The organism is Streptomyces luteosporeus, from assembly GCF_039532865.1.
Classification (GTDB): Bacteria; Actinomycetota; Actinomycetes; order Streptomycetales; family Streptomycetaceae; genus Streptomyces; species Streptomyces luteosporeus.
This window is the reverse complement of record NZ_BAAASL010000010.1, coordinates 121,199-178,869: the sequence shown is the minus strand read 5'-3', so window position 1 is coordinate 178,869 and position 57,671 is coordinate 121,199. Positions and strand designations below refer to the sequence as shown.

The following is a 57,671-nucleotide window of genomic DNA, read 5'->3' as shown; positions in this document are numbered from 1 at the left end:
CGAGGAGCTGGAGTCCAACTGGTTCCGCGGCGCCGCCGGCGAGGGCCAGGTGCCGCAGCAGCCCGCCGACTCCGAGCGTCCGGCACCGGCCGCCGCCGCGGAGCGTCAGGCGCCGCAGGACGAGGCCCGCGACCGTGCCGAGTGGCGGGAGTCCCCCAACGACGAGCGCTGGCGCCGGGCCGAGCAGGTCCGCGAGCCGGCGGCGGGCGGCATCACCTCGTCCGGGTTGCCGCGGCGCGTGCCGCGGGCCAACCTCGTCGAGGGCACCGCCCAGACCACCCAGACGCAGTCCCTTCCGACCGGTCCGCAGGTCTCGCGTGCGCCCGACGACGTACGCGGCCGGCTGACCAATCTCCGCCGGGGCATCCAGCAAGGACGTCAGGCCGGCAACGGTCCGTCCACCGGCAGCCACAATGTTGGCCCCACTTACCAGCAGGAGCGTTAGTTGAGTCCGATGAGCCAGGCGGCGCAGAATCTGAACTGGTTGATCACCAACTTCGTGGACAACACCCCCGGTGTGTCCCACACGGTGGTGGTCTCCGCCGACGGACTCCTTCTGGCGATGTCCGAAGGGTTCCCGCGGGACCGCGCCGACCAGCTGGCGGCGGTGGCCTCCGGCCTGACCTCGCTGACGGCGGGCGCCTCGCGCATCTTCGAGGGGGGCGCGGTCACCCAGACCGTCGTCGAGATGGAGCGCGGCTTCCTGTTCATCATGTCCGTCTCCGACGGTTCGTCCCTCGCGGTGCTGGCGCACCCGGAGTGCGACATCGGCCTCGTGGGCTACGAGATGGCCCTGCTGGTCGACCGCGCGGGCACCGTGCTGACGCCCGACCTGCGCGCCGAACTCCAGGGCAGCTTGCTGAACTGACCCGCTCCCACCGCATATTCCGTCCGACCGTACGGCCGAAAACCCCCCACCGGCCCCCGCTCGACGGCATTATTGCCATCCTGCAGTCCCGTCCGGAGGATTCATGACCCCGCCCGTCTCGCCCGGCCCGTACGGCGCTTCCCCGCATGCGTCGTACGGGGAAGATGAAGGCGACCAGCCGCTGGTCCGCCCCTATGCCATGACGGGGGGCCGCACCCGGCCGCGCTACCAGCTCGCCATCGAGGCCCTGGTCAGCTCCACGGCCGACCCGGCCCACCTCGGCGGGCTGCTCCCCGAGCACCAGCGGATCTGCCAGCTGTGCCAGGAGGTGAAGTCGGTCGCGGAGGTCTCCGCGCTGCTGAACATGCCCCTCGGCGTGGCCCGCATTCTCGTCGCGGACCTGGCGGAGGCCGGCATGGTGGCGATCCACCAGCCGGGCGGCGGCACCGAGGCCGGCGGTACGCCGGATGTGACACTGCTCGAAAGGGTGCTCAGTGGACTTCGGAAGCTCTAACTTCGGAAGCTCCGGTTACGGAAGCTCCAGCGGCGGCCCGAGCCGCTCCACCACGTCCGCGAAGATCGTGGTGGCCGGTGGCTTCGGCGTCGGCAAGACCACGTTCGTGGGCGCGGTCTCGGAGATCAGCCCGCTGCGCACGGAGGCCGTGATGACGTCGGCCTCCGCCGGCATCGACGACCTGAGCCACGTCCAGGACAAGAAGACCACGACCGTGGCGATGGATTTCGGTCGTATCACGCTCGACGACGACCTGATCCTGTACCTGTTCGGCACCCCCGGCCAGGACCGCTTCTGGTTCATGTGGGACGACCTGGTCCGCGGCGCCATCGGCGCCGTCGTCCTGGTCGACACCCGCCGCCTCGCCGACTGCTTCCCCGCGGTCGACTACTTCGAGAACAGCGGCCTGCCCTTCGTCATCGCCCTCAACGGCTTCGACGGACAGCAGCCCTACGCTCCGGAGGAGGTCCGCGAGGCGCTGCAGATCGGCCCCGACGCGCCGATCATCACCACCGACGCGCGGCACCGTCACGAAGCGAAGAGCGCTCTCATCACGCTCGTCGAGCACGCGCTGATGGCGCGGCTGAAATAGGTACCCAACGTGGCGAGTTATGACGGGGCGTAAGTTGTGGGATTGACCACGCAAACGCTTCTGGGTTCATAACGTTTCGACAGAGAATTGGCCGGGCGCGACCACTCGTCGCGTCCGGCCGACTTCGCTCCGCACACACCTCGCCCGGCATTTGGCGCGGCTCGGCCTTAATGCCCGTTTTATGTCGGGCAAATCGCGGCCTTCACGGGCTCTGTCCGTTGTTTGGATTGCACCTGCCTCACGTGCTGGAATTCCCGGACTGAGCAGTGACGGCTCAGCAGATATACGGCACAGGAACAGGTGCCGACGCCGAGAGGTTGTTGGTCGAGTGAGGCGAAGAAAGACGGGCGCCGCGCAGCAGACGCGGGACGCGCGGGGCAACTTCACCCCGCCGTCGCGCACAGCGGTGCCGCCTTCCGAGATGCCCGAAACCCCCGCCACCCCCGCTCCGGCCCGCGGCGGCAGATTCTCGCCGCGCAACTGGCGTGTGCCGGTCCGGCTGAACGCGATTCTGCTGATTCCGGTGCTCGTCGCGCTGGTCTTCGGCGGTCTCGACGTCAAGAAGTCGGTCGACACCTGGAACGAGGCGGCGGACGCGGCGAACACGGCCCGCGCGGTGCGCGCGGCGGCCACGTACGCCCACGCCGTCATCGACGAGCGCGACCTGACGGCCAAGCCGCTGCTGGAGGGCAGCACGGACGACCCGGTCATCAAGAAGGTGCGGGCGGCCACGGACAAGGCGCGCGCGGAGTTCGATGCGGCCGCCAAGGCGATGCCGGACACCCCGAGCCTCAAGCGCCGTCTGAAGGCGGTGCGCGACGCGGAGCCGACGCTGGTCAAGCTGCGCTCGGCCGCGTACACCCCTGCCCTGGACGGGACGAAGACCGAGGACGGCTACGGCGCCATCCAGCGTCCCCTGATGGCCTTCACCAACGAGCTGGGCCTGGGCACCGGCAACGTCACCTCCTACGGACGCGCGGTCTACGCCGTCTCGCTGGCCAAGGCCGCCGAGTCGCTGCAGCGCTCCATCGGCACGCACCTGCTGCTGAAGCCGGGCAGCGCCGCCGAGCGCCAGGTGCTGCTGACGTCGTTCTCCTCGTACAACTTCCTGGAGTACATCGCCCGCAGCGAGTTCGAGGCGGGCGCCGGGGACGAGGACATCAAGCGCATGAAGTCGGCCATGGCCACCGAGGCCCAGACCGACGCGCAGGACAAGATGACCGCCGCCATCATGTCGGGCGCCACCACCGCGCAGCTCAAGGCGCAGGGCGTGACGGCCGACACCTGGCTGCAGACCTCCACGGGCAAGTTCAACGCCTACCGCACGGTCGAGGAGCACCTCGCCGACCACGCGGTGGACGAGGCCGAGTCCATCGCCTCGCAGGCGACGCAGGACGCGATCGTCAACTCCTCGATCATGGTCTTCGCCCTCGTGGTCGCCTTCTTCGTGGCCGGCCGGATGGCCCGTTCGATGAGCCGGAGCATGCGCCGGCTGCGCACCGCGGCCTTCGACGTGGCCGAGCAGCGCCTGCCGGCGCTGGTCGACCAGCTCTCGCGCACCGACCCGGGCAAGGTGGACACCCGTGTCCAGCCGATCCCGATCACCACCGGTGACGAGATCGGCGAGGTCGCCCGCGCCTTCGACCAGGTGCACCGCGAGGCGGTCCGCCTCGCCGCGGAGCAGGCCCTGCTCCGGGGCAACGTCAACGCGATCTTCACCAACCTCTCCCGCCGCAACCAGGCACTGATCGAGGGACAGCTGAACCTCATCACCGACCTGGAGAACAACGAGGCCGACCCGGACCAGCTGGAGAACCTCTTCCGCCTGGACCACCTGGCCACCCGTATGCGGCGCAACGGCGAGAACCTCCTCATCCTCGCGGGCGAGGAGCCCGGTCGCCGCTGGGACCAGCCGATCCCGCTGGTGGACGTGCTGCGCGCGGCCTCCTCCGAGGTGGAGGCGTACGAGCGCATCGAGCTGTCCGGCGTGCCGGACGCCGAGATCCACGGCCTGGCCGTGACCGACCTCGTGCACCTGCTGGCCGAGCTGCTGGAGAACGCCACCACGTTCTCCTCCCCGCACACCAAGGTCCGCGTCACCGCCACCCGGCTGCCCGACGGCCGCGTGATGGTGGAGATCCACGACAAGGGCATCGGCCTGACCGCCGAGGACTTCGCGGACATCAACCACAAGCTGGCCAACCCGCCGACGGTGGACGCCGCGATCTCCCAGCGCATGGGTCTGTTCGTGGTCGGCCGCCTGGCCCTGCGCCACGGCATCCGCGTCCAGCTGCGCCCCTCGGGCGAGCAGGCCGGCACCACCTCGCTGGTGATGCTGCCGGACGCCATCACCCACGGTGGCGGCGGCGACGAGCTGTCCCAGGACGACTTCACCGTCTCCCGCATGGTGCCCGACCAGCAGCAGCCGGCGCCCGTCGCCGGCATGCGCACGGCCGCCGAGCTCGGTTTCGACGACTCGCGCTACGAGGCCGCGGGCGAGGGCGCCTCGCTGGACCCGGTCGGCCGCTCGCTGATGCGCGAGGAGCGCCGCGCCCAGCTGGGCGCGCAGGCCTCCGACCAGCGCCCGCTCTTCCGCGACGAGACCGAGGCCGCGCAGGAGCAGCCGTACCCGCAGCAGCAGGGTTACGAGTACCCGCAGGGCGGTTACCCGGAATCCGGCTACGAGGAGCGGACGGCGAACGCCCCGCAGGCGTACGCCGACTACAACGCCCCTGACAGCCAAGGCGAATGGGCCGGCGCAGGTACGTACCAGCAGGCGTACGGGCAGGGTTACGCAGCGGAACCGGAATCCCGGCCGTCCGCTGACACGGCGCAGCCCGAGCGCGTAGAGTTCGACCGTCCGGGCCCCGCTTCGAGCGGCTCCCCCGCGCTGACCGGGTCCGGTCTGCCGCGCCGCGACAAGCGGTGGCAGCACACCGAGCCGGGCGAGGAGGCCACGAGGGACGGCGGAGAACCCGAGCGGTCCCCGCAGGGGACGCCACAGCAGCCCCGGGAGGGCGACACTGCCGCATGGCAGTCGGTCAACGACGAGCGCTGGCAGCAGGCCAAGCAGCTCCGTGAGCCGAAGGCCGGCGGAGTGACCTCCTCCGGTCTCCCCCGCCGGGTCCCCAAGGCCAATCTGGTCGAGGGCACGGCGGCCGGGCAGAGCGCTCCGGCCGGCCCGCAGATATCCCGCGCACCGGAGGACGTCCGGGGCAGGTTGGCCAACCTGCGCCGCGGCATCCAGCAGGGACGCACCGTGGGGTCGGACTCCGGCGAGTTCCCGGCACCCGCACAGCATGAGCAACACGACCAGGGCTTCGGCCCCGGCGGCACCTACGATCAGGAGCGTTAGTGTGAGCCCGATGAGCCAGGCGGCGCAGAACCTGAACTGGTTGATCACCAGTTTCGTGGACAACACCCCAGGGGTGTCCCACACCGTCGTGGTCTCCGCCGACGGACTCCTTCTGGCGATGTCCGAAGGCTTTCCGCGGGACCGCGCCGACCAGCTGGCGGCGGTGGCCTCCGGCCTGACCTCGCTGACCGCGGGCGCCTCGCGCATCTTCGAGGGCGGCACGGTCAACCAGACCGTCGTCGAGATGGAGCGCGGCTTCCTCTTCATCATGTCCATCTCGGACGGTTCGTCCCTCGCGGTGCTGGCGCACCCCGAGTGCGACATCGGCCTCGTGGGCTACGAGATGGCCCTGCTGGTCGACCGCGCGGGCAATGTGCTGACGCCCGACCTGCGCGCCGAACTGCAGGGGAGCCTTCTCAACTAACCCAGAAACAGTGCGTTTCGCGCCACCGCGCCATAGGGTGCGGTGGCGCGACCAGCAGCAGACAGGCAAGCCGGAGGAGGAGACGTGGCAACGCCCCCAGGCGGTTACCCGTACGGAAACGACCAGCAGGCGGAGCCCCCGCTGAACCGCTACAACTTCCCCTCTGCGCCAAGCCACCAAGCCGTGCCGGAGCAGCAGCGCCCTGCGCATGTGCAGGCGCCGCCGCAGTACCGGCGCGCGGCCTCCCCCTCGGGGGGCAAGCAGAATCCGCTGGTCCGCCCCTATGCGATGACCGGCGGCCGGACGCGGCCGCGCTACCAGCTCGCCATCGAGGCGCTGGTGCACACCACGGCCCAGCCGTCCCAGCTCCACGGGCAGTTGCCGGAACACCAGCGCATCTGCCACCTGTGCCACGAGATCAAGTCGGTCGCCGAGATCTCGGCACTTCTTTCCATTCCGCTCGGCGTCGCCCGGATCCTCGTCGCCGACCTGGCGGAGGCCGGACTAGTCGCCATTCACCAGCCCGGCGGGGACGCATCCGCCGGCGGTCAGCCTGACGTGACACTGCTCGAAAGGGTGCTCAGTGGACTTCGGAACCTCTAGCGGCGAGGCAGCCCGCTCGACCACCTCCGCGAAGATCGTGGTGGCCGGTGGCTTCGGCGTGGGCAAGACCACGTTCGTCGGCGCGGTCTCGGAGATCAACCCGCTGCGCACCGAAGCCGTCATGACCTCCGCCTCGGCGGGCATCGACGACCTCACCCACGCGCCGGACAAGACCACGACGACCGTGGCCATGGACTTCGGCCGTATCACCCTGGACCAGGACCTGATCCTGTACCTGTTCGGCACGCCCGGCCAGGACCGCTTCTGGTTCATGTGGGACGACCTGGTCCGCGGCGCCATCGGCGCCGTCGTCCTGGTCGACACCCGCCGCCTCGCCGACTGCTTCCCGGCCGTCGACTACTTCGAGAACAGCGGCCTGCCCTTCGTCATCGCCCTCAACGGCTTCGACGGGCACCAGCCGTACACGCCGGAGGAGGTCCGCGAGGCGCTGCAGATCGGCCCCGACGCGCCGATCATCCAGACGGACGCCCGCCACCGCCACGAGGCGAAGAGCGCCCTCATCACGCTCGTCGAGCACGCGCTGATGGCGCGGCTGCGCTAGCTCGGATGCGAAGAGGTCCCCGCACTCCTCGTCGAGTGCGGGGACCTCTTCGCATGTGCCGGGAGTACGGCGAAGGCCCCTCACCCGTGGGTGAGGGGCCTTCGCCGCGTTCGGTGTCCGGTGTCAGACCTGCCAGCTGTGCGGCGCTCTGAAGCCGGAGGTGCGCTCCAGGCGGCGCCAGGGGGCCGTGGTGCGGCGCGGGCGGGTGTCCTCGGCGGCGCCGGTGCGGCCGGCCGCGGCGCGGGCGAGGAGGACGGCGGTGACGGCGGCCAGTTCCTCGGCGTCCGCCGTGCCCTTCTCGACGCGTACGAGCGTGTCGTTCATCGCTGTGTCTCCACTGATCACTGGGGCGGGTTGCCGTGCTTGCGGGCCGGCAGGTCCGCGTGCTTGTTCGCGAGCATCGCCAGCGAGCGGATGAGCACCGCCCGGGTCTCGACGGGGTCGATCACGTCGTCGACCAGGCCGCGCTCCGCCGCGTAGTACGGGTGCATCAGCTCGGCCTTGTACTCCTTGACCATGCGCGCCCGCATGGCCTCGGGGTCGTCCGCCTCCGCGATCTGCTTGCGGAAGATGACGTTGGCCGCGCCCTCGGCGCCCATGACCGCGATCTCGTTGGTGGGCCAGGCGAAGGTCAGGTCGGCGCCGATGGACTGCGAGTCCATGACGATGTACGCGCCGCCGTAGGCCTTGCGCAGGATCACCGAGATCCGCGGCACGGTGGCGTTGCAGTACGCGTACAGCAGCTTCGCGCCGTGCCGGATGATTCCACCGTGCTCCTGGTCGACGCCGGGGAGGAAGCCGGGTACGTCCAGAAGGGTGATGATCGGGATGTTGAAGGCGTCGCACATCTGGATGAACCGCGCCGCCTTCTCCGACGCCTCGATGTCGAGGACGCCCGCGAGGGACTGCGGCTGGTTGGCGACGATGCCCACGACCTGGCCGTCCATGCGGGACAGGGCGCAGATGATGTTGGTGGCCCAGCGCTCGTGGATCTCCAGGTACTCGCCGTCGTCGACGATCTCCTCGATGACCTTGCGCATGTCGTACGGCCGGTTGCCGTCGGCCGGCACCAGGTCGAGCAGGGCCTCGCCGAGGCGGTCGGCGGGGTCCTCGGAGGCGACGCGCGGCGGGTTCTCGCGGTTGTTCTGCGGCAGCAGCGAGAGCAGGTAGCGCACCTCCTCCAGGCACGTCTCCTCGTCGTCGTAGGCGAAGTGCGCCACGCCGGAGGTCTCGGCGTGCACGTCCGCGCCGCCGAGGCCGTTCTGGGTGATCTCCTCGCCGGTCACCGCGCGGACCACGTCGGGGCCGGTGATGAACATCTGGGAGGTCTCCCGGACCATGAAGACGAAGTCCGTCAGGGCCGGGGAGTAGGCCGCGCCACCGGCGCACGGGCCGAGCATCACGCTTATCTGCGGGATGACGCCGGAGGCCTTGGTGTTGCGCTGGAAGATGCCGCCGTAGCCGGCGAGGGCGGAGACGCCCTCCTGGATGCGGGCACCGGCGCCGTCGTTCAGGGAGACCAGCGGGGCACCGGCCGCGATGGCCATGTCCATGATCTTGTGGATCTTGGTGGCGTGGGCCTCGCCCAGCGCACCGCCGAAGATCCGGAAGTCGTGGGCGTAGACGAACACCGTCCGCCCGTGCACGGTTCCCCACCCGGTGATCACGCCGTCGGTGTAGGGGCGCTTGGCCTCCAGCCCGAAACCGGTGGCGCGGTGCCGCCGCAGCGGCTCCACCTCGGTGAAAGAGCCCTCGTCAAGCAGCAGATCGATGCGTTCGCGAGCGGTCAGCTTGCCCTTGGCCTTCTGCGCCTGGGTCGCCCGCTCGCTCGGACCACGCCGAACCTGCTCACGGATCGCGTGCAGCTCGGCGACGCGCCCTCGGACGTCACTCGCCTCTACGGGCGCACCTTCGACATTGCTCATGGAAAGACGGTACGTGGCAGGCGTCCCGGAACATCATGTCGGTTCCTTACAACGTAGCGTCGCTTTTGGTGGGCAGGCAGCACAGAAGTGGGCAGCCCCCTTATCACCCCTTGAGCAGCCACCGGCGGTCCCACGCTGTGACTACTCAACAAATCCGGCCGGTCCCGGCGGTCAATCACGCACCTTGACCGGCCACGGGGACCGCCGGACGGGCCGGCCGGACGCGGCACACGTGCGGTGCGCAGGCCGTTCCCGGCAGCACCCGCAGCCGCAGGACCGGGGTCGTCGTCAGGACCTCCACCGCGGGGTCCCGGGCGAGCACCCGGGCCACCGGGTGGGACCAGGTGACCTCGAAGGGCTCACCGGTGCGCGGGGGCTCGGCGAGGTGCAGGGTCGCACTGTCGCGGCCGTGACGCACCAGGACGCAGGAGGGTGCCGTGACCGTGAGGGGGCCCACCGTACCCGGGGCCCAGAAATTGACGGCGGTCAGGCCCAGGGGGGCGACGGTCACGCCCTGGTGATCGACGGTGTTGGCCAGCACGGTGAGCCGGCCCCGGTCGGCGGCCCTCTCGGCGACCGCCTGCTCGCCGGCCCCCGGCATCAGCACGTACAGGTAGCCCTCGTCGTCGGGATCGGTGCCGTGCGGGTGCACCAGCGCGAGGTGGCGCCGGGTGAGCGGGGTGGCCGAACCGCCGGCGTTGATGTCGTGCCATGCGCCGGTACGGGCCTCGTACAGCGCCTCCAGCGGGGCGCCGCCGGGCAGGACGTAACCGCCGTGACCGGGGAGGTGGACCCAGTGGGCGCAGTCGAAGGACTCCGGCCGGCCGTCGCGCAGCACCCGGCGCTCGCCGTCGACGGTCAGGACCGCGTCCGCGCGGCCGAGGTGACGGTTGTCGACGACCGTCTCGACCCCGGCGCCGTCGGTCGCGGTGATCCCCGCGCCCAGGCAGATGATCGCGTCGTCCGTGAAGAACCACGACTTGCGCGCCTGAAGGCTGGAGCCCAGCCCCTTGAGGTGCTGCCCGATCGCCGCGTACGTGCCGTCGCTGACGCCGCCCACCCAGCGCACATCCGGCTTCGGCTGCCCCCAGCCGCCGCCGGCGTTGTCGGCGAGCGGCACGGCGCTCACGGTGGTGCCGGGCAGCCGGTAGGGGTCGACGGTGGGCCAGAAGGCGTCGCCGTAGGGATCGGCGGGGCACTCCTCGTGCCACCAGCACAGCATGCCGGCGCCGGTGTGCCAGCCGCGCGGGTTCTCGCCGTTGCCGTTCTCGTAGTACGTGATGCGGTCCGAGGCCATCGCGAGGGAGGCGGCCCAGCCGGGGCGGCGGTGCACGGCCCGGTCCATGGAGGCGAACAGGCGGTGCCCCACCGGCTCGGGCAGGACCGGCCCCGGTCGGGCGGCGACGGCGGCGAGGCGCGCCAGGTCGGCCGGGCCGAACTGGGGGTCGCTCAGCAGCGGCCGCACCCGGTCCCGGGCGGCCCAGCCCCTGATCATGCCGTGCCAGCGGTCCCGCTGCGCCGCCGGCGCGGCCTCGGCCAGCAGGGCGACGGCGGCAATGAGGGCGTGACCGCGCTGCCGGTCGCCCTGGGCGGGCGCCTGCGGATCCGCGGCGGACACGCCCCTGCTGACCGCCCGGCCGGAGACGCAGTCCATCACCAGGCCGTCGTGCACGAACGGCGCGAAGGCGTGCTCGACGCCGTCCACGATCGTGCGGCGGGCGGAATCGGTGACCTCCCAGGGCGAGTCGCGCAGGAGGACGAGAAGCCGGGCGAGGCCGTCGAGCAGGACACAGCCGTAGGTGCCGGTGTAGGCGACCCACGTGTGCTGGACGAACGACCCGTCGGCGTACAGGCCGTCGCCCTTGACGACATGAGGGAACACCGGCGACAGCGCGTCCCGGGCGAGCGCGACCTTGCCGGGCGCCCGGCCGAGAACGCCGCGCAGGGCGACGACGCGGCACAGGTCGACGCGATTGGCGCCGGTGCTGGTGCCGGAATAGGCGCCGAGCGCCGAGTCCGGCACGAAGTGGTCGACGGCGGCGAGGTTCCCCTGCAGCCGGGCCTCGCCGGCGGCGTCGTACAGCAGGGTGAGCGTGTCGAGGAGGAGGCGGGGAGAACCGATCTGCCACTCCCACCAGTTGCCGTAGCGGGCGGTGCCCGCGTGATAGACGCGCTCCCGGACGTGATCCAGCCCGGCCAGCACGTCGGCGAGGACAGCGGGGTCCCCCGTGAGCCCGGTGGCGGGCTGGACGTACGCCTGGGCCATCGTGAACAGCCGGGCATAGCTGGTGGTGATGCCGGCGGGCGGATCGAAAGGCGCATCCGGCCACAACGAGCCCGGGGCGGGGCGCATGCCCGCCCGGTGAGCGGCGGCGAACGCTCCGATGCGGCGCAGGGCGCCGGCGTAGGGGGCGGCGGCGGGGTCGAAACCGGTGCCGAGGGTGAGGGCGGCCCAGCGTCTTCGAAGGACCCCGAAGGGGTCGGGCTCCGCCCGGGGGAAGGCGCCGAGGGCGCCAAGGGCGCCGAAGGCGCCGAGGAAGGTGCGGCGGGTCCAAGGGGTGACGGCCACAGGGGTGTTCATCCCCCACCCCGCCCCTTCCCACGCATCGATTTGCGGCTCCGCCGCGTGGCGGGGCTCCGCCCCGGACCCCGGGGTGGTGCGGCCCGGTGGGCCGGTTTGTGCCCACCCGTTCCTCCCCCAGCTACCGCTGGGGGACCCCCAGCGGAACGCCTGCCCACAAACCGGCAAGGTTAGGCCGCCCGCAGGGCCTCCAGATAGCCGGCCACCGCCGCCGGCGAATCGGCGCTCAGCGCCACGTGGTTGTCCGGCCGCACCAGCACCACCCCCGCCCGGCCCTCCATGCCCTACGCCCTGCGGGCGTGCTCCTCCCCCGGCCCGAGCCGGACCGTGCGCACCCCCTCGGGGAAGGTGCCTCCCGCCCCGAAGTCGAGCACCGTGAAGTGCGGCCCCGCGAGCGTTTCGAAGAGCCGGCCGCCGCCCGTCAGGGGCGCGTCGGGCGCGCGGTGGCCCGCCAGGGGGCCGTCGCCGGCGAGCGTGCTCCAGTCGTAGTGCACGCCGAGGGTCGTCACGTCGTCGGTGACGACCGCCTCGGTGCCGACGCCGGGCCGCCGCACTCCTTCCCTTACGGCCCGCAGGCGCTCGTCCGTCAGCTTCAGCGTCCAGGCGGCGACCGGCAGCCGCTCCTCCTCGTACGTGTCGAGCAGGTCTTCCCCCGCCCGGCCGCCCAGCACGTGTGCCAGCTTCCAGCCCAGGTTGTACGCGTCCTGGATGCCGGTGTTCATGCCCATGCCGCCGGCTATGGAGTGGACGTGGGCAGCGTCGCCTGCGAGGAAGATGCGGCCGATGCGGAAGCGGTCGGCCATGCGGACGTTGATGCGGTAGGTGGACATCCACCGCACGTCCGTGAGGCGCACTCCGGGGACGCGGGCGTGGCGGTCGAAGAGGCGCTGGAAGGAGGCGAGGGAGGCGGGCAAGGGGCGGCCTTCCGCGTCGCGTTCGGGGCCGGCCTGGAGTTGCCAGTGGTCGTCGCCGGGGAAGGGGCAGAGCATGACGGCGCCGTCCTCGTCGAACCACTGGTGCCAGTAGGCCGGGTCCAGGCCGTCGGCGCGGACATCACCGATGACCATGCATTCCTCGGCCTCGGTCCGGCCCTCGAACCCCACCCCGAGGGCCTTGCGCACCGTGCTGCGGCCGCCGTCGCAGGCGGCGAGGTAGGAGGCCGACACGCTGCGCCCGTCGGCGAGGCGCCCCGTCACCCCGTGTTCGTCCTGCTCGAAGTCGACCAGTTCGGAGCCGAGTTCGACGTGGACGCCGTATTCGGCGAGCTTGTCGCGCAGGATCTCCTCGGTGCGCCACTGGGGGATGAGCAGGCCGCTGGCGTACGGCATGTCGGGGGTGGGGACGCGGTCACCGAAGGAAGCGTGGTCGGCCACGGCGACGCCGCCGCGGTACTTGCGCAGGGTGATGTGCTCGCTGCCGGAGGCGGTGGCGGCCTCCCCCACGCCGAGGTCGTCGAAGATCTCCCGGCTGCGCTGGTTGAGCCCCTTGCCCCGCGAACCGCGGTGGAACTCGGGGGACTTGTCGATGATGCGCACGGGGACTCCGGCGCGGGCGAGCGTGATGGCGAGGGTGAGCCCGGTCGGCCCGGCACCCGTGATCAGTACGGCGGTCATGGGTCCATGAAAGACCCGCCCGGCAGAAAATACAACCGGGTAACAAAAGTTTCCGAGTAACGACGAATCCTGCTAGGGTGGCCTCGTGAGCGAGGAGACACCCGGGACGGGCCTGCGGGAGCTGAAGAAGCAGCGCACGCGCCAGGCGCTGTCCGACACGGCGATCGAGCTGTTCCTCAGGCGCGGGTTCGACGAGGTCTCGGTCGCGGACGTGGCGGCGGCGGTGGAGGTGTCCAAGCCGACGCTCTTCCGCTACTTCCCTACCAAGGAGGATCTGGCCCTCCACCGCATCTCCGACCACCAGGGCGAGGCGGCCCGCGTCGTGCGCGAGCGCTGCGCCGGCCAGGCGCCGCTGGCCGCGCTGCGGATGCACTTCCACGAGCGCCTGGACGCCCGCGACCCGGTCACGGGCCTGTGCGACGTGCCGGAGGTGCTGGCCTACCGCGACATGCTCTACTCCACCCCGAGCCTGCAGGCCCGGCTCATGCTCTACAGCGCCGAGGACGAGCGGGCGCTGGCGGAGGCGCTCGTGCAGACGGGGCCGGCGGACGAGGTGACGGCGAAGCTGGCCGCGGCGCAGATCGTCGCCGTCCACCACGTCCTGGCCCGCACCAACTGGCACCGGTTGGCGGCGGACCGCCTCACCGGCGCCGTGGTGCGCACGGCCCACGCCGACGCCGACCGGGCCTTCGACCTGCTCGACTCGGGCCTGTCGGCCATCAGCCGCTGAAGGGCGCCCGCCCGGGGGTGCTCACTCGTTGGGTTCGACGCCCGCGCGCCGCAGGCCGTAGGCGTAGGCGTCGTCCAGGGCCTGCCAGGAGGCGGCGATGACGTTCTCGCCGACGCCGACCGTGGACCACTCGCCGCTCTCGTCGCTGGTGGAGACCAGCACCCGGGTGGTCGACCCCGTGCCCAGGCTGCCTTCCAGGATGCGCACCTTGTAGTCCGTCAGCTTCAGCGAGGCGAGCTGCGGGTAGATGCGCTCCAGCGCGCTGCGCAGCGCCCGGTCGAGGGCGTTGACGGGGCCGTTGCCCTCGGCGGTGGCGACGATGCGCTCGCCCTTGGCCCACAGTTTCACCGTCGCCTCGTTGGCGTGCGTGCCGTCGGGGCGGTCCTCGACGATGGCGCGCCAGGACTCCACCCGGTAGTAGCGGCGGGTGCGGCCCTCGACCTCCTCGCGCATCAGCAGTTCGAAGGAGGCGTCGGCGGCCTCGTAGCTGTAGCCGGCCAGCTCGCGTTCCTTGACGCGGGCGACGATCCGGCCGATCAGTTCGCGGTCGCCGCCCAGGTCGATGCCGAGTTCCTTGCCCTTGAGCTCGACGGAGGCGCGGCCGGCCATGTCGGAGACGAGCATCCGCATGGTGTTGCCGACCCGCTCGGGGTCGATGTGCTGGTAGAGGTCGGGGTCGACCTTGATGGCCGAGGCGTGCAGCCCGGCCTTGTGGGCGAAGGCGGACAGGCCCACGTAGGGCTGGTGGGTGGCGGGGGTGAGGTTGACGACCTCGGCGATGGCGTGGGAGATGCGGGTCATCTCGACCAGCTTGCCGGGCGGCAGGACGCGCCGGTCGTACTTCAGCTCCAGGGCGGCCACGACGGGGAAGAGGTTGGCGTTGCCGACGCGCTCGCCGTAGCCGTTGGCGGTGCACTGCACGTGTGTGGCGCCCGCGTCGACGGCGGCCAGGGTGTTGGCGACCGCGCAGCCGGTGTCGTCCTGGGCGTGGATGCCCAGGCGGGCCCCGGTGTCGGCGCGCACGGTCCGTACCACCGCCTCGACCTGGGCGGGGAGCATGCCGCCGTTGGTGTCGCACAGGACGACGACGTCGGCGCCGGCCTCGTGGGCGGTGCGCACGACCTCGGTGGCGTAGCCGGGGTTGGCGCGGTAGCCGTCGAAGAAGTGCTCGCAGTCGACGAAGACGCGGCGGTCGTGGGCGCGCAGGTGCCGCACGGTGTCGCGGATCATGGCGAGGTTCTCGTCGAGGGTGGTGCGCAGGGCGAGTTCCACGTGGCGGTCGTGGGACTTGGCGACCAGTGTGACGACGGGGGCCTGGGAGTCGAGGAGGGCGGCGACCTGGGGGTCGTCCTCGGCGCGGGCGCCGGCCCTGCGGGTGGCGCCGAAGGCGACCAGCCGGGCGTGGCGGAAGTCGATCTCCTGGCGGGCGCGGCGGAAGAACTCGGTGTCCCGGGGGTTGGCGCCGGGCCAGCCGCCCTCGATGAAGCCGACCCCGAAGTCGTCGAGGTGCCGGGCGATGGTCAGCTTGTCCGCCACGGTGAGGTTGATGCCCTCGCGCTGGGCCCCGTCGCGCAGGGTCGTGTCGAAGACGTGGAAGCCGTCGTCGGGGCGGTCGGTGGCGTCGTTGGCGTCCGTGGCGCCTGTCGTTGCTGACATGGCTGGTGTGACTCCTGTCGATCTCGGTCTACCGGAATGACCGGTTCCACCGTCCCCCTATCCTCCCGCACACGGCCCGCTCCCGGCGAGGGTGGCCGGGAAACGAAAAGACCTCTCGCGGGTGCGAGAGGTCTGCGCGCGGGTCTGGGACGACGGTGTCCGCGGCGCACGGGTGGTGTGCCGCGGTCACTGCGGACCGGCGCGCTAGCTGCCCATAATCATGGCGAGCGAGAGCATGGACGGCATCCAAGCACGTTCCGGTCCGCCCGTGCCGCACGGTCTCACGATGCGGGCACCCGTGTCGGCTCCCCGGCCTCCTCGCCCCGCCGCCCCACCCGGGTGAGATCGGCGTCCCGGGTCTCGCGCATCGTGAGGTAGACGACCAGCGACACGGCGGCACAGCCCGCCACGTACCAGGAGAAGCCGGACTCCATCCCGCTGTTCTTGAACCACAGGGCCACGTACTCCGCCGTACCGCCGAAGAGCGCGTTGGCGATCGCGTACGGCAGCGCCACACCCAGGGAGCGCACGGCCGTGGGGAAGAGCTCGGCCTTCACGCAGGCGTTGATCGACGTGTAGCCGGTGACCACGACCAGCGCCAGCAGGGACAGGCCGAGCGCCGGCCAGAAGGACCCGGCGTGCTTGAGCATGGCCATGATCGGCACGGTGAGGAAGGTGGCCCCGACCGCGAAGGTGATCAGCAGCGGGCGCCGGCCGATCCGGTCCGACAGCGCCCCGGCCAGCGGCTGCAGGCAGGCGAAGACCAGCAGCGCGCAGAAGCTCACCAGCGTCGCCGTCTGCTTGGGCAGCCCGGCGGAGTTGGACAGGTACTTCGTCAGGTAGGTGGTGTACGTGTAGTAGGCGACCGTGCCGCCCATGGTCAGGGCGATGACCAGCAGCGCCTCGCGCTTGTGCCGCAGCAGGGCGCGGATGGTGCCGCGCTCCTCGTCCGCCTCGGCGCCGCTCGCCTCGTAGGCGTCCGTCTCCAGCATCGAGCGCCGCAGGTAGAAGATGACCGCGGCGCCGAGCGCGCCCACGACGAAGGGGACGCGCCAGCCCCAGTCGTGCAGCTCGGCGCTGGTGAGGGTGTGCTGCAGGACGATCAGCAGCCCCAGGCCCAGCAGCTGGCCGGCCGTCATCGACACGTACTGGAAGCTGGAGGCGAAGCCGCGCCGGCCGGGCGCCGACGCCTCGGTGAGGTAGGTGGCGCTGGCCGCGTACTCGCCGCCGACCGACAGCCCCTGCAGCAGCCGGGCCACCAGCAGCACGAACGCGCCGCCGTACCCGGCGACCGCGTATGTCGGGGCGACGGCGATCAGCACGGCGGACGCCGACATCAAGGTGACGGTCAGCGTGAGCGCCGCCTTGCGGCCGCGCCGGTCGCCCACCCTGCCCAGCAGCCAGCCGCCGACGGGCCGCATGAAGAAGCCGACGGCGAAGATGCCGGCGGTGTTCATGAGCTTGGCGGTGTCGTTGCCCGCGGGGAAGAAGGAACCCGCGAAGTAAGTGGCGAAACTGGCGTAGACGAACCAGTCGAACCACTCGACCATGTTGCCGGCCGAGCCGATCCATATCTTCTTCCAGTGCTGTTCCATGGACGATCACGGTGCTGGAACGGCACTGCGGCGACAAGGGCCCGGCCGGCAACGATCCCGCGTACTTGCGTGCGTTGCGTACGCGGCGGGGGGTATGGGCTCAGCCCAGGCGGTGCATCCAGCCGTGGGTGTCCTCGGCGGCGCCGGTCTGGATGTCCAGCAGGGCCTTGCGCAGCCGCATGGTCACCTCGCCCGGCTTCCCGTCGCCCACCGTCCAGTTGCCGGTGGTGGACTTCACCGAGCCGACCGGCGTGATGACGGCGGCGGTGCCGCAGGCGAAGACCTCGGTGAGGGTGCCGTCGGCGTTGCCGTCCTTCCAGTCGTCGACCGAGATGCGGCCCTCGGAGACCTCGTAGCCGAGGTCGGCGGCGATCTGCAGCAGCGAGGCGCGGGTGATGCCGGGCAGCAGGGTGCCGGTCAGGCTCGGGGTGACGATGCGGTTGCCGTACACGAAGTACAGGTTCATCCCGCCCATCTCCTCGATCCAGTTGCGCTCCACGGCGTCCAGCCAGACCACCTGGTCGCAGCCGTGCTCGGCGGCCTGCGCCTGGGCGACGAGGGAGGCGGCGTAGTTGCCCGCGCACTTGGCGGCGCCCGTGCCACCGGGAGCGGCGCGCACGTACTCCTGGGACAGCCACACCGACACCGGCTTCACGCCACCGGGGAAGTAGGCGCCGGCGGGCGAGGCGATGACGACGAAGAGGTACTCGTTCGAGGGACGCACGCCCAGGCCGACCTCGGTGGCGAACATGAACGGCCGAAGGTACAGCGACTGCTCGCCGGAGGCGGGCACCCACTCCTTGTCCTGGCGCACCAGCACGTCGCAGGCCTCGATGAAGGTCTCGACCGGCAGCTCGGGCATGGCCAGGCGGCGGGCGGAGGCGGCGAAGCGCTTGGCGTTCTCCTCGGGGCGGAAGGTGGCGACGGAGCCGTCGGGCTGCCGGTAGGCCTTCAGGCCCTCGAAGATGGCCTGGGCGTAGTGCAGCGTCATGTTCGCCGGATCGATCGACAGCGGCGCGTACGGCACGAGCTGGGCGTCGTGCCAGCCGCGGCCCTCGGTCCACTTGATAGTCACCATGTGGTCGGTGAAGTGCCGGCCGAAGCCGGGAGCGGCGAGGATGCGCTCGCGCTCCGCCTCGGGCAGCGGGTGCGAGGAGGGCATGAGCTCGATCGTGGGCGTCGTCATGGATGCGTGTCCTTCACCTCGTGTGTGGCGGACCGCGCTCGCTCTGCCCCGCAAGGGGGCCTGGGGACTGAAGAGCTTCTTCGCCATGTCGCGGCCCCTCGTTCGATTATCGCTCGTGAGGGGCCCCACGGAAAACGCGCGCGGCCGGTAGGGATGGTGGCAGCCGGCCGTGCGCTGCGGCAACGGCCGGGCTCAGGCCGGTACGGGCCCGCCGGGGGCGGTGGCCGTGACGCGCGCGACCAGCGCGTCGCCCACCTCGTCGGTGCTGCGTACGCTCCCGTCGCGGGCGGCGACGTCCGCGGCGACCGCGTCCTCGACGCGGGCGGCCTGCGCCTCGTACCCGAGGTGGCGCAGCAGCAGCGCCACGGAGAGCACGGTGGCGGTGGGGTCGGCCTTGCCGCTGCCGGCGATGTCGGGCGCGGAGCCGTGGACGGGCTCGAACATCGAGGGGTACGTGCCCGCCGGGTTGATGTTGCCGGAGGCCGCCAGGCCGATGCCGCCGGTGACGGCCGCGGCCAGGTCGGTGAGGATGTCGCCGAAGAGGTTGTCGGTGACGATGACGTCGAAGCGCTCCGGCTGGGTGACGAAGAAGATCGTCGCCGCGTCGACGTGCAGGTAGTCGGTGGTGACCTCGGGGTACTCGCGGCCGACGGCGTCGAAGACGTTCTTCCACAGGTGCCCGGCGTGCACCAGGACGTTGTTCTTGTGCACGAGGGTCAGCTTCTTGCGCGGGCGGGCCTGGGCGCGCTCGTAGGCGTCGCGGACGACGCGCTCGACGCCGTAGGCGGTGTTGACGCTGACCTCGGTGGCCACCTCGGCCGGGGTGCCGGTGCGCAGGGAGCCGCCGTTGCCGGTGTAGGGGCCCTCGGTGCCCTCGCGGACGACGACGAAGTCGATGCGCGGGTCGCCCGCCAGCGGCGTCGCGGTGCCCGGCAGGAGCCGGGCCGGGCGCAGGTTGACGTAGTGGTCGAAGGCGAAGCGCAGCTTGAGCAGCAGGCCCCGCTCCAGCACGCCGGAGGGCACGGACGGGTCGCCGACGGCGCCCAGCAGGATCGCGTCGTGCCCGGCCAGGCTCGCGAGCTCGGCGTCGGGCAGCGTCTCGCCGGTGGCGTGCCAGCGGCGGGCGCCGAGGTCGTACTCGGTGGTCGTGAGCCGGACGTCCGAAGGGAGCGCTGCGCCAAGGACCTTGAGGCCCTGGGCCACGACTTCGGGGCCGATGCCGTCACCGGGGATCACTGCGAGGCGAATGCTGCGGGACATGGAAGGGACCGTACTCCTTGTCCCGCCTGATGACACGCACCGTCCAGAATGCGGACCGGTGTGCGAGCCGGTCAGGCGTCTTTCCCTTGAATTCGCCGAAAATATGTGTGCCGTCCTCCCGGTCCTGGCACCGTGCGGGACATGGACACGGGCATGGACACACCACGCGTAGGCATCCCGGACCGGCTGGCGCGCCGGATGACGATGGCCGAGCAGCACGAGTACCTTCGCGCCAGGTTCACCAGACGCGGCCTGCTGCGGGCCGGAGCGGCCACGGGGGCGCTCGCCGGCACCGGGCTGCTGACGACGGGCGCGGGGGCCGCCGTCGCACGGCAGGCGGGGCCCACCCCCGCACCGACCGCACCGGCCCCCACCCTGATCACCGCGCCCGCGACCGGCCGGGTGGACGGCTCCCTCGTGGCCCCCTTCGGCCGGCACCTGGCCTTCGGCGCGGACCCGCGCACCCAGATGCGCATCTCCTGGCAGGTGCCCTTCGCGGTGCGGCGGCCGTTCGTCCGGGTGGGCCTGAAGCCCTGGGAGCTCGACCGGCGCATCCCCGCCGAGGTCCGCGCCCTGCACACCCCGCCGCTGAGCAAGAAGCTGCCCGCCGTCGACCAGGTCTTCCTGCACGCCGCCCTCGACGGGCTCGTCCCCGGGCAGACGTACTACTACGGCGTCGGGCACGACGGCTTCGACCCGGCCGACGCCCGCCACCTGGGCACGGTCGGCTCCTTCCGCACCGCCCCGGCGCATCCGGAAAAGTTCGTCTTCACCGCCTTCGGCGACCAGGGCGTCAGCTACCACGCGCTGGCCAACGACCAGCTGATCCTGGGCCAGAACCCGGCCTTCCACCTGCACGCGGGCGACATCTGCTACGCCGACGACAGCGGGGCGGGCAAGCCGGAGGACGTCTACGACGCCCGCGTGTGGGACCAGTTCCTGGCCCAGACCGAGTCGGTGGCCGCCCGGGTGCCGTGGATGGTGACGACCGGCAACCACGACATGGAGGCGTGGTACTCCCCCAACGGCTACGGCGGCCAGAGCGCCCGCTGGACGTTGCCGGACAACGGCTTCGACCCCTGGCACTCCCCCGGCGTCTACTCCTTCGTCCACGGCAACGTCGGCGTCGTCGCCCTCGACGCCAACGACGTCTCGTACGAGATCACCGCCAACACCGGCTACAGCGGCGGGCGGCAGACCCGCTGGCTGGAGCGGCGGCTGCGGGAGCTGCGGGAGCGCGACGACGTCGACTTCATCGTGGTCTTCTTCCACCACTGCGCCTTCTCCACCACCAAGGGCCACGCCTCGGACGGGGGTGTGCGCGACGTGTGGGTGCCGCTGTTCGAGAAGTACACGGTGGATCTGGTCGTCAACGGCCACAACCACGTCTACGAGCGCACGGACGCCATCCGGCACCGGCGCGTCCAGCGCACGGTGCCGCTCGGCGGTACGACCGACCCGGTGCGCGACGGCATCGTGTACGTCACGGCGGGCGGGGCCGGAAAGTCGCTGTACGACTTCCCCGTGCCGGACAGCTACGAGGGCCACGTCCACGACGTGGAGAGCGTGTCCAGCTACTACTGGCGCAAGGGCAAGGAGAAGGTCACCGAGCAGGTGGAGTGGTCGCGGGTGCGCTACACCGGCTACTCGTTCCTCGCGGTGGAGTGCGAACCGGGCCGCCGGCCGCGGATGCGCGTGACGGCGCTGGCCGAGAGCGGGGCCCGGGTCGACCACTTCGACATCGTGCGCTCGGAGGAGCCGGCCCGGTAGGGCCCAAAGGGGCGCGGGGAACTGCGCGATCAGCCACCCACGGCCTGCAGCCGAGGCACGGCCCGCATCTGCGGGCGCGTTGTGGCTTGTCGCGCAGTTCCCCGCGCCCCAATGGGGCGCTAGTGACCGGTGACGCCGCCGTTGTCTCGGCGGTCCAGGGCACGCTGCAGCGCGGCGGCGGCGTTCATCCGGTCGGCCTCGCGCTGGGCGCGCTCGGTCGTGCGGCGACGGGGGCGGCGGGCGGTGGTGGTCTCGGGCATGGGCACGTCTCCTTCGCGAGTCCTGGAGGGGATGCGGGATAAGCGCCGTCAGGGGCGGGGGCCTGCGGTGCCGCAGGGGTCACCTGCGCGGTGGCACGCGGCCGCGACCGCGGATCGCTCGATGGAGCGGGCGTTCGGCTGTTCTCAACGCTAAGGCAGCGGGTGCACGATGTCCCGCCTATTACTCGGACTTCCTACTATCTGAGACGGCCCGTGCGCCACATGGAACCGCCCCCCGCCCCGGCTGGGGGGCCGGGGCGGGGGGCGGTGCTCACGGGGGCGTCAGCCCATGTGGGGGTAGCGGTAGTCCGTCGGGGGGACCAGCGTCTCCTTGATGGACCGGGTCGAGACCCAGCGCAGGAGGTTGGTCGCGGCACCGGCCTTGTCGTTGGTGCCGGACGCGCGGCCGCCGCCGAAGGGCTGCTGGCCGACGACCGCACCGGTCGACTTGTCGTTGATGTAGAAGTTGCCGGCGGCGAAGCGCAGCTTCTCCATGGTGTGCGCGGCCGCGGCGCGGTCCGCGGCGATGACCGAGCCGGTCAGCGCGTAGGCGGACACCGACTCCATCTGCTCCAGCATGGCGTCGTACTGGTCGTCCTCGTAGACGTGGACGGCCAGGATCGGGCCGAAGTACTCGGTCGTGAAGACCTCGTTCTCCGGGTCGGTGCACTCGATGACGGTCGGGCGCACGAAGTAGCCGACCGAGTCGTCGTACGTGCCGCCGGCGACGATCGTGCAGGACGGGTCGGCCTTGGCGCGGTCGATCGCGGCCTTGTTCTTGGCGAAGGAGCGGTCGTCGATGACGGCGCCGATGAAGTTCGACAGGTCGGTGACGTCACCCATGGTGATGCCGTCGACCTCGGCGGCGAACTCCTCCTTGAAGCCGTCCTCCCAGATGGAGCGCGGGATGTAGGCACGGGAGGAGGCCGAGCACTTCTGGCCCTGGAACTCGAAGGAGCCGCGGGTCAGCGCGGTCTTCAGCACGGCGCGGTCGGCGCTCGGGTGGGCGACGACGAAGTCCTTGCCGCCGGTCTCGCCGACCAGGCGCGGGTAGGACTTGTAGTTCTCGATGTTGTTGCCGACCGTCTTCCACAGGTACTGGAAGGTCTTGGTCGAGCCGGTGAAGTGGATGCCGGCCAGCTCGGGGTGGTTCAGGGCCACCTCGGAGACGGCGATGCCGTCGCCGGTCACCAGGTTGATGACGCCCTTGGGCAGGCCCGCCTCCTCCAGCAGCTGCATCAGCAGCACGGCGGAGTGGGTCTGGGTGGGGGACGGCTTCCAGACGACCACGTTGCCCATGAGGGCCGGGGCGGTCGGCAGGTTGCCGGCGATGGCGGTGAAGTTGAACGGCGTGATCGCGTAGACGAAGCCCTCGAGCGGGCGGTGGTCGCTGCGATTCCACACGCCGGCGGAGTTGGCGACCGGCTGCTCGGCCAGGATCTGGCGCGCGAAGTGGACGTTGAAGCGCCAGAAGTCGACGAGCTCGCAGGGCGTGTCGATCTCGGCCTGCTGGGCGGTCTTGGACTGGCCCAGCATGGTGGAGGCGGCCAGCGTCTCGCGCCAGGGGCCGGCCAGCAGCTCGGCGGCGCGCAGGATGATCGCGGCGCGGTCGTCGAAGGACATCGCGCGCCAGGCCGGGGCGGCGGCCAGGGCGGCGTCGATGGCGTCCTGGGCGTCCTGCCGGGTCGCGTGGTGGAAGGTGCCCAGCACGGCGGCGTGGTTGTGCGGCTGGACGACCTTGAACGGCTCGCCGCCGCCCATGCGCTTGACGCCGCCGATGGTCATCGGCAGGGCGATCGGGTTGGCGGCCAGCTCCTTGAGCTTGGCCTCGAGGCGTGCGCGCTCGGCGGAACCGGGGGCGTAGCCGTGCACCGGCTCGTTGACCGGCGCGGGGACCTGGGTCACAGCGTCCATGGGTGCCATGTCTCCTAACGGGTTACGGGGGTCGGGGGGAGGCTCAGCCCTTGGTGAGGATCGAGCGGGCGAAGAACATCAGGTTGGCGGGCTTCTCGGCCAGACGGCGCATGAAGTAGCCGTACCAGTCGGTGCCGTAGGCCGTGTAGACGCGCATCCGGTGGCCTTCGGCGGCCAGGCGCAGGTGCTCGTCGCTGCGGATGCCGTAGAGCATCTGGAACTCGTACTCGTCCATGGCGCGGCCGGCCTGGCGGGCCAGCTCCTTGGTGATGGCGATCAGCCGCGGGTCGTGCGAGCCGATCATCGGGTAGCCCTTGCCCGCCATCAGGATCTTGAGGATGCGGACGAACGCCTTGTCGATCTCGGCCTTGTCCTGGTAGGCGACCGAGGCGGGCTCCTTGTAGGCGCCCTTGACGATGCGCACGCGGCTGCCGGCCTCGGCCAGGCGGCGGGCGTCGTCCTCGGTGCGGAACAGGTACGCCTGGATGACGCAGCCGGTGTCGGGGAAGTCCTTCCGCAGCTCCTCGTGGATGGCGAACATCGAGTCGAGGGTGGTGTGGTCCTCGGCGTCCAGCGTAACCGTCGTGCCGATGGCGGCGGCGGCCTCGACGACGGGGCGGACGTTGGCCAGGGCGAGCTCGTGGCCGCCCTCCAGGGCCTGGCCGAACATCGACAGCTTGACGGACATCTCGGCGCGGGTGCCGAGGCCCAGCTCCTTCAGGCGCCCGATCAGCTCCAGATAGGCGTCGCGCGCGGCGTAGGACTGCTCGACGGTGGTGATGTCCTCGCCCACCACGTCCAGGGTGACCTCGAGGCCCTTGGCCGCGGCGTCCTCGACGACGGGAATGACCTGGTCGACGGTCTCGCCCGCGATGAAGCGGTCGACGACCTGCTTGGTGCCCGGGGCAGCCGAGACGAAGCGGCGCATCTTGTCGCTGCGCGACGCAGCGAGGATCACGGGACCCAGCACGGGCACCTCCACGATGACGGCCGTTCCCACCTGGGGGGACGGCATAAGAAACTCATCGTGAAACGTAGGGTTCACGCCATATTGACGGCCATCGACAGCTGTCACGCATTCGTGGCCGGGATCTCAGACATCTGTATGACAATGATGACCGACGAATGGAGAAAGGAGCGCAGCGCGGCATGCGTGGCGAGTATCAGCAGCTCGTGGACGAGATCTCGGCGGCGCTGGGCGCTCCGGCGACCCTGGAGGACCGCGACTTCGGCCTGATCGCCTTCGGCGCGCACGGCGGGGACGACGACCTCGAGCTGACGATGGACCCGGTGCGCACGCGCTCGATCCTGCAGCGGCGGTCGACCGCGGCGGTACGGGCGTGGTTCGAGGCGTTCGGCATCGCCCGGGCCCAGGCGCCGCTGCGCATCCCGCCGGATCCCGCCGCGGGCGTCTTCAAGGGCCGCATCTGCCTGCCGGTGCGGCACGGCGGCGTGGTGCACGGCTACGTGTGGCTGCTGGACGACGGGCACCTGGCCGAGCTGGACCTCGCCGAGCCCTTCGCCGACCCCCGGCTGGCCCATGCGATGGAGACCGCTGCGCGGATCGGGGCACTGCTGGCGGCCGAGGCCCGCTCCGGTGCGGAGCTGGGCGAGCTGCTGCGGGAGCTGCTGACCGCCCGGCCGGCCGCGCGCGAGGCGGCGGCCGGGGCGCTGCGCGAGGCGCTGGGTGCGGCGGCCGACGGGCCGCTGGCGCTGGTGGCGGTCACGCCCTGGCGGGCGGGCGACGGCGCGGGCGGGGACGAGCCGGCGGGGACGGAGGGCGCGGGGTCCGCGCTGGCCGCGCAGTCGGGTGTGGCGGCGCTGTGCGCGGTGCCGGAGGCGCTGCCGGACGGCTCGGCGGCACTGGCCGCACTGGTGCGGCTGCGGGCCGCCTCCTCCCCCGCCCCGGCCCTGACCGCGGCGGACCGGCTGCTGCGCTCGCCGCGGGCGGGCCTGCCGGCCGGGCCGCAGGCGGTGCCGGCGGCGGGGATCGGCACCCCGCGCCGGGGCCTGGCGGAGCTGCCGCAGGCCTGGGAGGAGGCGCTGTCGGCGGCCCGGGCGGCCGGGGCCGAGCAGCGGCTGGGCCCGGTGGCGCAGTGGGCGGACATCGGGCCGTACCGGGTGCTGACCGGGCTGCCGGCCGGGCGGGCCGCGGATCCGGCGGTGGCGCCGCTGCTGGCGCCGGCGTACACGGAGCTGGCCCGCACGGCGGAGGTGTACCTCGACTGCGCCGGCCAGGCGGGCCGCGCGGCGGCGGCCCTGGGCATCCACCGGCAGACGCTGTACTACCGGCTGGGCCGGGTGGAGCAGCTGACGGGCCTCGATCTGGACGAGGGCGAGGACCGCCTGCTGCTGCACATGACGCTCAAGGCCGCCCGTCTGCGGCGGCCCTGACGGCTCACTCCTGCACGGTGATGGCCTGCACGGGGCAGCCGCGCACGGCCTCGCGGACCATGGGGTCGCCGGCGCCGTCCTCCTTGCCGGGCAGGACGGTGCCGAAGCCGTCGTCGTCCTGGGTGAAGACGCCGGGTGCGTTGAGGGCACACATGCCCGAGCCGATGCACACCTCGGAGTCGATGGTCACGCGCATGGCGGTCCTCCGTTCTCCGGTCACCAGGTGACCGGGAGTGAGTAGAGACCCTGCAGGGTGCCGCCCGGCTTGGCGGGCAGCTCGTCCGGGCCAACGGCCAGGCGCAGGGTGGGGATACGGGCGAAGAGGGTGGACAGGGCGATTTCCATCTCGGCACGGGCGAGGTTCTGCCCGAGGCACTGGTGCGGCCCGAAGCCGAAGGCCAGATGATGGCGGGCCGAGCGGCGTACGTCCAGGGTCTCGGGCCCGGGGTAGACGGCGGTGTCGCGGTTGGCCAGGGAGGGCACGACGACGACGCCGTCGCCGGCCCGGATGGTGTGGCCGCCGAGTTCGACGTCCTCGGTGGCGACGCGCACGAGCGCGTCGGCGATCGTCAGGTAGCGGAGCAACTCCTCGACGGCACCGGGCATCAGGGCGGGGTCGGCGCGCAGGGCGGCGAGCTGGTCGGGGTGACGCAGCAGGGTGTACGTGCCGAGGGCGATCATGTTGGACGTGGTCTCGTGCCCGGCGACCAGCAGGATCAGGGCGATGAGCACGAGCTGGTCCCGGTCGGTGCCGCCGTTCTTGCGGCCCTGTTCGATGAGTTCGCCGAGCAGGCCCGGGCCGGGGCCGCCGGGCTGCCGCTGCTTGTCCTCGACGAGCCGGCGCAGGTAGTCCAGCAGCGCGTTGCGGGCCCTGACGGCGTCGTCCGCGGTGATCGAGGCGAGCAGCTCGCGCGAGCGGGCCTCGAAGTACTCGTGGTCGGCGTAGGGCACGCCGAGCAGATGACAGATGACCATGGACGGCACGGGCAGGGAGTAGGCCGAGACGAGTTCGGCGCCGGGGCCTTCGGCGAGCATGGTGTCGATCAGGCCGTCGACGATCTCCTGGATGCGCGGGCGCAGGGCGGCGATGGTGCGGTGGCCGAAGTGCGGGATGAGCGGGCGGCGTTCCTCGGCGTGCCGGGGGTCGTCGACGCCGAGGAGCGGGGTGCGGATGGTGGCCTGCTGCTCCGCCCGGGGCACCACGACGGGGAAGTGGGGGTCCTGGCGGTCGGAAGAGAAGCGCTGGTCGGCGAGGACGGCGCGGGCCTCGGCGTGGCCGGTGACGGCCCACACCAGGCTGCCGTCGTAGAGGGTGACGCGGGTGACGGGTCCGCCGGCGGCCACGTCGGCGTAGCCGGCGGGCGGGGCGTAGGGGCAGGTGCGGTCCTGCGGGAAGGCAGGGGCGTCGGAGGGGGCGGTGGCGCGGGATCCTGCGGCGGTCATGGGCAACCTCCCGGTCGGCACTGACTAGTGTCCTCAGGCAATCAAGTAGACCCCCGCGCCGCGCCCGCCGTCCAGCCTCCTGCAGCCCGCCCGTTCACTCCCCGGCCGCGCCCAGCACCGTACCCTCCAGGATCCGGCGCATCCCCTCGACGAGGTCGGCTCCGCTGCCGACCGCCGCGGGATCGATGGTCCACTGCACCCACATGCCGATGAACACGGAGTGGTAGAGGGCGCCGGCGGTGCGCGCCACCTCATCGGGAACGTCCCGGTCGTCCACCCCTTCGAAGATGGCCACCATGCCGCGCCGGCCCTCCGGCATCACGCCGGCGAACCGCTCCTTGAGCTCCGGATGCTTGGCCAACTGGCCCACCACCTCCAATTGGGCGGCCCAGAACGCGCCGTCCTGCGCGAAGCTCTCCTTGATGCGCTCGAACACCAGGGCGACGCGCTCCTCGCGGGGGACCGAGGCGTCCGTCGCGATGCCGGTCAGCGACCGCCCGACCCCCTCCCCCCACTCCTCGGTCAGGGCCATGAACGCCTCCATCATCAGGGCGTCCTTGGAGCCGTAGTGATAGCCGATGGAGGCGAGGTTGGCGCCGGAGGCGGCCACGATGTCGCGCGCGGTGGTGCGCACCCAGCCCTTGTCCAGCAGGCAGTGCTTGGCGCCTGCCAGCAGATCTTCGCGGTGTCCCATGCGTCCGCAGCGTAGTCGCGCGCCCATACGAACGTCCAAGACGGACGTCTTATACGACCGTCATAGACAAGCGTTTAAGACAACCGTATAGTCGTGGCCATGACGAACTCCGGCGCACCTCTGGCCGGGCGCAGGGAGTGGACGGCCTTCGTCGTCCTCCTGCTGCCCCTCCTCCTTGTCTCGATGGACGTCTCCGTCCTGTTCTTCGCGATCCCGGCGATCAGCGAGTCGCTGCACGTGACCGGCACACAGCAGCTGTGGGTCTTCGACATCTACGCCTTCGCCCTCTCCGGGCTGCTGATCACCATGGGCTCGCTCGGCGACCGCATCGGCCGCCGCAAACTGCTGCTCCTCGGCGCCGCCGCCTTCGGCACCGCGTCCGTGGCCGCCGCCTACGCGCAGAACGCGGAGATGCTCATCGCCGCCCGGGCCGTACTCGGCATCGGCGGGGCCACCTTGATGCCGAGCACGATGGCGCTGGTGCGCACCCTGTTCCGCAACGACAAGCAGCGCACCCTGGCCATCGGCATCTGGTCGGGCGCCATGGCCGGTGGCATCGCGCTGGGCTCGGTGATGGGCGGCCTGCTGCTGGAGCAGTTCTGGTGGGGCTCGGTCTTCCTGGTCAACGTGCCCGCCATGGTGCTGCTGCTGATCCTCGCGCCCCTGCTGGTACCGGAGTCCAAGGACCCGGCCCCGGGCCGCTTCGACCTGCTCAGCGTGCCGCTGTCGATGGCGGCGGTGCTGCCGGTGACGTACGGCATGAAGGAAATCGCCGCGGACAACGCGGTGAGCGCCGTCCCGCTGCTGTCGATCGCCGCCGGGCTCGTCGTGGGCTGGTTCTTCGTCCGCCGCCAGCGCACCTGCCGCCACGCGATGATCAGCCCCGAGCTCTTCCGGCACCGCGTCTTCGGCGCCGGCATCACCGTCAACACCCTCGCCGCGTTCGGGATGATGGGCTCGACGTACTTCACCACGCAGTACCTGCAGGGCGTGCTCGGCAAGGGCCCGCTGGAGGCGGCGCTGTGGAGCATCGCGCCGTCGCTGGTGATCGGCGCCACCGGACCGCTGTCCACCGCGCTCGCACAGAAGGTGGACCGGGCGTACGTCATCGCCGGCGGGTTCGTCGTCGCCGCGGCCGGCTTCGCCCTGCTCGCGGTGGCCGGCACCCACGCCCTGTGGACCGTCCTGATCGCCGCCGCCGTCATCGGCTGCGGCATCATCACGGTGATGTCCCTGGTCTCCGACATGGCGCTCAGCGCCACCCCGCTGGAGAAGGCCGGCACCGCCTCTTCCCTGATGGAGACGGGCCAGGAGTTCGGCGGCGCCCTGGGCATGGCGGTCTTCGGCTCGATCGGTACGGCCGTCTACCGCGACGAGGTCCCCGGCGCCCTGCCCGCCACGCTGCCGCAGGGCGTGGCCGGCGCGGTGCGCGAGACGCTGGGCGCGGCGGCGGGGGCCGCGCGGCAGCTGCCACGGGCTACGGGCGAGGCGGTGCTGGACGCGGCCCGCGAGGCCTTCACCCACGGCATGCACCTGGCCGCACTCGGCGGCGCCGCGGTCTTCGTCCTGGCGGCCGCCTTCACGGTCCGCGCCCTGCGCGGGCTCGGCGGCGCCGCCGAGCCCCTCGCTTAGCGGCACCAGGGCGCCCCGTAAGGGGCGCGGGGAACTGCGCGACAAGCCACGACGCGCCCGCAGACGAAGTGCCGTGCTTCGGCCGGGCCGCCGGGGTGGCGCGTTGCCTGCGGGCCGTCGGTGGCCGATCGCGCAGTTCCCTGCGCCCCTTCGGGGCACTGCAGGGCACGCCAGGGCGAAGGGCCCGGTCCGCACCCTCACAGGTGCGGACCGGGCCCTTCGCCGTACGCCCTGTCTAGTCGGCCAGGTTGACCGCGCGGGCGTAGTTCGCTCCGACCTCCTGGGCGATCTCCGCCAGCACCGGCGCCGGGATCGACTCGTCGACGGTGAGCGCGACCAGGGCCTCTCCGCCCTCGGTGGCCCGGGAGACCTGCATGCCCGCGATGTTGATGCCGGCCTCGCCGAGGATGCGGCCGAGCGTGCCGACCACGCCGGGCCGGTCGGCGTAGCGCAGGAACGCCATGTGGTCGGCGAGGGCGAGGTCCACGTCGTGCTCGCCGACGGCCACGACCTTCTGGATGTTGCGGGGGCCGGCCAGCGTGCCGGAGACCGAGACCTCGGAGCCGTCGGAGAGCGTGCCGCGCACGATGACGACGTTGCGGTGGTCGGCGGACTCCGAGCCGGTGGTCAGCCGCACCTCGACGCCGCGCTCCTGGGCGAAGAGGGGGGCGTTCACGTAGGAGACCGTCTCGTCGACGATGTCCTCGAAGACGCCCTTGAGCGCGGACAGTTCGAGCACCTTGACGTCGTGCTGGGTGATCTCGCCGTACACCTCGACGTCGAGGCGCACCGCGACCTCGCCCGCCAGGCCCGTGAAGATCCGGCCGAGCCGCTCGGCGAGCGGCAGGGCGGGCTTGACGTCCTCGGCGATGACGCCGCCCTGGACGTTGACGGCGTCCGGGACGAGCTCGCCGGCCAGCGCCAGGCGCACCGACTTGGCGACCGCGATGCCGGCCTTCTCCTGCGCCTCGCCGGTGGAGGCGCCCAGGTGCGGGGTGGCCACCACGGTGTCGAAGTCGAACAGCGGCGAGTCCGTGCACGGCTCGACGGCGTAGACGTCCAGGCCGGCGCCGGCGACCCGGCCCTCCTTGAGGGCACTGGCCAGGGCCGCCTCGTCGACGATGCCGCCGCGGGCGGCGTTGACGATGCGCACGCCCGGCTTGACCTTGTGCAGGGCCTCGTCGCCGATCAGACCGAGGGTCTCGGGCGTCTTGGGCAGGTGGACGGTGATGAAGTCGGCGCTCTCCAGCAGCTCGTCGAGGGAGACGAGCTTGACGCCCATCTGCGCGGCGCGGGCCGGCTGGACGTACGGGTCGTAGGCGACGATCTTCATGCCGAACGCGGCCATCCGCTGGGCCACGAGGACGCCGATGCGGCCGAGGCCCACCACGCCGAGGGTCTTCTCGGCGAGCTCGACGCCGGTGTACTTCGACCGTTTCCACTCCCCGCGCTTGAGCGCGGCGTTGGCCTGGGGGATGTTGCGGGCGGTGGCCAGGAGCAGGCCGCAGGCGAGCTCGGCGGCGGTGACGATGTTGGACGTCGGGGCGTTGACGACCATCACACCGGCCTTGGTGGCGGCGGAGACGTCGACGTTGTCCAGGCCGACGCCGGCCCGGGCGACGACCCGCAGGCGCTTGGCCGCGGCGACGGCCTCGGCGTCGATGCGGGTCGCGGAGCGCACCAGCACGGCGTCGACATCGGCGATGGCGGGCAGCAGCTGGGCGCGGTCGGCGCCGTCGCAGTGCCGGATCTCGAAGTCGGGGCCGAGGGCGTCGACGGTCGCGGGCGAGAGCTCTTCGGCAATCAGAACGACGGGCTTGCGTGACGAGGCAGCAGGGCTCACGGTGACTCAGTCCTCACTGTTCCTTCGCAGACGGCCGTCCCGACGGCCGAAGGCGGTGAAGGGGGGCAGCCGCGTGGAAGACGCACGACGCTGTGAGCCTGACGCGTTGTGCGAAGCAGTGTATCGGCACTTCCGGGTGGCGTTTCCGCCTTCTCGCAAGGATCACAGCCGGGCGGCGGGGCGACAGCGGCGGGCGGGGCCGCGGCGAGCGCCGCGGCCCCGCCCGGAGGAGGTCACTCCTTGTCGTCGACCCAGCTCATCAGCTTGCGCAGCTTCTTGCCGGTGGTCTCCAGCAGGTGGTCCTCGTCGGCCTTCTTGTACTCGTTGTACTTGGGCAGGCCGGCCTGGTACTCCTTCATCCAGTTCTCGGCGAAGGTGCCGTCCTGGATCTCGCCGAGGACCTTCTTCATCTCGGCCTTGGTGGCGTCGTTGACGATGCGCGGACCGGTGACGTAGTCGCCCCACTCGGCGGTCTCGGAGACCGACCAGCGCATCTTCTCCAGGCCGCCCTCGTACATCAGGTCGACGATGAGCTTCAGCTCGTGCAGGCACTCGAAGTAGGCGATCTCCGGCTGGTAGCCGGCCTCGACCAGGGTCTCGAAGCCCGCCTTGACCAGGGCGGAGGCACCGCCGCAGAGCACCGCCTGCTCGCCGAAGAGGTCGGTCTCGGTCTCCTCGGTGAAGGTCGTCTTGATGACGCCGGCGCGGGTGCCGCCGATGGCCTTGGCGTAGGAGAGGGCGAGCGGGAAGGCACTGCCGCTCGCGTCCTGCTCGACGGCCGCGATGCACGGGACGCCGCGGCCCTCCTCGTACTGCCGGCGCACCAGGTGGCCCGGGCCCTTGGGGGCGACCATGCACACGTCGACACCGGCCGGGGGCTTGATGAAGCCGAAGCGGATGTTGAAGCCGTGGCCGAAGAAGAGGGCGTCGCCGTCCTTGAGGTGGTCCTTGACGGACTCCTCGTAGACCTTGGCCTGGACCGGGTCCGGCACCAGGATCATGATGACGTCGGCCTCGGCCGCGGCCTCGGCGGGGGTGACCACGCGCAGGCCCTGCTCCTCGGCCTTCGTCCGGGACTTCGAGCCCTCCGGCAGGCCCACGCGGACGTCGACGCCCGAGTCGCGCAGGGACAGCGCGTGGGCGTGGCCCTGGCTGCCGTAGCCGAGGACCGCGACCTTGCGGCCCTGGATGATGGACAGGTCGGCGTCGTTGTCGTAGAAGAGCTCGGCAGCCACTTGGGGGTATCTCCTTGTTTCCGGTGTGGGTCGAATCCCGGTTCGCGTCCCACCGTATGACGGGCGGTCGCGGGGCGGTCCGGGGGTAGGGGGTTTGCTGTGCCCGCTCAGGCCGAGCGGTCCAGGGCGCGCAGGCTGCGGTCGGTGATGGAGCGGCCGCCTCGCCCTATCGCGATGGTGCCGGACTGCACCAGTTCCTTGATGCCGAACGGCTCCAGCATCTTGAGCATGGCGCCGAGCTTGTCGCTGCCGCCGGTGGCCTCGATGGTGACGGCCTCCGGGGAGACGTCGACGGTCTTGGCGCGGAAGAGCTGGACGATCTCGACGATCTGCGAGCGCGTGTCGTTGTCGGCGCGCACCTTCACCAGGACGAGCTCGCGCTGGATGGCGGCGCTGTCCTCCAGCTCCACGATCTTCAGCACGTTGACGAGCTTGTTGAGCTGCTTGGTGACCTGCTCCAGCGGCAGCTTCTCGACGTTGACGACGATGGTGATGCGGGAGATGTCGGGGTGCTCGGTCACCCCGACGGCGAGGGAGTCGATGTTGAAGCCGCGGCGGGAGAACAGTGCGGCGACCCGGGCGAGGATGCCGGGCGTGTTCTCCACCAGGACGGAGAGCGTGTGCTTGGTCATGGGATCGGTCTTCCGTTTCCTCGGCGTGTGCCGTGCGGTGATGGCCGTCGGTCGTCCGTCAGTCGTCGTCGATGCCGTCGAAGTCCGGGCGCACGCCGCGGGCTGCGAGGATCTCGTCGTTGGAGGTGCCGGCGGCGACCATCGGCCAGACCATGGCGTCCTGGTGGACGATGAAGTCGACGACGACCGGGCGGTCGTTGATGGCGTTGGCCTGCTCGATCACCGCGTCCAGCTGCGCCGGGTCCTCGCAGCGCAGGCCCACGCACCCCATCGCCTCGGAGAGCTTGACGAAGTCCGGGACGCGCGTGCCGGCGCACGGCTCGGTGCCGGCGGCCTCGGGGCCGGCGTGCAGGACGGTGTTGGAGTAGCGCTGGTTGTAGAAGAGCGTCTGCCACTGGCGGACCATGCCCAGCGCCCCGTTGTTGATGATCGCGACCTTGATCGGGATGTTGTTCAGCGCGCAGGTGACCAGCTCCTGGTTGGTCATCTGGAAGCAGCCGTCGCCGTCGATCGCCCACACCGTGCGCGCGGGCATGCCGGCCTTGGCGCCCATCGCGGCGGGGACCGCGTAGCCCATCGTCCCGGCGCCGCCGGAGTTGAGCCAGGTCTGGGGCTGGTCGTAGTCGATGTAGTGCGCGGCCCACATCTGGTGCTGGCCCACGCCGGCGGTGAAGATCGTGCCCTCGGGAGCGAGCTGCCCGATGCGCTGGACCACCTGCTGGGGGGCCAGGCTGCCGTCCTCCGGCTTGTCGTAGCCCAGCGGGTACGTCTGCCGCCAGCGCTCGAGGTCCTCCCACCACTGGCCGTACTCGCAGGCGTGGCCCTCGGCCTGCTCGGCGCGCACGGCCGCGATCAGGTCGGTCAGCACCTCGCGGGCGTCGCCGACGATGGGCACGTCGGCGGTGCGGTTCTTGCCGATCTCCGCCGGGTCGATGTCGGCGTGCACGATCTTCGCGTACGGCGCGAAGGAGTCCAGCCTGCCGGTGACGCGGTCGTCGAAGCGGGCGCCGAGCGCCACGATCAGGTCGGCCTTCTGCAGCGCGGTCACCGCGGCGACCGAGCCGTGCATGCCCGGCATGCCCAGGTGCTGCGGATGGGTGTCGGGGAAGGCGCCGAGCGCCATCAGCGTCGTGGTCACGGGGGCGCCGGTCAGCTCGGCGAAGGCCCGCAGCTCCGCCGTGGCCCCGGCCTTGAGCACGCCGCCGCCGACGTAGAGCACCGGGCGCCGGGCCTGGGTGATGAGCTTGGCGGCCTCGCGGATCTGCTTGGCGTGCGGCTTGGTGACGGGCCGGTAGCCGGGCAGGTCGGTGTGCGGGGGCCAGGAGAAGACCGTCTGCGCCTGCAGCGCGTCCTTGGCGATGTCGACCAGCACCGGGCCGGGGCGGCCGGTGGAGGCGACGTGGAAGGCCTCGGCGATCGTGCGCGGGATCTCGGCCGGGTCGGTGACCAGCCAGTTGTGCTTGGTGATCGGCATCGTGATGCCGCAGATGTCCGCCTCCTGGAAGGCGTCCGTGCCGATGGACTTCGAGGCGACCTGACCGGTGATGGCCACCAGCGGCACGGAGTCCATGTGGGCGTCCGCGATGGGGGTGACCAGGTTGGTCGCGCCCGGGCCGGAGGTCGCCATGCACACCCCGACCTTGCCGGTGGCCTGCGCGTAGCCGGTGGCCGCGTGACCGGCGCCCTGCTCGTGGCGCACCAGCACGTGGCGGACCTTCGTGGAATCCATCATCGGGTCGTAGGCGGGCAGGATCGCGCCGCCGGGGATGCCGAAGACGACCTCGGCGCCGACCTCTTCCAGGGAGCGGATGAGGGACTGCGCACCCGTGACGTGCTCGGTGATGGGCTGCTGGGAGGCCGCACCACCGCGGGGCCGCGGGTGCGGATGATGGTGAGCGCCGGGGGCCTGCTCTGTCATCGACTCTTCTCTTCTCGGAGACAGGAACGAACGAAAACAGGAAACAAAAAACCCCTCGTGCCGTAAGGCAAGCGAGGGGAGCGCGTCGGGGTGGTCGGCAGGTCCGGAGGGGACGGCCTGCTTCAGCCGACGCGCTGTCCAAGTACGAGAATTCGGGTGCGCATGGGACCGACCCTCCCCCCGCCGCACCTGAAGTGTCAAGTGGGTGGGACGGGCGTCTCATTATTTGAGCGCAATGGAGCATGGGCGAGGGCTCCGGCCCCGCCCACGACGCCGGATCGTACGGGCAGCGCGCCGCCCACGAGCACCTGTTGCCCCCCGTCCGTGTGATCACCCGGCAGGGTGTTCGGCAGGACGTAGGGGCCGCTGTCGAGGGTGTGGCGCAGCCGGTGTTCGTCGAGGGCGCCGGCGAAGACCATTCCCTGGCCGTGGGTGCAGCCCATGGCCATCAGGGCGTGGGCCTGCTCGGGGGTGTCCACGCCGTCGGCCACCGACTCCATGCCCAGGTCGCCGGCGATGCGCAGCAGGCCTGCGGTGATCTTGTGCAACCGCGCGGATTCGGTCACCCCGTCGACGAGGGTGCGGTCGAGCTTGAGGACGTCGACGGGCAGCCGGCGCAGGGCGCTCATGGCCGCGTAGCCGCTGCCGAGGCCGTCCAGCGCGATGCGCACGCCGAAGCGCCGCAGGGCCGCCAGGCGCCGCTCCAGCTCCTCCAGGCACAGGCGCGGATCGCTGCCGGAGAGCTCGAGGACCAGCGTGCCCGCGGCCAGGCTGTGGCGCAGGACGAGCTCCTCGATGTTCTTCGGCGCCTGCGAGCGGTCCAGCAGCCGGGCCGCGGGGATGCGGACGTGGACGGGCACCAGGTGCCCGGCGCGGCGCCGCTCACCGGCCTGCTCGGCGGCCTTCTCCAGCGTCCAGCGGCCGAGTTCGGCGGTGCGGGCGCTCTCGTCGCAGCGCTCCATTTCGGCCACCCGAAGGAACTCGTCGGGGGTGAAGAGGATGCCCTGCGCGGAGCGCCAGCGGGCCTGGGCGCTGACGGCGGTCACCCGGCCGGTGGCGAGCTCGACGACCGGCTGGTGCAGCAGCGCGAACTGCCCGTCGTGCAGCGCGCTGCGCAGCCGGCTGACGGCCTCGGTGCGGCGTACGACGTCGTGCTGCATCTGCGGCGCGTACAGCTCGACGCGGCCCTTGCCGGCCTGCTTGGCCCGGTACATGGCGAGGTCGGCGTTGCGCATGAGCTCGCCGGGGGTGATGTCGGCCTCGGCGAAGGCGACGCCGATGCTGGCGTTCACCCGCACCTCGGTGCCGCCCTCGACCAGGTACGGCTGGGAGAGGGTGACCCGCAGGCGCTCGGCGATCTCCAGGATGCGGTACTCGCGGGCGGCGGCGTCGCGGCTGCCGTCGCCGATGATGAGGGCGGCGAACTCGTCGCCCCCGAAGCGGGCGGTGGAGTCCCCGGCGCGCACCGAGTCCTGCAGCCGGCGGGCGGCCTGGACCAGCAGCTCGTCACCGGCCTGGTGGCCGACGGTGTCGTTGACGGCCTTGAAGCCGTCGAGGTCGATGAAGAGCACGGCGGTGCCCGCGTCGGTCACTCTGCGCCCTGCCAGGGCCTGCTGGACGCGCTTGGTGAACAGGGCGCGGTTGGGCAGGTCGGTGAGCGGGTCGTGCTCGGCGGTGTGCTGCAACTGCGCCTGCAGCCGGACGCGTTCGGTGACGTCGCGGCTGTTGAAGATCAGCCCGCCGTGGTGACGGTTGACGGTGGACTCCACGTTGAGCCACTCGCCGCTGCCGGAGCGGAAGCGGCACTCGATGCGGGTGGTGGGCTCCTCGGCGGGCGGTGCGGCGAGGAAGCGGCGCACCTCGTGCACCACGCGGCCGAGGTCCTCGGGATGGATGAGCGAGGCCAGTTCGGAGCCGACCAGCTCCTCGGCGTCGCGCCCGTAGACGCCGGCGGCGGCGGGGCTGACGTAGCGCAGTATCCCGGTGGGTGCGGCGATCATGATGACGTCGCTGGAGCCCTGCACCAGGGAGCGGAAGTGGTTCTCCTTCTGCGCCAGCTCCTGGGTGAGGGAGATGTTGTCCAGGAGCATGATGCCCTGGCGGACGACGAGCGCCAGGACGACCGTGCAGCCGGTGAAGAGCACGACGCGGTCGACGTGGTGGCCGTCGAGGACGTTGTAGAGGATGCCCAGCGTGCACACGGCCGCCGCCAGGTACGGCGTGAGGGCCGCGAGGGAGCCGGCGATGGGCCGGCTGGAGTGCGCCGCCGTCCTGCCCCGGCGCGGCGCGTCCTCGCCGCCCTCCTCGCGGGCGACCCAGGGCGCGTAGGCCATGAGCATGTAGCCCGCGAACCAGCCGGCGTCCAGGATCTGCCCGGAGCGGTAGTTGGCCCGCAGCAGGGGCGAGGTGAACAGCGCGTCGCACAGGACGGTCAGGGCGAGGGCGGCGATGGCCGTGTTGATCGCCGAGCGGTTGGCCGAGGACCGCTTGAAGTGCAGGGCCAGCACCATGGACACGAGCACGATGTCCAGCAGCGGGTAGGCCAGTGACAGCGCGGCGTGGGCGACGGATTCGCCGGCGAAGTGCGCGGTGTGCGCGAGGGCCAGGCTCCAGGAGAGGGTCAGCAGCGAGCCGCCGATGAGCCAGGAGTCCAGGGCGAGGCAGACCCAGCCGGCCCGGGTGACCGGACGGCGGGCGAGCACCAGCAGGCCGATGATGGCGGGCGGCGCGAACAGCAGGAAGCAGAAGTCCGCCGGGGAGGGGCTCGGCACGCGCTCGGCGAGCACGACCTCGTACCAGCCCCAGAAGAAGTTGCCGAAGCCGGCCATCGCCGAGGAGGCCGCGAACAGCAGCCAGGCGGGCCGGAAGCGCGTGCTGCGCGTGCGCCCGTACCAGAAGCAGGAGACCGCGGCCAGGCCGGCCGCGCCGCCGAGGCCGAAGTCGCCCATGGTGTTGGCCAGCTCGGGCGAACCCCACCCGAGGGCGGCACCCGTGGCGTAGCCGCCGCAGACCAGGGCGAGCAGGAACTGGGAGAGCATGCCCGAACCCCCGGCCGGCGCGGGCCGGCGGGGGAGTGCCGCTCCGGAGGCGCTCACCGCGTCGCCGTCCGGGGTCGTGGTGGGTGGTTGAGCCGCGTCGGGTAGATCGTCCATTGGCCGTGCATCGCCCGTCGCCCCCCTCGAGTTCCGGTCCTTCGCTGCGCCCGTACGGTGCCCGGAGCAGCCCCCGTCGGGACGATACACCAGGTTCGTCACTCAGGGACATAGCTCATATACATAGCGTAACTAGCGACGGGATTACGGATACGCAGTGCATCCAAATGCTGTCTCTGCGTGGCTTCAGTCCACAACGGCTACGACATTCCGCAGAGGCTCGTCCAGTACGAATCTGGCCAGCTGATCGCGCAGCAGTGCCTTGGCCCGGGGCAGAAAGGCCGAAGAGGGGCCACCCACATGGGGGGTGATGAGCACGCCGGGTGCCGTCCACAGGGGATGACCGGGCGGCAGCGGCTCGGGGTCGGTGACGTCGAGGGCCGCGCACAGCCGTCCCCGCTCCAGCTCGGCCAGCAGCGCCGCGGTGTCCACCACGGGGCCGCGGGAGACGTTGACCAGAAGGGCGCCGTCCTTCATCCGGGCGAGGAAGCCCGCGTCGACGAGCCCCCGGGTCTCCTCGGTCAGCGGCGTCACCAGGATCACCACGTCGGCGTCCGGCAGCAGGGCGGGCAGGTCGGCGGCCGCGTGCACCGGGCCGCGTGCCACCGTGCGCGCCGAGCGCGCGACGCGCACGACCCGCGCGCACTCAAAGGGCGCGAGCCGGTCCTCGACGGCGGCGCCGATCGCCCCGTAGCCGACGATGAGCACCGACCTGTCCGCGAGCGCCGGCCGGAACTCCTGCCGCCACCGGCCTGCATCCTGGTTGCGCACGAAGCCGGGGACGTCCCGCAGGGCGGCCAGCACGAGGGTGAGCGCCAGTTCGGCGGTGCTCGCGTCGTGCAGCCCGCGCGCACTGCACAGCCGGGCGCCGGCCGGCAGCACGGACAGGGCGGGCAGCAGGTCGTCCACGCCCGCGGTCAGCGCCTGCATGACGCGAAGGCGCGGCATCCGCGGCAGCGGCCGCAGGCTCACCGCCGTGCCCTTGAGGTAGGGCACGGCGTAGAAGACGCACCGCGCCGGGTCGGTGGGGAAGTCCGGGCCGCCGTCCCAGTGGGCGTACTCCAGGCCCCCGGGCAGGCCGTCGATCTTCTCGGGCCGTATCGGCAACCAGGCGACGGCAGGACCGGTGGAACCGCTGTGATCTGCGCTCATGTCTGGAGGCTATGCGATGGGGCCACAGGTGCAGACGTTAGTTTGGGTCCGCCGCACAGGAGGGGAACGGGAGGGGAAACGGCCGGTGGAGCGCAGGACAATCGGTGCGACGGCGCTCGAAGTGGGCGCGATCGGCCTGGGGTGCATGCCGATGCACTGGGCGTACTCCGCCTCCCAGCAGAACGGCGGGGACGCGCTGCGCACGGTGCACGCCGCACTGGACGCGGGCTCGAACCTCCTGGACACGGCCGACATGTACGGCCCGTTCACCAACGAGTTGCTGGTGGGGCGGGTGTTGCGGGAGCGGCGCGCCGAGGCGTTCGTCTCCACCAAGTGCGGCCTACTGGTGGGCGATCAGCACATCGTCGCCAACGGCCGCCCCGGCTATGTGAAGCGGGCCTGCGACGCCTCGCTGCGCCGGCTGCAGACCGACGTCATCGACCTCTACCAGCTGCACCGCCCCGACCCCGAGGTGCCCGTGGAGGAGACCTGGGGCGCGATGGCCGAACTGGTCTCCGCCGGCAAGGTGCGCGCGCTGGGCTGGTGCGCGGTCGGCGCCCGCGCCCGCAGCGGCTACGGCGCGGGTTCCGGGATGTACGACGCGACGATACGCCAGCTGGAGCGCGTCCAGCAGGTCTTCCCCGTCAGTTGCGTCCAGGCCGAACTGTCGGTGTGGTCGCGCGAGGCACTGGAGCGGCTGGTGCCCTGGTGCGCCTCCCGGGGGGTGGGAGTGCTGGCGGCGATGCCCCTGGGGAACGGTTTCCTCAGCGGCACGCTCACTCCGGGCCAGGGCTTCGAACCGGAGGACGTCCGCGCCCGGCACCCGCGCTTCACCGCCGAGATGATGGCCGCCAACCAGCCAATAGTCGCCGGCCTGCGGCGCGTCGCCCGGCGCCACGGCGCCACGCCGGCACAGGTCGCGCTCGCCTGGGTGCTGGCCAGCAGCCGGCACGTGGTGCCGGTGCCGGGCACGAAGAAGGCCGAGTGGGCGGCGCAGAACGCCGAGGCCGCGCGACTGCGCCTGACCGCCGAGGACTTCGCCGAAATCGCGGCGCTTCCGCCCGCGATGGGCTCCTGGGACTGACCGCGGGTGTATCAAGGAGGGGTGTCCCGCTCATCCGGGATATACCCTTTGTCAGGCATCCGCCCGAGAGGAGCACCGTGCCGTGCCCGTCCCCGCCGCAGGACGCACTCCCCGGACCTCCCCGGTCCTCGCCGCCGCCCTCTTTCTGCTGCTGGCCCTCGCCGGCTGCTCCGGCGGCTCCTCCCCCGGCCGTACCGGCGGGCCGGCGGCCTCGGACTCGCGGGCGGCCTCCGCCGCCCCGGCGAAGGGCTCGGCCGAGGTCGTCCGTACGGTGGCCACCAGGCTGAACTCGCCGTGGGGCCTGGCCGCGCTCCCCGGCGGCGACCTGCTCGCCGGCTCGCGCGACACCGGCCGCATCGTGCGGATCTCGGCGAAGGACGGCGGGCAGACCCTGCTGGGCACGGTGCCGGGCGTCGCGGCCAAGGGCGAGGGCGGGCTGCTGGGCCTGGCCGTCTCGCCCCGCTGGTCCGACGACCACACGCTCTACGCGTACTTCACCACCGACTCCGACAACCGCATCGCCCGCATGCAGGTCGACGAGCGGCGCCCGGAGGGGCAGCGGCTCGGCGCGCCGGACACCCTCGTGCGCGACATCCCCAAAGGCGAGATCCACAACGGCGGCCGCATCGCCTTCGGTCCCGACGGGATGCTCTACGCCGGTACGGGCGAGAGCGGACGGGGCGGGCTGGCGCAGAACCTGGAGTCGCTCGGCGGCAAGATCCTGCGCATGACGCCGGACGGCCGCCCCGCGCCCGGCAACCCCGGCTCGTCCTCGCTGATCTACAGCTACGGCCACCGCAACGTCCAGGGCCTGGCCTGGGACGCGGCCGGGCACCTGTGGGCGTCGGAGTTCGGCCAGAACACCTGGGACGAGCTCAACCTCATCCGCCCGGGCGCGAACTACGGCTGGCCCGGGGCCGAGGGAAAAGCCGGCAAGCCGGGCCTCACGGACCCGCTGGAGCAGTGGCACCCGGCCGACGCCTCCCCCAGCGGCCTGGCCTGCGCCAAGGGCTCGCTGTGGATGGCGGGCCTGCGCGGCGAGCGGCTGTGGCGCATCCCGCTGCGCGGAACGGAATCCTCCGGGCCGCCCGAGGCGTTCCTCCAGGGGAAGTACGGCCGGCTGCGCACGGTTGTGGCCACCGACGACGGCGGTCTGTGGCTGACCACGAGCAACACCGACGGCCGGGGGCGCCCCGGCCCCGAGGACGACCGGTTGCTGCTGCTGAAGGTGACCTGAGAGGGACGACGGAAGGACAGGGAATGTTCAATGTGATCGAAGAACTGTTCTCACCCGGGCGCAAGCACACCGAGGAGGAGCAGAACCGGCTGGAGCTGACCGTCGACGACATCGGTGACGGCGACCCGGGCCGCGGCCCCATAGACCTCGACTCGGGCCAGGTCGTCATCCGACCCCGCCAGGCCCGGGGGTAGACCGGGCGGACCACAGCGCCCCGTCAGGGGCGCGGGGAACTGCGCGATCGGCCACCGACGGCCCGCAGCCGACGCGCCACCCGGCACCCCCTCTGCGGGCGCGCCGCGGCTTGTCGCGCCCACGCGGCGGCAGCCGCAGAACCGGACGCGGCCTACGGCCGCCCCGCGTCCACCAGCTGCTCCTGCGCCTGCTGCGGCACGGCCGCCTCCGGCGGCTCGATGCTGATGCGCGGCAGCAGCCGCTCCAGCCAGGCCGGCAGCCACCAGTTCGCCCCGCCGAGCAGGTGCATCAGCGCGGGCACCAGCAGGGTGCGCAGCACGAAGGCGTCCAGGGCGACGGCCGTGGCCAGCCCGATGCCGAACATGGCGATCACCCGGTCGCCGCTGAGCAGGAACGCCAGGAACACCGAGATCATGATCACGGCCGCAGAGTTGATCACCCGGCTGGTCTCGGCCAGCCCGACCCGCACCGCCCGCCGGTTGTCGCCGGTGGCCAGCCACTCCTCGTACATGCGGCTGACGAGGAAGACCTGGTAGTCCATCGACAGGCCGAAGAGCACCGAGACCATCACCACGGGCAGGAAGGGCTCGATGGGGCCCGCGCCGCCCAGGCCGAGCAGGTCGCTGCCCCAGCCCCACTGGAAGACCGCCACGATCAGGCCGAACGAGGAGGACACCGCGGCGATGTTCATGGCCGCGGCCTTCAGCGGTATGCCGATGCTGCGGAAGGCCAGGAGCAGCAGGACGCAGCCGAGGCCGACCACGACGCCGACGAACAGCGGCAGCTTGTGCAGGATGACGCCGGCGAAGTCGTCGTAGGCGGCCGTCAGCCCGCCCACGCGCACCTCGAGGCCGCTGCCGGCGGTGGCCCGCGGCAGCACGTCGGTGCGCAGCCGCTGGACGAGTGCGCTGGTGGCGTCGGACTGCGGCGCGCTGGTGGGCACGACCGTGATGACGCCGGTGTCCCCGCTGCGGTCGAGCACCGAGGGGCTGACGGCGGCGACGCCGGGGGTGTGCCGCAGGGTGTCGGGGAGCTTGTTGAACGCCAGGCTCTCGGCGGCGCTGTCCAGGGGGGCGACGAGGGTGAGGGGGCCGTTCACGCCCGGGCCGAAGCCGCGGGCGAGCATGTCGTACGCCTGACGGGTGGTGGACTGCGACGGGTTGTTGCCCTGGTCGGAGGTGCCCAGGTGCAGGGAGAACGTGGGCAGCGCCAGCACCAGCATCACGGCGGCGGCCAGCGCGCCCAGCGTCTTGGGGTGCCGCTCGACGAAGGCGGACCAGCGGGCCGCCAGGCTCGTCGGGGTCTCCGGCCGGGGCCCGCCGGCGGCGAGGCTGCGGCGTTCGCGGCGGCTGAGGGCGCGGTGGCCGATGAGGCCGAGCAGGGCGGGCAGCAGGGTGACGGAGGCGGCGACGGTCAGCACGACCGTCAGGGAGGCCGCCACGGCCACGCCGGTGAGGAAGCTCAGGCGCAGCACCAGCATGCCGAGCAGGGCGACGCACACGGTGCCGCCGGCGAAGACGACGGCGCGCCCGGTCGTGGCCACGGCCCGCTCGGCCGCGAGGGCCACCGGCAGTCCCTGGCGCAGGCCCTTGCGGTGGCGGGTGACGATGAACAGCGCGTAGTCGATGCCGACGCCCAGGCCGATGAGGGTGCCCAGCATGGGGGCGAAGTCGGCGACCTTGGTCAGGTGGCCGAGCAGCTGGGTGGCCATGGCGGCGGTGCCGACGCCGACCAGGGCCGTTCCTATGGGCAGCAGGCTGGCGGCGAGCGAGCCGAAGACGAGGAAGAGGACGACGGCCGCCACCGCGACGCCGATGGCCTCGCTGAGGTGGCTGTCCGAGCCCTCGGTAACGGCGATGCCGCTGCCGCCGAGGGCGATGTGCAGGTTGCCAGTGGCGGCGCCGCGGGCGGTGTCGACAACACGGGCGACCTGGGCGCGGTCGGGGTCGCCGCCCTTGCTCGTGAAGGCGACGGTGGCGTAGGCGGTGTGCCGGTCGGGGCTGATGCGGTCGGCGCCGCCGCCGGCGTAGGGGCTCTCGACGGCCGCGACGCCGGGCAGGGCGGCGATCTGGTGCAGGACGTCGCGCATGCGCTGTTCGACGGCGGGGGCGCGGACGGTGCCGCGGTCGGTGTGCCAGACGATCTTGTCGTCGCCGTCCTCGCCGGGGAACGCCTTCTGCAGCAGTGCCGTGGCGCGGGAGGACTCGGTGCCGGGGACGGAGTAGTCGTTGGAGTAGGCCGGGCCGCCGATCGTGGCGGCCGCCGTGGTGCCGGCGAGGGCGACGAGCCAGAGCACGATCACGGCGAAGCGGCGGCGCAGGCACCACCGGGCGAGTGCGGTCATGGCGTGCTTCCCGGGTATCGCGTCGATCTCGCCGGGAGCGACCCGTGCATGACGACCGCTGGGCAAGGTGAGCATGGTCAAAGGCCCCTCGGGGCCCCTGACCGACCACTGTGACAGCAGGATAAGATCCTTTGTCGTATTTGTGGGTTATGCCACACGCTGCCCGGGGGTGATCCCCCTGGTCACCGGAATCCCTGCCAGCTGTGCGCGACGTCGACCACGAGGTGGTTGCCGTCCTGGAACACCCGGAACGGCAGCCGGGCCCGTACGCCCAGGCCCACCTGGGTGTCACCCTCGAAGCTGCCGCCGAAGCGGGCGTCCTGGAAGGTGCGGTAGCCGGTGAGGTCCACCTCCGGCAGCGGCTGGCGAGCCTTGCCGTCGTAGCTGACCTGGCCGGTGGCCGGGTCGTACGCGGGGGCGGCGACCCGCACCTCCAGGATCGCGCCGCCGCTCACGGGGATCACGTCGCCCGAGCCGTCCTGCTGCAGCTTGTCCACGTAGCGCACGTGGTAGCCCACCGGGCCCGTTCCCGGGCCCAGGATGTCGAACACCATGCGGTCGTAGCACTCGTGCCGGCCGGTCCTGATGTCCCGGAGCGGCTTGTACTCGGTGGCCGTGCTCACCTTCGGCAGGCTCCCCCAGCCCGCCGTGCACCGTGCCTCCGCCGTGGCCACGCCCCCGGCCGCCACGGCCGTCCCCGCCGGTACCGCGGCCGCCGTCAGCCCGGCCCCCGCCAGCAGCAGCGCCGCCAGCCCGGCATGCAACCGTCGCATGTCTACCCCCAGCCTTTCGGTGCGGGCTCCTGGACCGGCCCGCTGCCAGGGATCATGCCGGACCGTTTCGGCGCACGGGGGACGTATCGGCGAATTCCGGCCAGCACCTGACGGCGGGCCAGGCCCGGACACGAAAACGGCCGCCCCTCACAGGAGGGACGGCCGTTCACGTGCTTTGACGAGCGGGCCTTTAGCCCTCGACGCCCAGCTTCTCCAGGATGAGCTCGCGCACACGAGCCGCGTCCGCCTGGCCGCGGGTGGCCTTCATGACCGCGCCGACCAGCGCACCGGCCGCCGCGACCTTGCCGGCGCGGATCTTGTCGGCGATGGCCGCGTTGGCCGCGATGGCCTCGTCCACGGCCGTGCCCAGCGCGCTGTCGTCGGAGACCAGCTTCAGACCGCGCTTCTCGACGACCTCGTCCGGCTCGCCCTCGCCGGCCAGCACGCCCTCGAAGACCTGGCGGGCCAGCTTGTCGTTGAGGGAGCCCTCGGCGACCAGCGCCGCGATCCGGGCGACCTGCGCCGGGGTGACCGGCAGCATCGCGAGGGCGACGCCCTCCTCGTTGGCCCGGCGGGCCAGCTCGCCCATCCACCACTTGCGGGCGGCCGCGGAGTCGGCGCCGGCCTCGATGGTGGCCTCGATCAGGTCGACCGCGGCCGCGTTGAGGATCGACTGCATGTCGTGCTGGGAGATGCCCCACTCCTCGCGCAGCCGGTTGCGGCGCACGCGCGGCAGCTCGGGCAGGCTCCCCCGCAGCTCCTCGACCCACGCGCGGGCGGGGGCCACCGGCACCAGGTCCGGCTCGGGGAAGTAGCGGTAGTCCTCGGCCTCTTCCTTGATGCGGCCCGACGTCGTGCTGCCGTCGTCCTCGTGGAAGTGCCGGGTCTCCTGCACGATGGTGCCGCCGGAGGACAGTACCGCCGCGTGCCGCATGATCTCGTAGCGGGTCGCGCGCTCGACGGACCGCAGGGAGTTGACGTTCTTCGTCTCCGAGCGGGTGCCGAACGTCGAGGAGCCCTTCGGCATCAGCGACAGGTTGACGTCGCAGCGCATCTGGCCCATCTCCATGCGGGCCTCGGAGACGCCGAGCGCCTTGATGAGCTCGCGCAGCTCGGCGACGTACGCCTTGGCGACCTCGGGGGCGCGCTCGCCCGCACCGGTGATCGGCTTGGTGACGATCTCGATGAGCGGGATGCCGGCGCGGTTGTAGTCCAGCAGGGAGTGCTGGGCGCCGTGGATGCGGCCGGTGGCACCGCCCACGTGCGTGGACTTGCCGGTGTCCTCCTCCATGTGGGCGCGCTCGATCTCCACGCGGAAGACCTCGCCGTCCTCCAGCTGGACGTCCAGGTAGCCGTTGAAGGCGATCGGCTCGTCGTACTGGGAGGTCTGGAAGTTCTTCGGCATGTCCGGATAGAAGTAGTTCTTCCGGGCGAAGCGGCACCACTCGGCGATCTCGCAGTTCAGCGCGAGGCCGATCTTCACGGCGGACTCCACGGCCGTGGCGTTGACGACCGGGAGGGAGCCGGGCAGGCCGAGGCAGGTGGGGCACGTCTGCGAGTTGGGCTCGGCGCCCAGCTCGGTGGCGCACCCGCAGAACATCTTGGTCTTGGTGCCGAGCTCGACGTGCACCTCGAGGCCCATGACGGGCTCGTAGGTCGCCAGCGCGTCCTCGTACGACACCAGTTCAGTGACGGTCACGGAAATTTACCTCTCAGTCCCGGCTAGCCCGCGAGGACGTCGTCGCTGTTCATGCGGCGCAGCTCGCGGACGAGCAGGGCGACGCCGGTGGCGATGGCGGCGGCGGAGACGACCGCGTCGACCAGCTGGAGCGTGTCCTGCTCGGTGCGGGCGGACTTCACCTGCTTGATCACGCTCACCGCGCCGAACAGCGTGGTGCCGATGGACAGGTACGTGCCGGCCTTGGACTTCTTGAAGCCCTTGGCCTTCTTCAGCGCGCTCTTCTTGTCGGTGCTCACAGCGACGGTGCCTCCTCCAGCAGTCGGTGGCCCCAGCGCTCGGTGAACGCGGCCTCGACCGCGGCACCGACCTTGTAGAGCCGGTCGTCCTTCATGGCGGGGGCGATGATCTGCAGGCCCACCGGGAGCCCGTCCTCCGGCGCGAGGCCGCACGGCAGCGACATGGCCGCGTTGCCCGCGAGGTTGGTCGGGATGGTGCACAGGTCGGCCAGGTACATCGCCATCGGGTCGTCGACGCGCTCGCCGATCGCGAAGGCGGTGGTCGGCGTCGTCGGCGAGACGATCACGTCGACCTGCTCGAACGCCTTGTCGAAGTCGCGCGAGATGAGCGTGCGGACCTTCTGGGCCGAGCCGTAGTACGCGTCGTAGTAGCCGGAGCTCAGGGCGTACGTGCCCAGCATGATGCGCCGCTTGACCTCGGCGCCGAAGCCGGCCTCGCGGGTCAGGGCGGTGACGTCCTCGGCCGAGCGGCTGCCGTCGTCACCGGCCCGCAGGCCGTAGCGCAGGCCGTCGAAGCGGGCCAGGTTGGAGGAGCACTCCGAGGGCGCGATCAGGTAGTACGCGGCGAGCGCGAGGTCGAAGGACGGGCAGTCCACCTCGACGATCTCCGCGCCCAGCTCCTTGAGCAGCTCGACCGACTCGTCGAAGCGCTGCAGGACGCCGGCCTGGTAGCCCTCGCCGCGGAACTGCTTGACGACGCCGACGCGCATGCCGGCGACCGAGCCGTTGCGGGCCGCCTCGACGACCGGCGGGACCGGGGCGTCGATGGAGGTGGAGTCCAGCGGGTCGTGGCCGGCGATCACCTCGTGCAGCAGGGCCGCGTCCAGGACCGTACGGGCGCACGGGCCGCCCTGGTCGAGGGAGGAGGAGAACGCCACCATGCCGTAGCGGGAGACCGCGCCGTAGGTGGGCTTGACGCCGACGGTCGCGGTGACGGCCGCGGGCTGGCGGATCGAGCCACCGGTGTCGGTGCCGATGGCCAAGGGCGCCTGGTAGGCGGCAAGGGCGGCGGAGGAACCGCCGCCGGAACCGCCGGGGATCTTGGTGAGGTCCCAGGGGTTGCCGGTGGGGCCGTAGGCGCTGTTCTCGGTGGAGGACCCCATGGCGAACTCGTCCATGTTGGTCTTGCCGAGGATGACGACGTCGGCGTCCTTCAGGCGCTTGGTGAGCGTCGCGTCGTACGGCGGGATCCAGCCTTCGAGGATCTTCGAGCCGACGGTGGTCGGGACGCCCTTCGTGGTGAAGATGTCCTTCAGCGCCAGCGGGACGCCGGCCAGCGGGCCGAGCCTCTCGCCGCGCTCGCGCTTGGCGTCGACCTCACGGGCCTGGGCGAGCGCGCCCTCGCGGTCGACGTACAGGAAGGCGTGCACCTTCTCGTCGACGGCGTCGATGCGGGCCAGGTGGGCCTCGGTGACCTCGACGGCCGTGAGCTCGCCGGAGGCGATCTTCTCGGCGATCTCGGCCGCGGTGAGCTTGATGATGTCAGTCATCGCGGTTCAGTCCTCCCCCAGGATCTGCGGCACCTTGAAACGCTGCTGCTCCTGGGCGGGGGCGCCGGAGAGCGCCTCCTGGGGGGTCAGCGACGGGCGGACCTCGTCCGCCCGCATGACGTTGGTCAGGGGCAGCGGGTGGGAGGTCGGGGGTACGTCCTCGTCGGCCACATCGGAAACGCGGGCGACCGCGCCGATGATCACGTCGAGCTGTCCGGCGAAGTGGTCGAGCTCTTCGTCCTTCAGCTCCAGACGCGACAGCCGGGCGAGGTGGGCGACCTCCTCGCGCGTGATGCCAGGCATGCAGCGATCCTCAAGGGTGGGATGTATTGGGTTTCGGCCCAATCCTATGGCTCAGCGACCCCTGCCCGCGAAATGCGTTTCCGTGGCGGAGCCGGGACAGCGCTACGTCACCGGCTGGTCCGCCGCGTCGGGGTCCGGGGCGGGAACGGCCTCCGTGGCCAGGGGCACCCGGCGCCAGCCGGATTCGTGGCGCAGCCGCAGCCACGCCGTCGTCTCGTCCGGCGGCATCGCGGCCGCCACCAGCCACCCCTGCACCGCGTCGCAGCCCAGGTCGCGCAGCCGCTCCCACGTCTCGTCGTCCTCGACGCCCTCGGCGACGACGAGCAGGCCCAGGGAATGCGCGAGGTCCAGCGTGCAGCGGACGATCTCGGCGTCCTCGTTGTCGATGGCGAGCCGGGCCACGAAGGAGCGGTCGATCTTCAGCTCGCTGACCGGCAGCCGGCGCAGGTGGACCAGGGAGGAGTAGCCGGTGCCGAAGTCGTCGAGCGACATCTTCACCCCGTGCCCGGTCAGCCCGGCCAGCGTGTCGGCCGCCCGCTGGGGGTCCTCCAGGAGCACGTGCTCGGTTATCTCCAGTTGCAGGGCTCCCGGCGGGACGCCGTGCCGGGCGAGGCGGGCGGCGACGGAGCCGGCGAAGCCGGGGGTGTGCACGTCGCGCGGCGAGACGTTGACGGCGACGGGCACCTCCAGGCCCATCGCCCGCCACTTGGCGACCTGCCCGAGGGCGGTCTCCAGGACGTACTCGGTCAGGCGGGGCATCAGCCCGGAGGACTCGGCGATGGCGATGAACTCGTCCGGCGAGACCCGGCCGCGCTCGGGGTGGACCCAGCGCACCAGCGCCTCCAGGCCCTCGACGTGGCCGTCGAAGCCGACCTTGGGCTGGTAGTGCAGTTCGACGTCGCCGGCTTCGAGGGCGCGGCGCAGGTCGCCGAGCAGGCCGAGCCGGTCGGGCGTGTTGCCGTCGCGGCGGGCCTCGTAGACCTCCACGCCGCTGCGGTCGCGCTTGGCCTGGTACATCGCGACGTCGGCGCGGCGCAGCAGCCCCTCGGCGTCGAGGGCGTGGTCGGGGTAGACGGCGACGCCGGCGCTGGCTTCGAGGACGAGGGTGAGCCCGTCGAGGTCGAGGGGGGAGCCGAGGTCGGCGACGAGGGAGCGGGCGACGCGCTGGGCGCTGGTGAGGGAGTCGGTGACGGGCAGCAGGACGGCGAACTCGTCGCCGCCGAGGCGGGCGGCCTCCGCGTCGCGCGGCAGGGCCAGGCGCAGCCGTTCCGCTATCTGCAGCAGCAGCCGGTCGCCGGCGAGGTGTCCGAGCGTGTCGTTCACCGATCGGAAGCGGTCGAGGTCGATCAGGACGAGGGCGGTGCGGGCACCGGCCTGTTCGGCCTCGTCGAGGGCGGTCCAGGTGCGCTCCAGCAGCCACTGGCGGTTGGGCAGGCCGGTGAGGGGGTCGCGCAGTTGTTCCTCGGCGCGGGCGCGGGCGATCCACAGGGTGGAGTCCAGGGCGACGAGGGGGACGGCGAACAGGGGCAGCAGGACGGGCGAGTGGTCGGCGACGACGGCGATGAGCGGGGCGATGCCGAGCAGGGCGCCGCCGACAAGGGCCTGGCGCAGCAGTGCGGTGCGCGCGATGGAGGTGAGCGCGGCGCGCGGGGCCATGGAGCGCCACAGCAGGGCGCGGGTGACGGCGAGGTAGCAGAACGCGGCGGCGGCGATCTTGGGGACGGCCGCGGGGGTCCAGGTGTCGGGCAGCCAGGGGGCGTCGACGCCGGGGCCCGCTCCCAGGGCGGCGAGGCCGAGCCCGGCGGCGGCGATGCCGAGGACGTCGACCGCGCCGTGGAGTAATGCCTGGCGCCATCGGTGCCGGCGGGCGGCGGTGACGAGGGTGACGACGGCGACGCCGGCGAGGGCGGCGGGCACCCAGCCGTACAGCAGGAGCACCGCGAGGGTGAGGGCGGCACCGGATCCGGTGCCGCCCCACCAGCGGTCCCTGCCGAGGGCGACGAGGTGGACGACGATGAGCGCGGTCAGCGCGGCCAGCGCCCAGCCGGCGGTGCCGCCGGGGAAGAGGGCGTGTCCGCCGGCGAGCTCGCCGAGGACGCCGCCGGCGAGGGTGAGCGCGGCCAGGGTCACGCAGACCGTGGGCAGCGTGGGTGGGGAGAGCCGGCGCAACCGTGATGCCGGTTCGGCGCTGTCGGTGGGTTTCATGCCCGTCCCTCTCACAGCCGGCGGTGCCCGCGTCACGGCAGGCGCACATCTCAACAGTAGGCCGCAGAAGGCTACGGCGGGCAGCGATCGGCAGCGGTTGCCCGAATGCGATCCGGCGTTCTGTAGCCATCTGGTACGCGCTGTAGGGGTAATGCCCACTGACTATGCGGGCATTACTCCGCGGGGGTGGCCTCCTGGGGCACGGCCGCCGCGCGCGCCGCCTCCGGCCCTTCGTTCAGGAGTACGACGAAGGCGTCCTCTTCGAGCACGGGAACCTTCAGCTGCATCGCCTTGTCGAACTTGGAGCCGGGGTTGTCGCCGACGACCACGAAGTCGGTCTTCTTCGACACCGACCCGGTCACCTTCGCTCCGCGCTGCTGCAGGGCCTCCTTGGCCGCGTCGCGCGTGTAGCCGGCGAGGGTGCCGGTGACGACGACGGTCAGTCCGGCCAGCGGACGCGGACCCTCGTCCTCGGCGGCCTCCTCCTCCATCCGCACGCCCGCGGCCTTCCACTTGGCCACGATCTCGCGGTGCCAGTCCTCGGCGAACCACTCCTTGACCGAGGCCGCGATGATGCCGCCCACGCCCTCGACGGCGGCCAGCTCCTCCTCGTCCGCCTCGGCGATCCGGTCGATCGAGCGGAACTCGCGGGCCAGCGCGACGGCCGCGACCGGGCCCACGTGCCGGATGGACAGGCCGGTCAGGATGCGGGCCAGCGGCCGCTGCTTGGCGGCCTCGATGTTGGCGAGCATCGACTCCGTGTTCTTCTTCGGCTCGCCCTTCTGGTTGGCGAAGAAGGTGACGACCTTCGGCTCGCCCGTCTCCGGGTCGCGCTTGGGCAGACCGGAGTCCGGGTCGACCACGTAGGACTTGATGGGCAGCAGCTCGTCGATGGTCAGGTCGAACAGGTCGCCCTCGTTGCGCAGCGGCGGCTCGGAGGGCTCCAGCGGCTGGGTGAGCGCGGTGGCGGCCACGTAGCCGAGGTTCTCGATGTCCAGGCACTTGCGGCCGGCGAGATAGAACAGTCGTTCGCGGATCTGGGCGGGGCAGGCCCGGGCGTTGGGGCAGCGGAGGTCGATGTCGCCCTCCTTCATCGGGCGCAGCTCTGTCCCGCACTCGGGGCACTGCGCGGGCATCACGAACTCCCGTTCGGTGCCGTCGCGCAGGTCGGACACCGGGCCGAGGATCTCGGGAATGACGTCACCCGCCTTGCGCAGCACGACGGTGTCGCCGATGAGCACGCCCTTGGCCTTGACGACCTCCTGGTTGTGCAGGGTGGCGAACTCCACCTCCGAGCCGGCGACCGTGACCGGCTCCACCACCGCGTACGGCGTGACCCGGCCGGTGCGGCCGACACCCACACGGATGTCGAGCAGCTTGGTGTTGACCTCCTCCGGCGGGTACTTCCAGGCGATCGCCCAGCGGGGCGCGCGGGAGGTGGAGCCGAGGCGGCCCTGCAGCGCGATCTCGTCGAGCTTGACGACCACGCCGTCGATCTCGTGCTCCATCGAGTGCCGCACGTCGGGGTCGCCGTAGTGCGCGATGAACGTGCGGACCTCCGCCAGCGAGTCCAGCACCTTGGCGTGCGCGGCGGTGGGCAGGCCCCACTCGCGCAGCAGCTCGTACGCCTGCGACTGGCGCTCGATGGCGAAGCCCTCGCGGGCGCCGACGCCGTGCACCACCATGTGCAGCGGGCGGGAGGCGGTGACCTTGGGGTCCTTCTGCCGCAGGGAGCCCGCGGCGGCGTTGCGCGGGTTGGCGAAGGGCGGCTTGCCGGCCTCCACCAGGCGCGCGTTGAGCTCCTCGAACTTCTCCACCGGGAAGTAGACCTCGCCGCGCACCTCGACCAGGGCGGGGATCCGCTTGCCCTTGAGCTGCTCGGGCACGTCCGAGATGGTGCGGATGTTGGGCGTGATGTCCTCGCCGGTACGGCCGTCCCCGCGGGTGGCGGCGCGGGTGAGCCGGCCGTGCTCGTAGGTGAGGTTGACCGCAAGACCGTCGACCTTGAGCTCGCACAGGAAGTGGTACGGCGTGCCCTCGCCGATGTCCTTGGCGACGCGCTCGGCCCAGACGGTGAGCTCCTCGTCGTCGAAGGCGTTGTCGAGGGAGAGCATCCGCTCGCGGTGGGCGACCTCGGCGAACTCCGTCTCGTACTGCCCGGCCACCTTCTGCGTGGGCGAGTCGGGGCTGCGCAGCTCCGGGTGGCGCTCCTCCAGCTCCTCCAGGGAGCGCATCAGCTTGTCGAACTCGGCGTCGCTGATGACGGGAGCGTCCTTCACGTAATAGCGGAAGCGGTGCTCCTCGATCTGCTCGGCGAGCAGGGCGTGCTTCTCCCGCGCCTCCGCGGGCGTCGTGCTCGTGCTCGTACTGCCCGCGAGCTCTTTGCCGTCCCGTTCGACCGCCACCGTCTCGTTCCTCCCGTTGCGCCCCCGAGCACCGTCACTCAGGGTTGTCTGCGAGTGATTTCGCCGCCCGGACGCAATGGGCGAGCACCGCGCGGGCATAGGCGGGCGAAGCGCCCGCGAGCCCGCACGCGGGAGTGACCACCACGGACTCGCTCAAAGTCCCCGGGGCCAGCCCCAGCCTGCGCCACAGCGTCCTGACACCCATGACGCTACCGGCAGGGTCCGACAATCGGCCGTCCACGCCGGGCACGACGCCCGCGAACAGCGTGGTGCCGGCCTCCACCGCCTCGCCCAGCGCGTCGTCCTCACGCTCGGTGAGCAGCGAGAAATCGAACGACACGGCATCGGCGCCCGCCCTGCGCAGCAGCTGGAAGGGCACGCCGGGGGCGCACGAGTGCACGACGAGCGGGGCCCCGGCCTCCTTCGCGACCGCCGCGAGCTCCCGCAGCGCGCCCTCGACGACGGCCCGGTCCACCGCCCGGTGGGTGCGGTAGCCGCTGGCCGTGCGCACCTGCCCGGCCAGCACGGCCGGCAGCGACGGCTCGTCCAGCTGCAGCACCGGCCGCGCGCCCGGCACCCGGCGGCGCACGTCCGCCAGGTGGGCGCGCAGGCCCTCGGCGAGCGAGGCCGTGAGGTCCCGGCAGGCGCCGGCATCGCTCAGGGCGGCCTCGCCGCCGCGCAGCTCCAGGGAGGCGGCGAGCGTCCAGGGCCCGACGGCGGAGACCTTCAGCGCGCCCTCGTGGCCCTGGGCGAACTCCTCCAGCGCGTCCAGGTCCTCGCCCAGCCAGGCCCGGGCCCGCCGGGTGTCGCGCCCGGGCCGGTCGCTGATCCGCCAGCCGCTGGGCTCCACGTGCGCGTACACGTCGACCAGGAGACCGGCCGTCCGCCCGATCATGTCGGCGCCCGGGCCGCGCGCGGGCAGCTCCGGCAGGTGGGGCAGCGCCTCCAGCGACCCGGTGACGGTCTTCGCGGCCTCGCGGGCGTCCTCCCCCGGCATCGAACCGACGCCGGTGGCGGCCCCGGCGCCCCACACCTTCGACTTACTGTTCTCGCTGTTGTGGCTCACCGGGGAAGCCTACGACGCCCCGTAAGGGGCGCGGGGCAGTGTCGATCTGCGGCTGCCGCCGCGCGGGCGCGTCGTGGCTTGTCGCCCAGTTCCCCGCGCCCCTACGGGGCGCTGCACTAGCTCCCGGAGTAGCCCGGGCGCACCGACAGGTCGTGGACCTCCGCGTCCCGCGGCAGGTCCAGGGCGAGCAGCATGGTGGCGGCCACCGACTGGGGGTCGATCCACTTCTCGCCGTCGTACGCGGCGCCCTCCTGCTGGCGCACGCGCACCTGCATGGGCGTGGCCACGCGGCCCGGGTAGACGCTGGTGACCCGCACGCCGTTGGTGTGCTCCTCGGCGCGCAGCGAGTCGGCGAGCGCCTTCAGGCCGTGCTTGCTGGCCGCGTACGCACCCCACTGGGGGTTGGCGCGCAGACCGGCACCGGAGTTGACGAAGACCACGTGCCCCTTGGAGACGCGCAGCTGCGGCAGCAGCAGTCGCGTCAGCTCGGCCGGGGCGACGAGGTTGACCGCGAGGGTGCGGTTCCAGGTCTTGGTGGTCAGCTCCCCCACCGCGCCCAGGTCAGCGACGCCGGCGACGTGCAGCAGGGAGTCCAGCCGGTCGGGCAGCTCCTGGTGGCCCAGGGCCCACGACAGCCGGTCGGGGTTCTCCAGGTCGGCCACGAGGGTGCGCGCACCGGGGAAGCGCGCGGCCAGCTCCTTGGCCCGCCCGGCGTCCCGGGCCACGAGCCACAGCTCGTCCCCCCGCTCGTGCAGCCGCCGGGCGACGGCCTCGCCGATGCCCGACCCGGAACCGGTGATCAGATGTGTTGCCATGCCCCCAGCTTGCCCTACGTCAGGCCTGGCGCGGGGCCGCGGACTCCTCCAGGTACGCCATCGCCGCGGCGCCGTCCTCGGCGAAGAACACCAGGTCCGCCAGGGGGCGCGGCAGGAAGCCCTCCGCCTCCATCCGGCGGAACTGCTGCAGCAGGCCGTCGTAGAACCCCGCCGCGTTCAGCAGCACGACCGGCTTGTCGTGCAGCCCGTGCTTCTTCAGCTCCAGGATCTCGGTCGCCTCGTCCAGCGTGCCCGTCCCGCCGACCAGCACCACGATCGCGTCGCCCCGCGCGAGCAGTTGGGCCTTGCGCTCGCCGAGGTCCTTGGCGATGACCATCTCGTCGGCGTTCTTCCGGGCCTTCGCCGCGAGGAACTCCACCGAGACCCCCACCAGCCGGCCCCCGTGCTCCTGCACGCCGTCGGCCATCACCTTCATCAGCCCCGACTCCGAGCCGCCCCACACGAGGGTGTGTCCTCCCTTGCCGATGAGTTCGGCGAACTCGCGGGCGGGGGCGGTGTAACGCTCGTCCAGGTCGGCGGCCGAGCAGAAGACGGTGATGTGCATGGCATCACGGTACGCGGGTCGTACCACCCCTGCAGCCTCGCGCATATGACCCGTTTTCAGCCACCCCCGGTAGCGGTTCGGAACCCGTTCGGTCGCGGGGGTGTCACAGAACACTCCTGGATTTGGCGGGGTGTAAGGACGTTGTTAGCGTGACGTGCGCTCGTCAAGAGACGGCAAAATCCAGTCATAGATCCAGTCACTCCAACGGGGGAGTTCCAGCGTGAAGCTTCGTCATGTCCGCGCGGCCGCGGTCTTCGGCGTCTGCGTCGTGGCCCTGACCGGTGCGCGCGGTCACCACGGCGGCAGCTGCGGCGGGTCCAGCCACGGCGGCAGCCACCACTCGTCCTCCGACAGCGGCAGCACGTCGACGAGCGGCGGTACCACCGGCGGCTCCACGGGCAGCGACTCCTCGTCGGGCGGCTTCACCTCGGGCGGCACGGGCAGCGGCACCACCAGCGGCACGGGCAGCACGTCCTCCGGCTCCACCACCGGGGGCGGCATCGGCGGCAGCCGCAACGACGCCATGCGCGACATCAAGATCAACGACTGCGCCTACAGCGACCGCCTCGGCATCACGGCGAAGCTCAGCGCCACCAACAGCAGCGCGACGCTGAAGTACACCTACCGCCTCACGGTGCAGTTCACCGACCCCACGGGCAAGGTCACCGTCCGCAACCCCTCGATCCCCTACGTCTCCCCCGGCAAGACGGAGAACCTCGACGTCTCGACCCCGTACGTGCCCAAGGCGGGCTCGCCGAGCACCGGCGGCAAGTGCGAGGTCACGAACGTGACGCGGACGATCGCGCCCTGATCCCGGAGGGACGTCTAGCGGGCGGCCGCCGACGAGGTGGTCGCCCGCTCCGTCGACGCGATCGTCGCCGAGCCGACGACGCGCGTGCCGTCGTACAGGACGATCGCCTGGCCCGGTGCCACGCCGCGCACCGGCTCGGCGAAGCGGACGCGCAGCTCGCCGTCCACCAGCTCCGCCGTCACCTCGGTCTCGCCGCCGTGCGCACGCAGCTGCGCGGTGTACGTGCCGGGGCCCTCGGGGGCGACGCCGCACCAGCGGGGCTTGATCGCGGTGAGGGCGCACACGTCCAGCGCCTCGGCCGGGCCGACCGTCACCGTGTTGTTCACCGGCGAGATGTCGAGGACGTAGCGCGGCTTGCCGTCCGGGGCGGGGTGGCCGATGCGCAGGCCCTTGCGCTGGCCGATGGTGAAGCCGTACGCGCCCTCGTGGGTGCCCAGCTTGGCGCCGGACTCGTCGACGATGTCGCCTTCCGCCCTGCCCAGGCGCTTGGCCAGGAAGCCCTGGGTGTCGCCGTCGGCGATGAAGCAGATGTCGTGGCTGTCGGGCTTCTTCGCCACGGCCAGGCCGCGGCGCTCCGCCTCGGCGCGGATCTCTTCCTTCGTGGTGATCGTGTCGCCCAGCGGGAACAGCGCGTGCGCCAGCTGGCGCTCGTCGAGGACACCGAGGACGTACGACTGGTCCTTGGCCATGTCGGAGGCCCGGTGCAGCTCGCGCGTGCCGTCCTCCTTGAGGACGATCGTGGCGTAGTGGCCGGTGCACACCGCGTCGAAGCCGAGGGCGAGCGCCTTGTCCAGCAGCGCCGCGAACTTGATCTTCTCGTTGCACCGCAGGCACGGGTTGGGGGTGCGGCCGGCCTCGTACTCGGCGATGAAGTCCTCGACGACGTCCTCGCGGAAGC

Annotated in this window: 48 protein-coding genes (2 of these 48 running past the window's edge); 16 read left to right on the top strand and 32 right to left on the bottom strand. The window is 71.9% G+C overall.

What is annotated here, in order from left to right; genetic code table 11:
- The 8 genes from ABD361_RS15605 to ABD361_RS15570 all read left to right on the top strand — a co-directional run.
- A protein-coding gene (locus tag ABD361_RS15605) for a sensor histidine kinase (RefSeq protein ID WP_344435876.1) crosses the window boundary here: on the top strand, positions 1–445 show its 3' portion. It extends 3,182 nt beyond the left edge of the window; only the last 445 of its 3,627 coding nucleotides appear in the window; its start codon lies beyond the left edge, outside the window; it ends in the stop codon at positions 443–445.
- A gap of 9 nt (positions 446–454) precedes the next feature.
- Positions 455–868: a roadblock/LC7 domain-containing protein gene (locus ABD361_RS15600; RefSeq protein WP_344435999.1), complete on the top strand. Its 414-nt coding sequence runs from the start codon at positions 455–457 to the stop codon at positions 866–868.
- Between the two features lie 103 nt (positions 869–971).
- Positions 972–1,382, top strand: coding sequence for a DUF742 domain-containing protein (locus ABD361_RS15595; RefSeq protein WP_344435875.1), 411 nt, complete (start codon positions 972–974; stop codon positions 1,380–1,382).
- A complete protein-coding gene (locus tag ABD361_RS15590) occupies positions 1,363–1,974 on the top strand; it encodes a GTP-binding protein (protein WP_344435874.1) in 612 nt (203 codons plus the stop codon). The genes ABD361_RS15595 and ABD361_RS15590 overlap by 20 nt, the downstream gene beginning before the upstream one ends.
- Positions 1,975–2,302: 328 nt before the next feature.
- Positions 2,303–5,329, top strand: coding sequence for a sensor histidine kinase (locus ABD361_RS15585; RefSeq protein ID WP_425583217.1), 3,027 nt, complete (start codon positions 2,303–2,305; stop codon positions 5,327–5,329).
- A 10-nt stretch (positions 5,330–5,339) separates the two neighbouring features.
- The gene (locus ABD361_RS15580) at positions 5,340–5,753 is read left to right on the top strand and encodes a roadblock/LC7 domain-containing protein (protein WP_181143878.1); all 414 of its coding nucleotides are present in this window, start codon (positions 5,340–5,342) and stop codon (positions 5,751–5,753) included.
- Between the two features lie 84 nt (positions 5,754–5,837).
- Positions 5,838–6,356 carry a DUF742 domain-containing protein gene (locus ABD361_RS15575; RefSeq protein ID WP_344435871.1) on the top strand — a complete coding sequence of 173 codons (519 nt, stop codon included), beginning with the start codon at positions 5,838–5,840 and terminating at the stop codon, positions 6,354–6,356.
- The gene (locus tag ABD361_RS15570; RefSeq protein ID WP_344435870.1) at positions 6,337–6,918 is read left to right on the top strand and encodes a GTP-binding protein; all 582 of its coding nucleotides are present in this window, start codon (positions 6,337–6,339) and stop codon (positions 6,916–6,918) included. Before ABD361_RS15575 ends, ABD361_RS15570 begins: the two co-directional genes overlap by 20 nt.
- A 123-nt stretch (positions 6,919–7,041) precedes the next feature.
- Here ABD361_RS15570 and ABD361_RS15565 read toward each other — a convergent pair whose 3' ends face one another.
- From ABD361_RS15565 to ABD361_RS15550, 4 genes are all read right to left on the bottom strand, one after another.
- The gene (locus ABD361_RS15565) at positions 7,042–7,242 is read right to left on the bottom strand and encodes an acyl-CoA carboxylase subunit epsilon (RefSeq protein WP_344435868.1); all 201 of its coding nucleotides are present in this window, start codon (positions 7,240–7,242) and stop codon (positions 7,042–7,044) included.
- Between the two features lie 17 nt (positions 7,243–7,259).
- On the bottom strand, positions 7,260–8,843 hold the full coding sequence (locus tag ABD361_RS15560; protein ID WP_344435867.1) for an acyl-CoA carboxylase subunit beta: 1,584 nt from the start codon (positions 8,841–8,843) through the stop codon (positions 7,260–7,262).
- A 175-nt stretch (positions 8,844–9,018) separates the two neighbouring features.
- Positions 9,019–11,424 carry a polysaccharide lyase 8 family protein gene (locus tag ABD361_RS15555; protein ID WP_344435866.1) on the bottom strand — a complete coding sequence of 802 codons (2,406 nt, stop codon included), beginning with the start codon at positions 11,422–11,424 and terminating at the stop codon, positions 9,019–9,021.
- Positions 11,425–11,708: 284 nt separating this feature from the next.
- Entirely contained in the window at positions 11,709–13,037 is a 1,329-nt protein-coding gene (locus ABD361_RS15550; protein WP_344435865.1) for an FAD-dependent monooxygenase, read from the bottom strand.
- A gap of 85 nt (positions 13,038–13,122) precedes the next feature.
- Between ABD361_RS15550 and ABD361_RS15545 the strand changes: the two genes are divergently transcribed.
- Positions 13,123–13,767, top strand: coding sequence for a TetR/AcrR family transcriptional regulator (locus ABD361_RS15545; RefSeq protein ID WP_344435864.1), 645 nt, complete (start codon positions 13,123–13,125; stop codon positions 13,765–13,767).
- Positions 13,768–13,788: 21 nt separating this feature from the next.
- Here ABD361_RS15545 and cimA read toward each other — a convergent pair whose 3' ends face one another.
- The 4 genes from cimA to ABD361_RS15525 form a co-directional block, all read right to left on the bottom strand.
- A complete protein-coding gene (gene cimA / locus ABD361_RS15540; protein WP_344435863.1) occupies positions 13,789–15,423 on the bottom strand; it encodes a citramalate synthase in 1,635 nt (544 codons plus the stop codon).
- 281 nt (positions 15,424–15,704) lie between these two features.
- Entirely contained in the window at positions 15,705–17,018 is a 1,314-nt protein-coding gene (locus ABD361_RS15535) for an MFS transporter (protein ID WP_344435862.1), read from the bottom strand.
- 100 nt (positions 17,019–17,118) lie between these two features.
- Entirely contained in the window at positions 17,119–18,204 is a 1,086-nt protein-coding gene (locus ABD361_RS15530; protein ID WP_344435861.1) for a branched-chain amino acid aminotransferase, read from the bottom strand.
- Positions 18,205–18,396: 192 nt separating this feature from the next.
- Positions 18,397–19,464 (bottom strand): 3-isopropylmalate dehydrogenase, encoded by a 1,068-nt coding sequence (locus ABD361_RS15525; RefSeq protein ID WP_344435860.1) that lies wholly within the window; start codon positions 19,462–19,464, stop codon positions 18,397–18,399.
- Between the two features lie 153 nt (positions 19,465–19,617).
- On the opposite strand from ABD361_RS15525, the gene ABD361_RS15520 reads away from it, so the two are divergent.
- Positions 19,618–21,234, top strand: coding sequence for a purple acid phosphatase family protein (locus ABD361_RS15520; protein ID WP_344435997.1), 1,617 nt, complete (start codon positions 19,618–19,620; stop codon positions 21,232–21,234).
- A gap of 119 nt (positions 21,235–21,353) precedes the next feature.
- Here the strand turns inward: ABD361_RS15520 and ABD361_RS15515 are convergent, their stop codons facing one another.
- The 3 genes from ABD361_RS15515 to ABD361_RS15505 all read right to left on the bottom strand — a co-directional run bounded on the left by ABD361_RS15515 (position 21,354) and on the right by ABD361_RS15505 (position 24,378).
- Complete coding sequence (locus ABD361_RS15515) at positions 21,354–21,494, bottom strand: hypothetical protein (RefSeq protein WP_344435859.1); 141 nt, start codon at positions 21,492–21,494, stop codon at positions 21,354–21,356.
- Positions 21,495–21,776: 282 nt separating this feature from the next.
- Positions 21,777–23,408 carry an L-glutamate gamma-semialdehyde dehydrogenase gene (gene pruA / locus ABD361_RS15510; protein WP_344435858.1) on the bottom strand — a complete coding sequence of 544 codons (1,632 nt, stop codon included), beginning with the start codon at positions 23,406–23,408 and terminating at the stop codon, positions 21,777–21,779.
- Between the two features lie 43 nt (positions 23,409–23,451).
- Entirely contained in the window at positions 23,452–24,378 is a 927-nt protein-coding gene (locus ABD361_RS15505; RefSeq protein ID WP_344435996.1) for a proline dehydrogenase family protein, read from the bottom strand.
- Positions 24,379–24,557: 179 nt separating this feature from the next.
- On the opposite strand from ABD361_RS15505, the gene ABD361_RS15500 reads away from it, so the two are divergent.
- Positions 24,558–25,802, top strand: a complete 1,245-nt coding sequence (locus tag ABD361_RS15500; RefSeq protein WP_344435857.1) for a PucR family transcriptional regulator — start codon at positions 24,558–24,560, stop codon at positions 25,800–25,802.
- A gap of 4 nt (positions 25,803–25,806) precedes the next feature.
- Here ABD361_RS15500 and ABD361_RS15495 read toward each other — a convergent pair whose 3' ends face one another.
- The 3 genes from ABD361_RS15495 to ABD361_RS15485 all read right to left on the bottom strand — a co-directional run bounded on the left by ABD361_RS15495 (position 25,807) and on the right by ABD361_RS15485 (position 27,939).
- A complete protein-coding gene (locus tag ABD361_RS15495) occupies positions 25,807–25,998 on the bottom strand; it encodes a ferredoxin (protein WP_344435856.1) in 192 nt (63 codons plus the stop codon).
- A 20-nt stretch (positions 25,999–26,018) separates the two neighbouring features.
- A complete protein-coding gene (locus ABD361_RS15490) occupies positions 26,019–27,245 on the bottom strand; it encodes a cytochrome P450 (protein WP_344435855.1) in 1,227 nt (408 codons plus the stop codon).
- A 94-nt stretch (positions 27,246–27,339) separates the two neighbouring features.
- On the bottom strand, positions 27,340–27,939 hold the full coding sequence (locus ABD361_RS15485) for a TetR/AcrR family transcriptional regulator (protein ID WP_344435854.1): 600 nt from the start codon (positions 27,937–27,939) through the stop codon (positions 27,340–27,342).
- A 99-nt stretch (positions 27,940–28,038) separates the two neighbouring features.
- Between ABD361_RS15485 and ABD361_RS15480 the strand changes: the two genes are divergently transcribed.
- Positions 28,039–29,571: an MFS transporter gene (locus ABD361_RS15480; RefSeq protein ID WP_344435852.1), complete on the top strand. Its 1,533-nt coding sequence runs from the start codon at positions 28,039–28,041 to the stop codon at positions 29,569–29,571.
- A 235-nt stretch (positions 29,572–29,806) separates the two neighbouring features.
- Here ABD361_RS15480 and serA read toward each other — a convergent pair whose 3' ends face one another.
- The 6 genes from serA to ABD361_RS15450 all read right to left on the bottom strand — a co-directional run bounded on the left by serA (position 29,807) and on the right by ABD361_RS15450 (position 39,503).
- Positions 29,807–31,414: a phosphoglycerate dehydrogenase gene (gene serA, locus ABD361_RS15475; protein WP_344435851.1), complete on the bottom strand. Its 1,608-nt coding sequence runs from the start codon at positions 31,412–31,414 to the stop codon at positions 29,807–29,809.
- A 233-nt stretch (positions 31,415–31,647) separates the two neighbouring features.
- Positions 31,648–32,649, bottom strand: coding sequence for a ketol-acid reductoisomerase (gene ilvC / locus ABD361_RS15470; protein WP_344435850.1), 1,002 nt, complete (start codon positions 32,647–32,649; stop codon positions 31,648–31,650).
- 107 nt (positions 32,650–32,756) lie between these two features.
- A complete protein-coding gene (gene ilvN / locus ABD361_RS15465; RefSeq protein ID WP_344435849.1) occupies positions 32,757–33,281 on the bottom strand; it encodes an acetolactate synthase small subunit in 525 nt (174 codons plus the stop codon).
- Positions 33,282–33,339: 58 nt separating this feature from the next.
- A complete protein-coding gene (locus ABD361_RS15460) occupies positions 33,340–35,199 on the bottom strand; it encodes an acetolactate synthase large subunit (protein WP_344435848.1) in 1,860 nt (619 codons plus the stop codon).
- Between the two features lie 197 nt (positions 35,200–35,396).
- Entirely contained in the window at positions 35,397–38,351 is a 2,955-nt protein-coding gene (locus ABD361_RS15455; protein ID WP_425583215.1) for a putative bifunctional diguanylate cyclase/phosphodiesterase, read from the bottom strand.
- 186 nt (positions 38,352–38,537) lie between these two features.
- Positions 38,538–39,503, bottom strand: a complete 966-nt coding sequence (locus tag ABD361_RS15450) for a 2-hydroxyacid dehydrogenase (RefSeq protein WP_344435847.1) — start codon at positions 39,501–39,503, stop codon at positions 38,538–38,540.
- 85 nt (positions 39,504–39,588) lie between these two features.
- Between ABD361_RS15450 and ABD361_RS15445 the strand changes: the two genes are divergently transcribed.
- The 3 genes from ABD361_RS15445 (at position 39,589) to ABD361_RS15435 (ending at position 42,018) form a co-directional block, all read left to right on the top strand.
- The gene (locus tag ABD361_RS15445; RefSeq protein WP_344435846.1) at positions 39,589–40,587 is read left to right on the top strand and encodes an aldo/keto reductase; all 999 of its coding nucleotides are present in this window, start codon (positions 39,589–39,591) and stop codon (positions 40,585–40,587) included.
- 82 nt (positions 40,588–40,669) lie between these two features.
- Positions 40,670–41,824 carry a PQQ-dependent sugar dehydrogenase gene (locus ABD361_RS15440; protein WP_344435845.1) on the top strand — a complete coding sequence of 385 codons (1,155 nt, stop codon included), beginning with the start codon at positions 40,670–40,672 and terminating at the stop codon, positions 41,822–41,824.
- Positions 41,825–41,847: 23 nt separating this feature from the next.
- A complete protein-coding gene (locus tag ABD361_RS15435) occupies positions 41,848–42,018 on the top strand; it encodes a DUF6191 domain-containing protein (protein WP_344435843.1) in 171 nt (56 codons plus the stop codon).
- Positions 42,019–42,170: 152 nt separating this feature from the next.
- Here the strand turns inward: ABD361_RS15435 and ABD361_RS15430 are convergent, their stop codons facing one another.
- The 11 genes from ABD361_RS15430 to ABD361_RS15380 form a co-directional block, all read right to left on the bottom strand.
- Entirely contained in the window at positions 42,171–44,363 is a 2,193-nt protein-coding gene (locus tag ABD361_RS15430) for an MMPL family transporter (protein WP_344435842.1), read from the bottom strand.
- Positions 44,364–44,545: 182 nt separating this feature from the next.
- Complete coding sequence (locus ABD361_RS15425) at positions 44,546–45,136, bottom strand: AMIN-like domain-containing (lipo)protein (RefSeq protein WP_344435841.1); 591 nt, start codon at positions 45,134–45,136, stop codon at positions 44,546–44,548.
- A 190-nt stretch (positions 45,137–45,326) separates the two neighbouring features.
- Positions 45,327–46,835, bottom strand: coding sequence for an Asp-tRNA(Asn)/Glu-tRNA(Gln) amidotransferase subunit GatB (gene gatB / locus ABD361_RS15420; protein WP_344435840.1), 1,509 nt, complete (start codon positions 46,833–46,835; stop codon positions 45,327–45,329).
- A 23-nt stretch (positions 46,836–46,858) separates the two neighbouring features.
- Positions 46,859–47,113, bottom strand: a complete 255-nt coding sequence (locus ABD361_RS15415; RefSeq protein WP_344435839.1) for a hypothetical protein — start codon at positions 47,111–47,113, stop codon at positions 46,859–46,861.
- Positions 47,110–48,603 (bottom strand): Asp-tRNA(Asn)/Glu-tRNA(Gln) amidotransferase subunit GatA, encoded by a 1,494-nt coding sequence (gene gatA, locus ABD361_RS15410; protein WP_344435838.1) that lies wholly within the window; start codon positions 48,601–48,603, stop codon positions 47,110–47,112. Before gatA ends, ABD361_RS15415 begins: the two co-directional genes overlap by 4 nt.
- Before the next feature lie 6 nt (positions 48,604–48,609).
- Complete coding sequence (gene gatC, locus ABD361_RS15405) at positions 48,610–48,906, bottom strand: Asp-tRNA(Asn)/Glu-tRNA(Gln) amidotransferase subunit GatC (protein WP_344435837.1); 297 nt, start codon at positions 48,904–48,906, stop codon at positions 48,610–48,612.
- A gap of 102 nt (positions 48,907–49,008) precedes the next feature.
- Entirely contained in the window at positions 49,009–51,111 is a 2,103-nt protein-coding gene (locus tag ABD361_RS15400; protein ID WP_344435836.1) for a putative bifunctional diguanylate cyclase/phosphodiesterase, read from the bottom strand.
- Positions 51,112–51,284: 173 nt separating this feature from the next.
- Entirely contained in the window at positions 51,285–53,516 is a 2,232-nt protein-coding gene (ligA, locus tag ABD361_RS15395; RefSeq protein WP_344435835.1) for an NAD-dependent DNA ligase LigA, read from the bottom strand.
- 34 nt (positions 53,517–53,550) lie between these two features.
- Positions 53,551–54,582 carry a methionine synthase gene (locus ABD361_RS15390; protein WP_344435834.1) on the bottom strand — a complete coding sequence of 344 codons (1,032 nt, stop codon included), beginning with the start codon at positions 54,580–54,582 and terminating at the stop codon, positions 53,551–53,553.
- Between the two features lie 116 nt (positions 54,583–54,698).
- The gene (locus ABD361_RS15385) at positions 54,699–55,397 is read right to left on the bottom strand and encodes an SDR family oxidoreductase (protein WP_344435832.1); all 699 of its coding nucleotides are present in this window, start codon (positions 55,395–55,397) and stop codon (positions 54,699–54,701) included.
- Between the two features lie 19 nt (positions 55,398–55,416).
- Positions 55,417–55,962 (bottom strand): LOG family protein, encoded by a 546-nt coding sequence (locus ABD361_RS15380; protein WP_344435831.1) that lies wholly within the window; start codon positions 55,960–55,962, stop codon positions 55,417–55,419.
- 220 nt (positions 55,963–56,182) lie between these two features.
- Between ABD361_RS15380 and ABD361_RS15375 the strand changes: the two genes are divergently transcribed.
- Positions 56,183–56,773 (top strand): hypothetical protein, encoded by a 591-nt coding sequence (locus tag ABD361_RS15375; protein WP_344435830.1) that lies wholly within the window; start codon positions 56,183–56,185, stop codon positions 56,771–56,773.
- Positions 56,774–56,787: 14 nt separating this feature from the next.
- Here the strand turns inward: ABD361_RS15375 and mnmA are convergent, their stop codons facing one another.
- Positions 56,788–57,671 carry the 3' portion of a tRNA 2-thiouridine(34) synthase MnmA gene (gene mnmA, locus ABD361_RS15370; RefSeq protein WP_344435828.1) on the bottom strand. 274 nt of this gene lie beyond the right edge of the window, so only the last 884 of its 1,158 coding nucleotides appear in the window; the start codon falls outside the window, past its right edge; its stop codon occupies positions 56,788–56,790.

Bases quoted from the DNA above. Each gene is read 5' to 3' on its own strand.
- ABD361_RS15600 (WP_344435999.1), top strand. From the start codon at position 455: ATGAGCCAGGCGGCGCAGAATCTGAACTGGTTGATCACCAACTTCGTG.
- ABD361_RS15595 (WP_344435875.1), top strand. From the start codon at position 972: ATGACCCCGCCCGTCTCGCCCGGCCCGTACGGCGCTTCCCCGCATGCG.
- ABD361_RS15580 (WP_181143878.1), top strand. From the start codon at position 5,340: ATGAGCCAGGCGGCGCAGAACCTGAACTGGTTGATCACCAGTTTCGTG.
- ABD361_RS15565 (WP_344435868.1), bottom strand. From the start codon at position 7,242: ATGAACGACACGCTCGTACGCGTCGAGAAGGGCACGGCGGACGCCGAG.
- ABD361_RS15560 (WP_344435867.1), bottom strand. From the start codon at position 8,843: ATGAGCAATGTCGAAGGTGCGCCCGTAGAGGCGAGTGACGTCCGAGGG.
- ABD361_RS15555 (WP_344435866.1), bottom strand. From the start codon at position 11,424: ATGAACACCCCTGTGGCCGTCACCCCTTGGACCCGCCGCACCTTCCTC.
- ABD361_RS15550 (WP_344435865.1), bottom strand. From the start codon at position 13,037: ATGACCGCCGTACTGATCACGGGTGCCGGGCCGACCGGGCTCACCCTC.
- cimA (WP_344435863.1), bottom strand. From the start codon at position 15,423: ATGTCAGCAACGACAGGCGCCACGGACGCCAACGACGCCACCGACCGC.
- ABD361_RS15535 (WP_344435862.1), bottom strand. From the start codon at position 17,018: ATGGAACAGCACTGGAAGAAGATATGGATCGGCTCGGCCGGCAACATG.
- ABD361_RS15530 (WP_344435861.1), bottom strand. From the start codon at position 18,204: ATGACGACGCCCACGATCGAGCTCATGCCCTCCTCGCACCCGCTGCCC.
- ABD361_RS15525 (WP_344435860.1), bottom strand. From the start codon at position 19,464: ATGTCCCGCAGCATTCGCCTCGCAGTGATCCCCGGTGACGGCATCGGC.
- ABD361_RS15520 (WP_344435997.1), top strand. From the start codon at position 19,618: ATGGACACACCACGCGTAGGCATCCCGGACCGGCTGGCGCGCCGGATG.
- ABD361_RS15515 (WP_344435859.1), bottom strand. From the start codon at position 21,494: ATGCCCGAGACCACCACCGCCCGCCGCCCCCGTCGCCGCACGACCGAG.
- pruA (WP_344435858.1), bottom strand. From the start codon at position 23,408: ATGGACGCTGTGACCCAGGTCCCCGCGCCGGTCAACGAGCCGGTGCAC.
- ABD361_RS15500 (WP_344435857.1), top strand. From the start codon at position 24,558: ATGCGTGGCGAGTATCAGCAGCTCGTGGACGAGATCTCGGCGGCGCTG.
- ABD361_RS15495 (WP_344435856.1), bottom strand. From the start codon at position 25,998: ATGCGCGTGACCATCGACTCCGAGGTGTGCATCGGCTCGGGCATGTGT.
- ABD361_RS15490 (WP_344435855.1), bottom strand. From the start codon at position 27,245: ATGACCGCCGCAGGATCCCGCGCCACCGCCCCCTCCGACGCCCCTGCC.
- ABD361_RS15485 (WP_344435854.1), bottom strand. From the start codon at position 27,939: ATGGGACACCGCGAAGATCTGCTGGCAGGCGCCAAGCACTGCCTGCTG.
- ABD361_RS15480 (WP_344435852.1), top strand. From the start codon at position 28,039: ATGACGAACTCCGGCGCACCTCTGGCCGGGCGCAGGGAGTGGACGGCC.
- ilvN (WP_344435849.1), bottom strand. From the start codon at position 33,281: ATGACCAAGCACACGCTCTCCGTCCTGGTGGAGAACACGCCCGGCATC.
- ABD361_RS15460 (WP_344435848.1), bottom strand. From the start codon at position 35,199: ATGACAGAGCAGGCCCCCGGCGCTCACCATCATCCGCACCCGCGGCCC.
- ABD361_RS15455 (WP_425583215.1), bottom strand. From the start codon at position 38,351: ATGGACGATCTACCCGACGCGGCTCAACCACCCACCACGACCCCGGAC.
- ABD361_RS15450 (WP_344435847.1), bottom strand. From the start codon at position 39,503: ATGAGCGCAGATCACAGCGGTTCCACCGGTCCTGCCGTCGCCTGGTTG.
- ABD361_RS15435 (WP_344435843.1), top strand. From the start codon at position 41,848: ATGTTCAATGTGATCGAAGAACTGTTCTCACCCGGGCGCAAGCACACC.
- ABD361_RS15430 (WP_344435842.1), bottom strand. From the start codon at position 44,363: ATGACCGCACTCGCCCGGTGGTGCCTGCGCCGCCGCTTCGCCGTGATC.
- ABD361_RS15425 (WP_344435841.1), bottom strand. From the start codon at position 45,136: ATGCGACGGTTGCATGCCGGGCTGGCGGCGCTGCTGCTGGCGGGGGCC.
- gatA (WP_344435838.1), bottom strand. From the start codon at position 48,603: ATGACTGACATCATCAAGCTCACCGCGGCCGAGATCGCCGAGAAGATC.
- gatC (WP_344435837.1), bottom strand. From the start codon at position 48,906: ATGCCTGGCATCACGCGCGAGGAGGTCGCCCACCTCGCCCGGCTGTCG.
- ABD361_RS15400 (WP_344435836.1), bottom strand. From the start codon at position 51,111: ATGAAACCCACCGACAGCGCCGAACCGGCATCACGGTTGCGCCGGCTC.
- ABD361_RS15385 (WP_344435832.1), bottom strand. From the start codon at position 55,397: ATGGCAACACATCTGATCACCGGTTCCGGGTCGGGCATCGGCGAGGCC.
- ABD361_RS15380 (WP_344435831.1), bottom strand. From the start codon at position 55,962: ATGCACATCACCGTCTTCTGCTCGGCCGCCGACCTGGACGAGCGTTAC.